48 protein-coding genes, 2 tRNA genes, 1 other RNA gene and 2 pseudogenes (1 of these 53 running past the window's edge) are annotated in these 57,671 nt (G+C 59.0%); 30 read left to right on the forward strand and 23 right to left on the reverse strand.

Features of this window, described 5'->3' with window-relative positions; all coding sequences use genetic code 11:
- Positions 1–41: 41 nt before the first annotated feature.
- On the forward strand, positions 42–1,001 hold the full coding sequence (gene yjiA / locus NTD89_RS16070; protein ID WP_262208580.1) for a GTPase: 960 nt from the start codon (positions 42–44) through the stop codon (positions 999–1,001).
- 185 nt (positions 1,002–1,186) lie between these two features.
- Here the strand turns inward: yjiA and glyA are convergent, their stop codons facing one another.
- Positions 1,187–2,440 carry a serine hydroxymethyltransferase gene (gene glyA / locus NTD89_RS16075; protein ID WP_145162219.1) on the reverse strand — a complete coding sequence of 418 codons (1,254 nt, stop codon included), beginning with the start codon at positions 2,438–2,440 and terminating at the stop codon, positions 1,187–1,189.
- A 230-nt stretch (positions 2,441–2,670) separates the two neighbouring features.
- Entirely contained in the window at positions 2,671–6,522 is a 3,852-nt protein-coding gene (locus NTD89_RS16080; protein WP_262208581.1) for a bifunctional diguanylate cyclase/phosphodiesterase, read from the reverse strand.
- 284 nt (positions 6,523–6,806) lie between these two features.
- Between NTD89_RS16080 and ettA the strand changes: the two genes are divergently transcribed.
- Both ettA and gdhA read left to right on the forward strand, forming a co-directional pair.
- On the forward strand, positions 6,807–8,471 hold the full coding sequence (gene ettA, locus NTD89_RS16085; protein ID WP_262208582.1) for an energy-dependent translational throttle protein EttA: 1,665 nt from the start codon (positions 6,807–6,809) through the stop codon (positions 8,469–8,471).
- 351 nt (positions 8,472–8,822) lie between these two features.
- Entirely contained in the window at positions 8,823–10,160 is a 1,338-nt protein-coding gene (gene gdhA / locus NTD89_RS16090; protein WP_262208583.1) for an NADP-specific glutamate dehydrogenase, read from the forward strand.
- Here the strand turns inward: gdhA and NTD89_RS16095 are convergent.
- Positions 10,157–10,645 (reverse strand): GreA/GreB family elongation factor, encoded by a 489-nt coding sequence (locus NTD89_RS16095; RefSeq protein WP_145162211.1) that lies wholly within the window; start codon positions 10,643–10,645, stop codon positions 10,157–10,159. The two genes, gdhA and NTD89_RS16095, sit on opposite strands and share 4 nt — an antisense overlap.
- Positions 10,646–10,715: 70 nt before the next feature.
- Positions 10,716–11,072, reverse strand: coding sequence for a hypothetical protein (locus NTD89_RS16100; protein WP_262208584.1), 357 nt, complete (start codon positions 11,070–11,072; stop codon positions 10,716–10,718).
- 109 nt (positions 11,073–11,181) lie between these two features.
- On the opposite strand from NTD89_RS16100, the pseudogene NTD89_RS16105 reads away from it, so the two are divergent.
- A pseudogene (locus NTD89_RS16105) lies at positions 11,182–11,277 on the forward strand (DUF3077 domain-containing protein); the annotation flags it as partial.
- Between the two features lie 175 nt (positions 11,278–11,452).
- Here the strand turns inward: NTD89_RS16105 and NTD89_RS16110 are convergent.
- From NTD89_RS16110 to NTD89_RS16120, 3 genes are all read right to left on the reverse strand, one after another.
- Complete coding sequence (locus tag NTD89_RS16110; protein WP_145162207.1) at positions 11,453–11,758, reverse strand: chorismate mutase; 306 nt, start codon at positions 11,756–11,758, stop codon at positions 11,453–11,455.
- A 441-nt stretch (positions 11,759–12,199) separates the two neighbouring features.
- Complete coding sequence (locus tag NTD89_RS16115; protein ID WP_262208585.1) at positions 12,200–14,053, reverse strand: DUF4105 domain-containing protein; 1,854 nt, start codon at positions 14,051–14,053, stop codon at positions 12,200–12,202.
- A 90-nt stretch (positions 14,054–14,143) separates the two neighbouring features.
- Entirely contained in the window at positions 14,144–14,632 is a 489-nt protein-coding gene (locus NTD89_RS16120) for a DUF3015 domain-containing protein (RefSeq protein ID WP_083356699.1), read from the reverse strand.
- Between the two features lie 280 nt (positions 14,633–14,912).
- Between NTD89_RS16120 and NTD89_RS16125 the strand changes: the two genes are divergently transcribed.
- Positions 14,913–17,351 (forward strand): Lon protease family protein, encoded by a 2,439-nt coding sequence (locus NTD89_RS16125; protein ID WP_262208586.1) that lies wholly within the window; start codon positions 14,913–14,915, stop codon positions 17,349–17,351.
- Between the two features lie 334 nt (positions 17,352–17,685).
- Positions 17,686–18,015, forward strand: a complete 330-nt coding sequence (locus tag NTD89_RS16130) for a hypothetical protein (RefSeq protein ID WP_145162200.1) — start codon at positions 17,686–17,688, stop codon at positions 18,013–18,015.
- Positions 18,016–18,019: 4 nt separating this feature from the next.
- Here the strand turns inward: NTD89_RS16130 and NTD89_RS16135 are convergent, their stop codons facing one another.
- Positions 18,020–19,840, reverse strand: a complete 1,821-nt coding sequence (locus NTD89_RS16135) for a hypothetical protein (RefSeq protein ID WP_262208587.1) — start codon at positions 19,838–19,840, stop codon at positions 18,020–18,022.
- Positions 19,841–20,005: 165 nt separating this feature from the next.
- Here NTD89_RS16135 and NTD89_RS16140 point away from each other — a divergent pair, with 165 nt between their 5' ends.
- Positions 20,006–20,494 (forward strand): TIGR00645 family protein, encoded by a 489-nt coding sequence (locus tag NTD89_RS16140; RefSeq protein WP_106579278.1) that lies wholly within the window; start codon positions 20,006–20,008, stop codon positions 20,492–20,494.
- Between the two features lie 16 nt (positions 20,495–20,510).
- Here NTD89_RS16140 and NTD89_RS16145 read toward each other — a convergent pair whose 3' ends face one another.
- The 11 genes and pseudogenes from NTD89_RS16145 to NTD89_RS16195 all read right to left on the reverse strand — a co-directional run bounded on the left by NTD89_RS16145 (position 20,511) and on the right by NTD89_RS16195 (position 32,458).
- The gene (locus NTD89_RS16145; protein ID WP_262208588.1) at positions 20,511–21,944 is read right to left on the reverse strand and encodes an ArnT family glycosyltransferase; all 1,434 of its coding nucleotides are present in this window, start codon (positions 21,942–21,944) and stop codon (positions 20,511–20,513) included.
- 127 nt (positions 21,945–22,071) lie between these two features.
- Positions 22,072–23,097: a hypothetical protein gene (locus tag NTD89_RS16150; RefSeq protein WP_262208589.1), complete on the reverse strand. Its 1,026-nt coding sequence runs from the start codon at positions 23,095–23,097 to the stop codon at positions 22,072–22,074.
- A gap of 107 nt (positions 23,098–23,204) precedes the next feature.
- The gene (locus NTD89_RS16155) at positions 23,205–23,459 is read right to left on the reverse strand and encodes a DUF6124 family protein (protein WP_262208591.1); all 255 of its coding nucleotides are present in this window, start codon (positions 23,457–23,459) and stop codon (positions 23,205–23,207) included.
- Positions 23,410–24,120: an RraA family protein gene (locus NTD89_RS16160; protein WP_262208592.1), complete on the reverse strand. Its 711-nt coding sequence runs from the start codon at positions 24,118–24,120 to the stop codon at positions 23,410–23,412. Before NTD89_RS16160 ends, NTD89_RS16155 begins: the two co-directional genes overlap by 50 nt.
- Positions 24,121–24,212: 92 nt before the next feature.
- Positions 24,213–25,268, reverse strand: coding sequence for an NAD(P)-dependent oxidoreductase (locus tag NTD89_RS16165; RefSeq protein WP_262208594.1), 1,056 nt, complete (start codon positions 25,266–25,268; stop codon positions 24,213–24,215).
- 64 nt (positions 25,269–25,332) lie between these two features.
- Positions 25,333–25,542, reverse strand: coding sequence for a hypothetical protein (locus NTD89_RS16170; RefSeq protein ID WP_200623899.1), 210 nt, complete (start codon positions 25,540–25,542; stop codon positions 25,333–25,335).
- 847 nt (positions 25,543–26,389) lie between these two features.
- Positions 26,390–26,777: pseudogene (locus NTD89_RS16175) on the reverse strand (integrase arm-type DNA-binding domain-containing protein); the annotation flags it as partial.
- A gap of 188 nt (positions 26,778–26,965) precedes the next feature.
- Positions 26,966–27,362: a transfer-messenger RNA gene (gene ssrA, locus NTD89_RS16180) on the reverse strand.
- A 103-nt stretch (positions 27,363–27,465) separates the two neighbouring features.
- The gene (locus NTD89_RS16185) at positions 27,466–27,747 is read right to left on the reverse strand and encodes a hypothetical protein (protein WP_106579272.1); all 282 of its coding nucleotides are present in this window, start codon (positions 27,745–27,747) and stop codon (positions 27,466–27,468) included.
- Positions 27,748–27,882: 135 nt separating this feature from the next.
- Positions 27,883–30,693, reverse strand: coding sequence for an FAD-binding and (Fe-S)-binding domain-containing protein (locus NTD89_RS16190; protein ID WP_262208597.1), 2,811 nt, complete (start codon positions 30,691–30,693; stop codon positions 27,883–27,885).
- Positions 30,694–30,763: 70 nt separating this feature from the next.
- Positions 30,764–32,458 (reverse strand): lactate permease LctP family transporter, encoded by a 1,695-nt coding sequence (locus tag NTD89_RS16195; protein ID WP_262208599.1) that lies wholly within the window; start codon positions 32,456–32,458, stop codon positions 30,764–30,766.
- Between the two features lie 251 nt (positions 32,459–32,709).
- Between NTD89_RS16195 and NTD89_RS16200 the strand changes: the two genes are divergently transcribed.
- Complete coding sequence (locus NTD89_RS16200; RefSeq protein WP_242200392.1) at positions 32,710–33,477, forward strand: FCD domain-containing protein; 768 nt, start codon at positions 32,710–32,712, stop codon at positions 33,475–33,477.
- Between the two features lie 37 nt (positions 33,478–33,514).
- Here NTD89_RS16200 and smpB read toward each other — a convergent pair whose 3' ends face one another.
- On the reverse strand, positions 33,515–33,997 hold the full coding sequence (smpB, locus tag NTD89_RS16205; RefSeq protein ID WP_003176160.1) for an SsrA-binding protein SmpB: 483 nt from the start codon (positions 33,995–33,997) through the stop codon (positions 33,515–33,517).
- A 166-nt stretch (positions 33,998–34,163) separates the two neighbouring features.
- Here smpB and NTD89_RS16210 point away from each other — a divergent pair, with 166 nt between their 5' ends.
- Together NTD89_RS16210 and NTD89_RS16215 are read left to right on the forward strand one after the other, a co-directional pair.
- Positions 34,164–34,598 (forward strand): type II toxin-antitoxin system RatA family toxin, encoded by a 435-nt coding sequence (locus NTD89_RS16210; protein ID WP_124418492.1) that lies wholly within the window; start codon positions 34,164–34,166, stop codon positions 34,596–34,598.
- Positions 34,591–34,893: an RnfH family protein gene (locus NTD89_RS16215; RefSeq protein WP_262208600.1), complete on the forward strand. Its 303-nt coding sequence runs from the start codon at positions 34,591–34,593 to the stop codon at positions 34,891–34,893. Before NTD89_RS16210 ends, NTD89_RS16215 begins: the two co-directional genes overlap by 8 nt.
- A 65-nt stretch (positions 34,894–34,958) precedes the next feature.
- Here the strand turns inward: NTD89_RS16215 and NTD89_RS16220 are convergent, their stop codons facing one another.
- Complete coding sequence (locus NTD89_RS16220) at positions 34,959–35,486, reverse strand: outer membrane protein assembly factor BamE (protein WP_106579266.1); 528 nt, start codon at positions 35,484–35,486, stop codon at positions 34,959–34,961.
- 98 nt (positions 35,487–35,584) lie between these two features.
- On the opposite strand from NTD89_RS16220, the gene fur reads away from it, so the two are divergent.
- Entirely contained in the window at positions 35,585–35,989 is a 405-nt protein-coding gene (gene fur, locus NTD89_RS16225) for a ferric iron uptake transcriptional regulator (protein ID WP_024077449.1), read from the forward strand.
- An 87-nt stretch (positions 35,990–36,076) separates the two neighbouring features.
- Here the strand turns inward: fur and recN are convergent, their stop codons facing one another.
- Positions 36,077–37,750: a DNA repair protein RecN gene (gene recN, locus NTD89_RS16230; RefSeq protein ID WP_262208601.1), complete on the reverse strand. Its 1,674-nt coding sequence runs from the start codon at positions 37,748–37,750 to the stop codon at positions 36,077–36,079.
- A gap of 254 nt (positions 37,751–38,004) precedes the next feature.
- On the opposite strand from recN, the gene grpE reads away from it, so the two are divergent.
- The 8 genes from grpE (at position 38,005) to NTD89_RS16270 (ending at position 48,471) form a co-directional block, all read left to right on the forward strand.
- Complete coding sequence (gene grpE / locus NTD89_RS16235) at positions 38,005–38,565, forward strand: nucleotide exchange factor GrpE (RefSeq protein ID WP_017139264.1); 561 nt, start codon at positions 38,005–38,007, stop codon at positions 38,563–38,565.
- 102 nt (positions 38,566–38,667) lie between these two features.
- A complete protein-coding gene (dnaK, locus tag NTD89_RS16240) occupies positions 38,668–40,584 on the forward strand; it encodes a molecular chaperone DnaK (protein ID WP_106579264.1) in 1,917 nt (638 codons plus the stop codon).
- A gap of 316 nt (positions 40,585–40,900) precedes the next feature.
- Entirely contained in the window at positions 40,901–42,025 is a 1,125-nt protein-coding gene (gene dnaJ, locus NTD89_RS16245) for a molecular chaperone DnaJ (RefSeq protein ID WP_119741042.1), read from the forward strand.
- 10 nt (positions 42,026–42,035) lie between these two features.
- Entirely contained in the window at positions 42,036–42,842 is an 807-nt protein-coding gene (dapB, locus tag NTD89_RS16250) for a 4-hydroxy-tetrahydrodipicolinate reductase (RefSeq protein WP_145162164.1), read from the forward strand.
- Positions 42,843–43,101: 259 nt separating this feature from the next.
- Positions 43,102–44,238 (forward strand): glutamine-hydrolyzing carbamoyl-phosphate synthase small subunit, encoded by a 1,137-nt coding sequence (gene carA, locus NTD89_RS16255; protein ID WP_124418491.1) that lies wholly within the window; start codon positions 43,102–43,104, stop codon positions 44,236–44,238.
- 105 nt (positions 44,239–44,343) lie between these two features.
- Positions 44,344–47,565 (forward strand): carbamoyl-phosphate synthase large subunit, encoded by a 3,222-nt coding sequence (carB, locus tag NTD89_RS16260; protein WP_145162157.1) that lies wholly within the window; start codon positions 44,344–44,346, stop codon positions 47,563–47,565.
- A complete protein-coding gene (gene greA, locus NTD89_RS16265; protein WP_083356716.1) occupies positions 47,562–48,038 on the forward strand; it encodes a transcription elongation factor GreA in 477 nt (158 codons plus the stop codon). The genes carB and greA overlap by 4 nt, the downstream gene beginning before the upstream one ends.
- A 28-nt stretch (positions 48,039–48,066) precedes the next feature.
- Positions 48,067–48,471 (forward strand): MFS transporter, encoded by a 405-nt coding sequence (locus NTD89_RS16270; RefSeq protein WP_106579259.1) that lies wholly within the window; start codon positions 48,067–48,069, stop codon positions 48,469–48,471.
- A gap of 8 nt (positions 48,472–48,479) precedes the next feature.
- Here the strand turns inward: NTD89_RS16270 and NTD89_RS16275 are convergent, their stop codons facing one another.
- Complete coding sequence (locus NTD89_RS16275; RefSeq protein WP_106579258.1) at positions 48,480–48,788, reverse strand: YhbY family RNA-binding protein; 309 nt, start codon at positions 48,786–48,788, stop codon at positions 48,480–48,482.
- 106 nt (positions 48,789–48,894) lie between these two features.
- Between NTD89_RS16275 and rlmE the strand changes: the two genes are divergently transcribed.
- From rlmE to infB, 11 genes are all read left to right on the forward strand, one after another.
- Positions 48,895–49,545, forward strand: a complete 651-nt coding sequence (rlmE, locus tag NTD89_RS16280; protein ID WP_034117848.1) for a 23S rRNA (uridine(2552)-2'-O)-methyltransferase RlmE — start codon at positions 48,895–48,897, stop codon at positions 49,543–49,545.
- Between the two features lie 200 nt (positions 49,546–49,745).
- Positions 49,746–51,656 (forward strand): ATP-dependent zinc metalloprotease FtsH, encoded by a 1,911-nt coding sequence (gene ftsH, locus NTD89_RS16285; RefSeq protein WP_106579257.1) that lies wholly within the window; start codon positions 49,746–49,748, stop codon positions 51,654–51,656.
- Positions 51,657–51,664: 8 nt separating this feature from the next.
- Positions 51,665–52,516, forward strand: coding sequence for a dihydropteroate synthase (gene folP / locus NTD89_RS16290; RefSeq protein ID WP_262208602.1), 852 nt, complete (start codon positions 51,665–51,667; stop codon positions 52,514–52,516).
- 16 nt (positions 52,517–52,532) lie between these two features.
- Positions 52,533–53,870, forward strand: coding sequence for a phosphoglucosamine mutase (glmM, locus tag NTD89_RS16295; RefSeq protein WP_145162150.1), 1,338 nt, complete (start codon positions 52,533–52,535; stop codon positions 53,868–53,870).
- Between the two features lie 66 nt (positions 53,871–53,936).
- Positions 53,937–54,692: a triose-phosphate isomerase gene (gene tpiA, locus NTD89_RS16300; protein ID WP_003194193.1), complete on the forward strand. Its 756-nt coding sequence runs from the start codon at positions 53,937–53,939 to the stop codon at positions 54,690–54,692.
- 4 nt (positions 54,693–54,696) lie between these two features.
- A complete protein-coding gene (secG, locus tag NTD89_RS16305) occupies positions 54,697–55,080 on the forward strand; it encodes a preprotein translocase subunit SecG (RefSeq protein ID WP_010206600.1) in 384 nt (127 codons plus the stop codon).
- Between the two features lie 22 nt (positions 55,081–55,102).
- A tRNA-Leu gene (locus tag NTD89_RS16310) sits at positions 55,103–55,188 on the forward strand.
- Positions 55,189–55,284: 96 nt separating this feature from the next.
- A tRNA-Met gene (locus tag NTD89_RS16315) sits at positions 55,285–55,361 on the forward strand.
- Between the two features lie 140 nt (positions 55,362–55,501).
- Entirely contained in the window at positions 55,502–55,960 is a 459-nt protein-coding gene (gene rimP / locus NTD89_RS16320; protein ID WP_003235029.1) for a ribosome maturation factor RimP, read from the forward strand.
- Between the two features lie 47 nt (positions 55,961–56,007).
- Positions 56,008–57,489, forward strand: coding sequence for a transcription termination factor NusA (nusA, locus tag NTD89_RS16325; RefSeq protein ID WP_008057419.1), 1,482 nt, complete (start codon positions 56,008–56,010; stop codon positions 57,487–57,489).
- A gap of 27 nt (positions 57,490–57,516) precedes the next feature.
- A protein-coding gene (infB, locus tag NTD89_RS16330; RefSeq protein ID WP_145162144.1) for a translation initiation factor IF-2 crosses the window boundary here: on the forward strand, positions 57,517–57,671 show its 5' end (the start). It continues 2,371 nt past the right edge of the window; 155 of the gene's 2,526 nt are visible here — the first part of the coding sequence; the start codon lies at positions 57,517–57,519; the stop codon falls past the right edge of the window.

Consider the following 57,671-nt stretch of genomic DNA (forward strand, 5'->3'; position numbering starts at 1 on the left):
ACATTTGTTTTGTGTTCCTTCAGTTATTAGGAGAACTGTCTTTGTCCTCTCCCATCCCCGTCACCATCCTCAGCGGCTTTCTCGGCGCCGGCAAAACCACCTTGCTGCGCCACCTGCTCAAGGCCGAGCACGGCCTGAAAATCGCCGTGATCGAAAACGAATTCAGTGACGCCGGTATCGACACCCAGCTGCTGGGCGCAGAACCTGTGCAGGTCATGACCCTGTCCAACGGTTGCGTGTGCTGCACCATCCACACCGACCTGACCAAAGCCCTGTACCTGCTGCTCGAGCGCCTGGACAGCGGCGAGATTGCCTTCGACCGCCTGGTGATCGAGTGCACCGGCCTGGCCGACCCGGCACCGGTGGCCCAGACCTTTTTCATCGACGAAGAACTGCGCGAGCGCTACCTCCTCGACGGCATCATCACCTTGGTGGACGCGGCCCACGCCGAACACCACCTGACCCAGACCATCGCCCAGGCCCAGATCGGTTTTGCCGACCGCCTGCTGGTGAGCAAGCGCGACCTGGTCGACGAAGCGACCTTCGACGCCCTCAGCCAGCGCCTGACCCGCATCAACCGCCGCGCGCCGATTCGAGTGGTCGACCACGGCGCCATCGACCTGGCGGAGTTGCTCGATGTGCGCGGTTTCAACCTCAACGCCGGCATGAGCCTGCGCCCGGTCAGCGCGGCGCCGGCCATCGACCGCATTTCCAGCCTGGTGCTGCGCACCGACCAGCCGCTGGATATCGACCGCCTCAGCGAGTTCATGAACGAGCTGCTGGAAGACCACGGCAAGCAACTGCTGCGCTACAAGGGCGTACTGAACATTGACGGCGAAGACCGGCGCATGGTGTTTCAAGGCGTGCTCAAGCTGTACGGGTTCGATTGGGACACCGAATGGGCCGAGGGCGAGGCGCGTGAAAGTGTGATTGTGTTTATTGCTGATGAGTTACCGGAAGACAAAATCCGCGACGGCTTTGCCAAGGTCTACCAATCCTGACTTGAAACACGGTCCACTGTGGGCGCTGGCTTGCCTGCGATTGCGGTGGGTCAGGCAATGATGTGCCCGCTGACAGGCCGCTATCGCAGGCAAGCCAGCTCCCACAGGTGATTGCATTTCAAGTTGAAATTTGGCCATAAAAAAGCCCGGCGCTAAGGCCGGGCTTTTTGTTCAAGCCACTGCAATCAAGCGCCGTACACCGGCAGCTTTTTGCAGATGGCCTTGACCTTCTCACGCACCGCGTCGATCACGGCTTCGTTGTTCAGGTCAGCCAGGATGTCGCAGATCCAGCCAGCCAGTTCCTTGCACTCTGCTTCCTTGAAGCCGCGCGTGGTCACAGCCGGGGTGCCGAAACGCAGGCCGGAGGTGACGAACGGCGAACGTGGGTCGTTCGGCACGGAGTTTTTGTTCACGGTGATGAAGGCTTTGCCCAGGGCAGCGTCAGCATCCTTACCGGAAATGTCCTGCTTGATCAGCGACAGCAGGAACAGGTGGTTTTCAGTACCGCCGGAGACCACGTCGTAGCCGCGTTCAATGAACACGCCGGCCATGGCCTTGGCGTTCTTGACCACTTGTTGCTGGTAAGTCTTGAACTCAGGCTGCAGGGCTTCTTTGAAGCAGATCGCTTTGGCGGCGATGACGTGCTCCAGCGGGCCACCTTGGGCGCCTGGGAATACGGCGGAGTTCAGCTTCTTCTCGATCTCGGCGTTGGCGCGCGCCAGGATCAGGCCGCCACGTGGGCCGCGCAGGGTTTTGTGCGTGGTGGTGGTGACCACGTCAGCGTAAGGCACCGGGTTCGGGTAGACGCCAGCGGCGACCAGACCGGCTACGTGAGCCATGTCGACGAACAGGTAGGCGCCGACTTTGTCAGCGATGGCGCGGAAACGTGGGAAGTCCAGGATCTGCGAGTAAGCAGAGAAACCGGCCACGATCATCTTAGGCTTGTGCTCGACCGCCAGACGCTCGACTTCGTCGTAGTCGATCAGGCCGTTGGCATCGATACCGTACTGAACGGCGTTGTACAGCTTGCCGGAGGAGGAAACGCTGGCGCCGTGGGTCAGGTGACCGCCGTGGGCCAGGCTCATGCCCAGGATGGTGTCGCCGCCTTGCAGCAGGGCCAGGTACACGGCGCTGTTGGCTTGGGAGCCGGCGTGCGGCTGGACGTTGGCGTAATCGGCGCCGAACAGTTCCTTGGCACGGTCAATGGCCAACTGCTCAACCACGTCGACGTACTCGCAACCACCGTAGTAGCGCTTGCCTGGGTAGCCTTCGGCGTACTTGTTGGTCAGAACCGAACCTTGAGCCTCCATGACCGCTGGGCTGGTGTAGTTTTCCGAAGCGATCAGCTCAATGTGCTCTTCCTGGCGCACGGCTTCTTGCTCCATGGCGGCAAAGAGATCGGCGTCGTACTTGGCAATAGTCAAATCACGGCTGAACATGGCGGTCCTCAAGGATCGGGGGCAGAAAAGGAGGGCATTCTAACCCAATGGGTTTTAGATGGCATATGAAAGGACATCATGTCGCGGACAAGTGGGGCTCATCCAGAGATGGGCGGTGCCTGTACTGGCCCTATCGCAGGCAAGCCAGCTCCCACACTTGAATGGGTTCACAGATCAAAATGCGGGAGCGGGCTTGCCCGCGATGAGGCCACCAGCCGCACCGCAAGATCTCAGTCGAACATGAACAGCGCGTCGTTGCTGAACTGCGCCTCAAACCGATTCGCCGGCATCGGCCGCCCAAACAGATACCCCTGCACTTCATCGCAGCCATGCTCGCGCAGGAAGTCCAGCTGCTCATGGGTTTCCACGCCCTCGGCGATTACCGCCAGGTTCAGGCTGTGGGCCATGGCGATAATGGCGCGGGCGATTTGCGCGTCTTGCTCGCCGGAGGGCAGGCCATCGACAAAGGTGCGGTCGATCTTCAACACGTCGATGGGGAATTGCTTGAGGTAGTTGAGCGACGAATAACCCGTGCCAAAGTCGTCCACCGCGATGCTCAGCCCGAGGTTTTTCAGGCTGGCGAGGATCTGCATCGCTTCGTTGACTTCGCGCATCAGGATACTTTCGGTCAGCTCCAGCTCCAGGCACGCCGGCGGCAGGCCGGTGTCCCTGAGAATGGAGGCGATGCGCTCGCCCAGTTGGCCATCGGAGAACTGCCGCGCCGAGATGTTCACCGAGACTTTCGGCACCCGCACCTTGTTCTGGTGCCAGGTCTTGAGCTGGCGACAGGCCTCGCTGAGCACCCAGTCGCCCACGTCCACCACCAGTCCCAATTCTTCCAGCACCGGAATGAAATCACCCGGCGGCACCAGCCCGCGACGTGGGTGGCGCCAGCGCAGCAGGGCTTCGGCGCCGGTCAAGCGTTTGCCATCGCCACTGAACTGCGGCTGGTAATACAGCACGAATTCGTTCTGATCCAGCGCGTGGCGCAGGTCGCTTTCCAGCTCCAGACGCTCCAGGGCGCTGGCGTTCATGTCCGCCTGGTAGAACTGGAAGTTGTTTTTGCCGCGTTCCTTGGCGTGGTACATCGCGGTGTCGGCGTTCTTCATCAACTGGCTCAGTTCGTTGCCGTCCTGCGGGCTCAAGGCGATACCGATACTGGCGGTCACAAAGAACTCGCGGCCTTCGAGCACAAACGGCCTCACCAGGCTGGCCAGGATCTGCTCGGCCACGTGAATCGCGCGGTTCAGCGCCATGTCGCGGCTCACCCGTGGTTGCAGGAGCAAGGTGAACTCGTCGCCGCCCATGCGCGCCACGGTGTCGTCTTCGGCCACGCAGCCCAGCAGGCGCGTGGCCATTTCCTTGAGCATGCGGTCGCCGGCGGCGTGGCCCAGGGAGTCGTTGATCGGCTTGAAACGGTCGAGGTCGAGGAACATCAGCACTACCCACGACTTCTGCCGTTCCGCTGCCTGCAAGGCCGTGTGCAGGCGGTCCTGGAACAGCGTGCGGTTGGGCAGGTGGGTCAGGGCGTCGTAATACGCCAGGCGGTGGATGCGCTGCTCGCTGGCCTTGCGCTCACTGATGTCGCTGAAGAAACACACGTAGCTGGCCAGGTCGCCTTCATCATCGAACACGGCGGTAATGCCGACCCACGCCGGGTAATGCTCGCCGTTGCGGCGCTTGAGCCACACTTCGCCTTCCCAGGTGCTGTGCTGGTGCAGTTGCTTGAGCACATAACGCAGGTGGGCTTCCTGTTGTTCGTCAACGGTGAGCATGTTCGGCAACTGGTCGAGCACATCCGCGACGGCATAGCCGCTGACCCGGCTGAAGGCCTCGTTGGCCTGCACGATATAACCGGCCGGGTCGGTGATCAGGATCGCTGAAGTGGAGTGTTCGAATACCGTGGCCGCCATGCGCAGGTCTTTTTCGGCGCGGCGTTGCTGGCTGATATCGCGGCCCACGCCGAGGATGCCTTCAAACGCGCCGTGTTCGTCCCACACCAGCACCAGGCGCAGCTCGATCGGCACCTTGCGGCCATCGGCGCGCAGGCAGTCGAACAGGAACAGCTGGGTTTGCACGTCATCGCGCAGCTTGTTCAGCGCCGCAGTGTCACCCAGCGAGCGGCTGACCTGCTCCATCAGGCTGTAAATGCCGGACAGTTGTTGCGGGTTGGCGATGATCGACTGCCAGCCATTCTTGAACACCCAATCCACGTCATAACCCAGCACGGCATTGACCGACGGGCTGATGTAGTTGAGGGCCAACTGGCTGTCAGTGGAGCAAATCACGTCGCTGATGCTTTCGGCCAGCATGCGGTAGCGCTGCTCGCTGTCGCGCAGGGACTCGCTGGCTTCAATCTGATCGGTAATGTCTTTGGCCACGCCGATAATCCGCGTGACCACCGCCGTCTTGTCGCGGGCCAGGGCTTGCTCGCGGATATCGAAGCGGCGCCATTGGTTGTTGCGGTGCCGAAAGCGCAGTTGGCAATGCAGCTGCGTGGTGTAGCCGACTTCACGTTGTTGCTGGCGCAGGTCGTGGTAATACTGGGCATCGTCGGGGTGCAGCAGGATTTCCCAGAAGTACTCGCCCATTTGCGCCAGTTCGGCTCTGTTATAGCCGAGGGTGTGGCCCAAATGGTGGTTGCTGAAAATCATCCGCTGGCTGATCACGTCCTGCACATACAGGTGATCCGGCACGGTGCGCACCACGTCTGACCAGAAACGCTCACGCTCCACCAGCGACAGCTCGATCAGCTTGCGGCTGGTGATGTCACTGATACTGAGGATGACCGCCTTGAAGTCGTCTTGCTGCTCGGGCAGGCGCATCACCAGCCACAGGTACTGGTCGTTGCCGGCGAGGTCGTTGAGTTGAATTTCCAGCTCCAGCTGTTTTTGCTGGGTCAGTACGGCTTCCAGAACCTGATAGCCGATGGCCGTGGCGTTGCGCGGGCAGTCATCGATCAGACGCTCCCAGGCTTGCTCGCAAGAACTGACGTTCAACAGGCGCACAGCCACCTGGTTGACCTCGGTGACGCGTAACTCCTTGAGCAGTTGCTGGCGTTCTTGGACGTGGGTGTGCAGCCAGGCCTGTGATTGCTCGCGGGTGCGCATGTTGGTTTTGTCGAAAAAGGCCTTCAACCCCGACAGATCGAGCACACAAAGCGCCACGCCGGTGCCTTCGAAAATATCCTGATAGCGGCGCCGGCCCTCATGCACCTGGCGCTGGCGACGACGCATGTTCAGCAGCACGATCACCGGGATCAGCGAAAAGGCCAGGCCCAGCAGGCATTTGCCGATGAAGGCCGGCAGCAGTTGCTCCAGCACGGCGCTGCGGTCGAACAGCCCGCGCAGTTGCCAGTCACTTTTGCTCAGGGGCGTGACCAGTACGCTTTTGTTCAATTCGTCCGGGGTCAGCGCAGAGGCCCATTGCGCCGGCATGCCGCTGTCACGGCTGACCACGCGGTGGTTGAGGCGGTTCTCGATGGCCCACATCGGGCGCTGGCCCTGGCCGTCCTGGCGGGTCAGGTTGGTCAGGTAGTTGGGCGCCAGGCGCAGCGCCCAATACATCCGCGAGCCGCCGCTGGGCTGGTGCAGCAATAAATAGATGATCGTGCTGTCGGGGTTATTGCTCAGGTAATAAGGTTGCGAGTGACTGCGCTGTACCAGCTCTTCAAGCCAGGCGCTGTCCTGGCTGTCTTTGGCGCTGTCGCTGATCATCGCGCCGCTGGGGGCGAGCAGGGCGACACTGCGCAGTTCCGGCAGCGAACGTTGCAAGGTGCGCACCAGCGCCTGTTGCTGTTCGTCATTGCGCGGCGGCTCGACCATCGGCAGCAAATTCAGGGCGATTTTGGCGCTCAGGGCCATGTTCAAGCTGATCTGTTCAGCCAGGTCGGCGCTGTAGTCGATGGTGTATTGCTGTTGGTTTTTCTGGTTTTGCTGCAGTTGGTCCAGCAGTTGCCAGAACAATAACGCGAGCAGCAGCAGGACAAGCGTCGCCAATGCGCCTTTGAGGGTGCCGTGCAGGGGCGCTCCCGGCGCTATATGAGCGGCGCGCAGGGGAGTGGGCGGCGTGACTTTGGACAAGCTGTGATCCTGCGGTTTGGCTGGACTGGCGCGCGACGTGCACTATAAGCCGGACGCCCGGAGGGCGGCTAGCATGCCTTGACTTGTGGCAAAGTGCCAGCCCTGCCTGGCTGGACTGACCAAGCGCATTCAGGTAGCTTTGCCGGTTACGCGGGGGCGTTCCAGCCCCAGACATTCAGGCTTTTTGCGCACGAAGGCATTGACCACCGTCAACGGCCCGCGCGGCGCATGGCCTGCACGGGCTTCGCCCGCTCAATTCATCAGTCACTGACGCTAGGTTCACCATGGCTCAATACGTCTTCACCATGCATCGGCTGGGAAAAGTTGTTCCGCCGAAGCGGGAAATCCTGAAAAACATTTCGCTGTCCTTCTTCCCTGGCGCCAAGATCGGCGTGCTTGGCCTTAACGGTTCGGGTAAGTCCACGCTGCTGAAAATCATGGCCGGTGTCGACACCGAGTTCGAAGGCGAAGCCCGCCCGATGCCCGAGCTGAACATCGGCTACCTGCCGCAAGAGCCGATCCTGGACCCGACCAAGACCGTGCGCGAAGTGGTCGAAGAGGCCGTGAGCGTGATCAAGGACGCCCAGGCGCGTCTGGATGAGGTCTACGCCGCCTACGCCGAACCGGATGCCGACTTCGACAAACTGGCCGCCGAACAGGCCAAGCTCGAAGCCATCCTGCAGGCCGGCGACGGTCACAACCTGGAGCGCCAGCTGGAAGTCGCCGCCGATGCGCTGCGCCTGCCGGCGTGGGACGCCAAGGTCGAATTCCTCTCTGGTGGTGAAAAGCGTCGCGTGGCCCTGTGCCGCCTGCTGCTGTCGGCCCCCGACATGCTGTTGCTCGACGAACCGACCAACCACTTGGACGCCGATTCCGTCGCCTGGCTGGAACATTTCCTTCACGATTTCCCGGGCACCGTGGTTGCGATCACGCACGACCGGTACTTCCTGGACAACGTCGCCGGTTGGATTCTGGAACTCGACCGTGGCGCCGGTATCCCTTACGAGGGCAACTACTCCGGTTGGCTGGAAGCCAAGTCCGACCGTCTGGCCGCCGAATCCAAGCAGCAATCGGCCCACGAAAAAGCCATGAAGGAAGAACTGGAGTGGGTGCGCAAAGGCGCCAAGGCCCGCCAGTCCAAATCCAAGGCTCGTCTGCAACGCTTTGAAGAAATGCAGTCGCAGGAATTCCAGAAGCGCAGCGAAACCAACGAGATCTACATCCCGGCCGGCCCGCGCCTGGGTGACAAGGTCATCGAGTTCAAGAACGTCACCAAAGGCTATGGCGACCGCGTGTTGATCGACAACCTGTCGTTCTCCATGCCAAAAGGCGCGATCGTCGGCGTTATCGGCGGTAACGGTGCGGGTAAATCCACCCTGTTCCGCATGCTGATGGGCAAGGAAACCCCGGATTCGGGCACCATCGAAGTCGGCGAAACCGTGCAGCTGGCCTGTGTCGACCAGAGCCGCGAAGACCTGGATGGCAGCAAGACGGTGTTCCAGCAAATCTCCGACGGTTCCGACCAGATCCGCATCGGCAACTATGAAATCCCGTCGCGCACCTACGTCGGCCGTTTCAACTTCAAGGGCGGCGACCAGCAGAAGTTCGTCAAGGACCTGTCCGGTGGTGAGCGCGGCCGCTTGCACCTGGCCCTGACCTTGAAAGAAGGCGGCAACGTGTTGCTGCTCGACGAACCGTCAAACGACCTCGACGTTGAAACCCTGCGTTCCCTGGAAGAAGCCCTGCTGGACTTCCCGGGCGCCGCCATTGTGATCTCTCACGATCGGTGGTTCCTTGACCGCGTCGCGACCCACATCCTGGCGTACGAAGACGACTCCCAAGCGGTGTTCTTCGAAGGTAACTACACCGAGTACGAAGCGGACCGTAAAAAGCGTTTGGGCGATGCTGCTGCCCAGCCGCACCGTGTACGGCACAAAAAACTGGCCTGATTCGGGTGGGTGGTTTGAAAAAGCGGAGCCTTCGGGCTCCGTTTTTTTTTGCGCGTGATTCAGGAGTACCGAGGTGGATCTATCGCAGGCAAGCCAGCTCCCACCTTTGACCACATTTCAAATTGGGAAACCGATCAAATGTGGGAGCTGGCTTGCCTGCGATAACGGTTTGCCTGTTGGTGCATTCGCTGATTTGAGATCCCCTTAATGGTGCAAAAAATTACAGTAATTTATATATAAAGCACCATTTAAATTCACAAAGGCGACATTTTGCGCTTTTCAGGTGCAACATGAATTGCTAAGGTCCGGCTCAATCTCATTTAAAAACAATCAATTTGCCGAGACTTCTCCATGATCGAATCTGTCGAATCCTTCCTTTCGCGTCTCAAGAAACGCGACCCCGACCAGCCAGAATTCCACCAAGCCGTGGAAGAAGTCCTGCGCAGCTTGTGGCCGTTTCTTGAAGCCAACCCCCACTACCTGACCTCGGGCATTCTGGAGCGCATCTGCGAGCCGGAACGTGCGATCACCTTCCGGGTGTCCTGGGTGGATGATCACGGCAAGGTCCAGGTCAATCGCGGCTTTCGTATCCAGATGAACAGCGCCATCGGCCCCTACAAAGGCGGCTTGCGCTTTCACCCGTCGGTGAACCTGGGCGTACTGAAATTCCTCGCCTTCGAGCAGACGTTCAAAAACTCCCTGACCTCGCTGCCCATGGGCGGCGGCAAAGGCGGTTCGGACTTTGACCCCAAGGGCAAGAGCGACGCCGAAGTGATGCGTTTCTGCCAGGCGTTCATGAGCGAGCTGTACCGCCACATCGGCGCCGACGTGGATGTGCCGGCCGGCGATATCGGCGTGGGCGCGCGCGAAATCGGCTTCCTGTTTGGCCAGTACAAACGCCTCAGCAACCAGTTCACCTCAGTGCTGACCGGCAAAGGCATGACGTACGGCGGCAGCCTGATCCGCCCCGAGGCTACCGGCTTTGGCTGCGTGTATTTCGCCGAAGAAATGCTCAAGCGCGACGGTCGGCGGGTTGAAGGCAAGCGCGTGGCGATCTCTGGTTCCGGCAACGTCGCGCAGTACGCGGCGCGCAAGGTTATGGACCTGGGCGGCAAAGTGATTTCCTTGTCCGACTCCGAAGGCACCCTGTACGCCGAAAGCGGGTTGACCGAGGCGCAATGGTCGGCCCTGCTGGAGCTGAAAAACGTGCAGCGCGGGCGCATCAGCGAACTGGCTTCCCGTTACGGCCTGGAATTTCGCGCCGGTAAAACGCCCTGGGAACTGGCCTGCGACATTGCCCTGCCATGCGCGACCCAAAACGAACTCGACGCCGACGCGGCGCGCACCCTATTGCGCAACGGCTGCCTGTGCGTCGCAGAAGGTGCCAACATGCCGACCACGCTTGCGGCTGTGGATATCTTTATCGAAGCCGGCATTCTGTTCGCCCCGGGCAAAGCCTCCAATGCCGGCGGAGTGGCCGTCAGCGGCCTGGAAATGTCGCAGAACGCCATGCGCCTGCTGTGGACCGCAGGCGAGGTCGACAGCAAGTTGCACAACATCATGCAGTCGATCCACCACGCCTGCGTGCACTACGGCGAAGAAAACGGCCGGGTCAACTACGTGAAAGGCGCAAATATCGCAGGCTTCGTAAAAGTCGCCGACGCGATGCTGGCCCAAGGCATCGTCTAAACCTCGGGCTCGACGCGCAGCACTTCGATCACTTGATCACCGACGGGGCGCTTCCACAGCACCTCGTCGCCCACCTCGGCGCCCAATAATGCGCGGCCCAGAGGCGAACCCCAGTTGATCAGATTGGCGGCGGCGTCGGCCTGGTCTTCACCCACCAACTGAATGCGCTGGTGTTCGTCCTGTTCGTTGGCAAAGGTGACCCAGCTGCCGATCTGCACCCTGTGGGTGGACGTCGCCGGCGCCACCACTTGGGCGCTTTGCACCCGCTGATTGAAGTAGCGCAGGTCCCGCTCAAGATCCGCCTGGCGCTGTTTGTCGTCCTTGGCAGACTCGAGGCTGTATTCGTGCTGCAACTGCGCGACCTTGGCCTGCAATTGCGCCAACCCTTGCGCGGTGAGGTGGTTGGGTTGCTCACTGACCTGGCGCTCTACCGGTTGGTCGGCCTGGGCGGCAGCGTTGTCTTCGTTAACAAAAGCTCGGCTCATGACAATCTCCTTCAATGGAGTTTGGGCCATGTTCGCCGCGCTTTAGTTTCGATGGATGTCTGAAAGCGACCTACTGTGCGCGATAAACCTTGGCGGCGTCGCGGTCTTTTTCCTGCTGCCAGTCCCGTTCGCGGTCATCCCAGTGGTTGTCCTTGTAGTCGCGCAACTCTTCGTTCTCGCGCATGGCCTTGCACTGGCGAAAGCCGTCTTCCCAGCCTTCGGCGTACTGGCGGTCTTTCAGATACCGCGGCACGTTCTTGCGAAACTCCCCGCTGATCACACCGGCGGCCTGGCGACCGCTGCTGCAACCGTCATCAAAGCCATCGGCAAAAGCCGGTGGATAACCTTTGGCCAGCAAATCCTGGTGGGTTGATTGGCAACCTGACAACCACACTACCGCGCACAGCATTACCGCAGACCGCCACATGGCGTACTCCCTGACCGTTTCACGGCTGATAGGGTGAGTCTAGTCAGGGATTTGTCGGGCCGGTGTGAAAGAGAGGTGAGAAAGGTGTTGGGTTAAAGGGCCATTACGACGCGGCGAACAATATGCCTGGACCGCGCATTAGCTGTGCGAGATGGGCAAAGCCGTCGTGGACGACCTGACCCAAGCGATAACACTCGCCACCTAAAACCTGACACCGCCACAGGTGCTGAACCGGCCTATGTGGCGAGCAGGCTTGTCCTGCGTTGGGCTGCGCAGCCGCCCTAATAAACAGGAACGCGGAGTATCTGATACTCCCCGACGACAGACTTGGGGCTGCTGCGCAGCCCAACGCGGGGCAAGCCCGCTCGCCACAGAGGGGGTTATGTCGCTTGGTTGGTCGTCAGCGCGGCATGCTCGGCCAATTCTTGCTGGATAAACGCCGCAATCATCGCGCGATACACCTGCTCAGTGACCTCGGGGTTGGCACCCACCGCCTCGGATAAACCCCGCACCTTGGCGATTACCTGTTCAACCCGCTGCGGCGCCTTGACGCCATCGGCGTCTTTTTTGAAGCGCGCTGCCTGGGAGACGTAATGGCCGCGCTCGGCCAGCAGGGTGACGATGTGTTGGTCGAGGCGGTCGATGTTTGCGCGGACTTCTTCGAGGGTGGTGCAGTTAACGGCCATGTTGATGAAACTCCTGATGGGGTGGGCAACGTGGTGTGCCTGAATGCACGCGGGCCAAATGTGGGAGCGGGCTTGCTCGCGAATGCGGTGGTTCATTCAATACATCATCGCCTGACCGAGCGCTATCGCGGGCAAGCCCGCTCCCACATTTGAGCTGCGGCGGGCAAGGGATTCAGGTCTGGCACAAAACCAGTGTGGGAGCTGGCTTGCCTGCGATGGCGGTGGGGCAGTCAGTATGGTTGTTACTGATACACCGCTATCGCGGGCAAGCCAGCTCCCACATTTGAGCTGCGGCGGGCAAGGGATTCAGGTCTGGCACAAAACCAGTGTGGGAGCTGGCTTGCCTGCGATGGCGGTGGGGCAGTTAGCCTGGTTGTTACTGATACACCGCCATCGCGGGCAAGCCCGCTCCCACATTGGATCTTCGCCCGGTCTCACAGGTCAGTAGTGGTACCACTTCACTTCGAGCAGCACTTCATTCACTGGCGTGGACAGGTGGCTGTACTCGCGCTGGGCGCTCAGGCGCAGGCCCAGGTTGCGCGACAATTCCCACTGCTGGTTCAGGCTGACACTGCGCCGCACTTCGCCATTGGTGAAGAAATCCCCTTTGGCTTCCAGGCTCAAATTGCCCAGCGGGTTTTTCCACAGCACGCCGGTGTTGAACCCGGCAGCCGGGGAGATGGCTTCGCTGAAGTCGTTGTTGTGTTCCACGCGCACGGTGCCGAGGGCGAAGCCGAGCATGTCGTCGGTGAGTTGCCAGGTGCCGCCGGCGCCGCCGTTGACGTGGGCCACGAGGGTCTCGTCGTCGTGTTTGCCTGGCACGCGCTCCAGGCCGCCAGTCACTTGCCATGACCACGGCTGCAACAGGGCGTTGCGTGGGGTCAGGGAGCGGATGGTGGCCAGGTCCAGTTGCTGCAGTTGCCAGTGGTTGCCTTCGTACTGGCGCAGTTTCATCTGCAGGATTTCAATCTGCGCGCCCAGCGGGAAGCCTTCGGCGTTGTCGTTGAGGTCGTGGTAGGCCATGCGCAGGCCGTATTCGCCGAAGGTCTTGCTGCCACGGGTGCCGATGCCGGCCTGCCAGGTGCGCGACTCATGGCCGTCTTCCGGCAGGCCTGGGCGCTCGATATTCAGGTCTGGCGCCGGGTTCTGGTTGATCGCGCGCAGCAGTTCGAAGCTGCGTTGCGAGCGTTCGGTGTCGCGCTCAAGACCATTGGCGCGGTAGCGACCCAGGCGATAGGCAGCGTCGATGATCAGCGCCTGGCGGTCGCGGGGCAGCGCCTTGAAGGCGGGCTCCTGCAGTTGCTTCTGGTCGTCGCTGATGTTCAGTACCCATTGCTGCTCATCACTGTCCAGCGGCTTGGCACGCTCGAGCAGTTCGCGTTCACGGGACGGGCGATAGTCGATCTTCTCCACCAGGCCAGCCTCTTTCACCGCCTTGACGGTGTCGGTGGGGATCGCCGTCAGCGGGAATTGCTCGGTCAGGCGCAGGCTTGGGCGCGCCACTTGCAGCAGTTCCAACAGGCGATACGAGCAGTTTTCGTCGAAAAAGAAGTAGTCGAACTGGATCTGCTTGAGCTCCCACACGTGCCGGACCATGCGTTCGGTCTCGACCTGGGTGAGGTTCAGGCGGTATTCCCACAGGTCGCGGTTCTCGAGGCTACGGTACTCCGAGAGTTTTTCCTGGTAGGGCACCAACGCAAACAGGCCCGGATAGCCGCCCATCAGGCCTTTCCAGGCGTAGAGAATGCTGTTGTCGGAGCCTTCGATGTAGGCACCGAAGTTGATCGCGTAGCTGAGCAGCGCGGTCTTGTCTCTTTGCACGTCAGCCTGGTCGATGCGCAGCAACGTGTGGCCGAACATCGACGACGGGCTGTTGAGGTAGGCCGCCGGGAAGATCATCACCGCGCTGTGGGGCGCGACGTCCTTGAACCACTGAGTGAATTCTTTGCACTCCAGGGTGGGCAAGTCGGTCAGCTGCAACTGTTCCTTGAGCCAGCGCGTACGTGCGGGGTAAACACATTGGGCGTGTTTTTCGCCGAGGCTGGCCGGGGCGTACAGCGCCTCTACGGTCGCCTTGAGTTCCTGGTCCGGGTGGTGCGCGCCATCAGGGGCGAGGAAGAATTTTTTGTCGCTGACATAGCTGCGCCAGCCCTTGAGTTTGCCGGCTTCGTAATGGCCCAGAGACAGCCAGAACGGATCGTTGGCCAATTGCTGCAAACGTTGATCATCAATATGCGGGGCCGCATACAGCGGGGCGCAGGCGAAGAGTGCCAACCAGGCAAAGCGTTTGAGCATAGGGGCAACTTAAGTCGGAAATAGTGAGACCCAAAGGGGAGGCGGGTCCAAAATAAAACCCGCGCCTCGAAAGGCGCGGGCGGGTCGAGCTTAAGCCTGGGTAGCGTATTTTGCCAGGCGGGCATCGCTTTTCAGTACAGCCAGGGTGTTGTTGTGCACGTCATCGGCGGTCACGTCAGCTTTGCTGAAGATCTGCTGGAAGTGCTCGTGGGTCACGGCCGCGAAGTGATCGCGATCTTCCGGTGCAACGCCCAGTACCACCGCGTAGGTGGTCAGCGCTTCGCCGTTGCCTTTGGCCATGTCTTCGGACAGCTCGTTCATCATGCCATTCATGGCAATCCAGGACTTGCCGCCGTAGGTCAGGGCGCTGTTGGTGCTGCAACCGTTGGTGCCCGAGGTCATGCCGAAAGTGGCGTTACCCGAGGTGCCGTTGGTGGTGGAAGCGAGGAAGTGAGCTGGAGTACCGCGCTGGCCTTCAAACAACATGTTGCCCCAACCGCAGTTCGGGCCACCTGGTGCTTCTGCCATTGCATTGAGGGAGACGACGGTGAAGAGAGTACCAAGAAGGATCCGTTTCATAGCTTTGTTCTCTTTGTGTGCAAACCAATGGACAAGGGTTCAGGCGCGTTGCAGCGCCCTAGGGGCCAGTTATTAGTCCAACCCGCGCAGTTTGGAGTTTAGGCACGTTCCTGGGGTTCCGTTATTTTTTATAAAACAATCGAAGTGATTGCGCACGGTTGTCGCGATTTTTTTGTAGGACGCCTCCCGTGTCTACGCTTTCCCACAGGCGCGCCTTGCCAGAGCGCGCAACCGAGAGCCAGAATGCCGTCATCTGCCCCGCCTGATGTAAGGAAGCCCGATGCCTGATCCTGTTGCTGCCAGCTTGCGTCTAGCGCCTGAAGCGCTGACTCGCCCTTTCTCCGCTGAACAGTTCAGCTTCTCGACCACCAATGATTTGGAGCCCTTTCGCGGTGTGCTTGGCCAGGAACGCGCAGTTGAAGCGTTGCAGTTCGGTGTGGCGATGCCACGCCCCGGTTACAACGTGTTTGTCATGGGCGAGCCTGGTACCGGCCGCTTTTCGTTCGTCAAACGCTACCTGAAAGCCGAAGGCAAACGCCTGCAGACCCCGTCGGACTGGGTCTACGTCAATAATTTCGATGAGCCACGTGAGCCACGCGCCCTGGAATTGCCGGGCGGCGGCGCAGCAGCGTTCATCGCCGATATCAACGCTCTGGTCGACAACCTGGTCGCCACCTTCCCGGCGGTGTTCGAACACCCGACTTATCAACAGCGCAAAAGCGCCATCGACCGCGCCTTCAACCAGCGCTACGACAAGGCCCTGGACGTGATCGAGCGTCTGGCCCTGGAAAAGGACGTGGCGCTGTACCGCGACAGCACCAATATCGCGTTCACGCCGATGCTCGATGGCAAGGCGCTGGACGAGGCCGAGTTTTCGCAGTTGCCGGAAGCTGATCGTGAGCGCTTCCACACCGATATTTCCGAGCTGGAAGAGCGCCTCAACGAAGAGCTGGCCAGCCTGCCGCAGTGGAAACGTGAGTCCAATAACCAACTGCGCCAATTCAACGAAGAAACCATCACCCTGGCCCTGCAGCCTTTGCTGGCGCCGCTGTCGGAAAAGTACGCAGAAAACGCCGCGGTGTGCGGCTACTTGCAAGCCATGCAGGTGTACCTGCTCAAAACCGTGGTCGAGCAACTGGTGGATGATGCCAAGACCGACGCCCAGGCCCGCAAGCTGCTCGAAGAGCAATACTGCCCCAGCCTGGTGGTGGGCCACCCGGTCAACGGCGGCGCGCCGGTGGTGTTTGAGCCGCACCCGACTTACGACAACCTGTTTGGCCGTATCGAATACTCCACCGACCAGGGCGCGCTCTACACCACGTATCGCCAGTTGCGCCCCGGTGCGTTGCACCGTGCCAATGGCGGTTTCCTGATTCTGGAAGCCGAAAAAATGCTCGGCGAGCCGTTTGTATGGGACGCGCTCAAGCGCTCCCTGCAGTCGCGCAAGCTGAAGATGGAATCGCCGCTGGGCGAGCTGGGCCGCCTGGCCACGGTGACCCTCAACCCGCAGATGATTCCGTTGCAGGTCAAGGTGATCATCATCGGTTCGCGCCAGCTGTACTACGCGCTGCAGGACGCCGATCCGGACTTCCAGGAGATGTTCCGCGTCCTGGTGGATTTCGACGAAGACATCCCGATGGTCGACGAAAGCCTGGAGCAGTTTGCCCAGTTGCTTAAAACCCGCACCTCGGAAGAAGGCATGGCGCCGTTGACGTCGGACGCGGTGGCGCGGCTGGCGACTTACAGCGCCCGCCTGGCCGAACATCAGGGGCGGTTGTCGGCGCGCATTGGCGACTTGTTCCAGCTGGTCAGTGAGGCGGATTTCATTCGCCACCTGGCGGGCGACGAGATGACTGACGCGGGGCATATCGAACGCGCGCTCAAGGCCAAGGCCACGCGTACCGGGCGGGTGTCGGCGCGGATTCTCGACGACATGCTTGCCGGGGTGATCCTGATCGACACCACCGGTGCGGCAGTCGGCAAGTGCAACGGGCTGACGGTGCTGGAGGTCGGCGATTCGGCGTTCGGCGTGCCGGCGCGTATTTCCGCCACGGTGTACCCGGGCGGCAGCGGCATCGTCGACATCGAGCGCGAAGTTAACCTCGGCCAGCCGATTCACTCCAAGGGCGTGATGATTCTCACCGGTTACCTGGGCAGCCGTTATGCCCAGGAATTCCCGCTGGCGATCTCGGCGAGTATCGCGCTGGAGCAGTCCTACGGTTATGTGGACGGCGACAGTGCCTCGCTGGGCGAGGCGTGCACTCTGATTTCGGCGCTGTCGAAGACGCCGCTCAAGCAGTGCTTTGCCATCACCGGCTCGATCAACCAGTTTGGTGAAGTGCAGGCGGTGGGCGGGGTCAACGAGAAAATCGAAGGCTTCTTCCGCCTCTGCGAAGCACGCGGGCTGACCGGTGAGCAGGGCGCGATCATCCCGCAGGCCAACGTCGCCACGCTGATGCTTGACGAGAAGGTGCTGCAGGCCGTGCGCGCCGGGCAGTTCCATATCTATGCCGTGCGTCAGGCGGACGAGGCGCTGAGCTTGTTGGTCGGTGAGCCCGCCGGTGAGCCGGACGAGGAGGGCCAATTCCCTGAAGGCACCGTGAATGCGCGCGTGGTAGAGCGTTTGCGCGCGATTGCCGAGATGATCAGCGAAGATGACTTGAAGGAAGCGGAAAAGGAGCTGGCACAGCAGGCGCTGGCGGAGGCCAAGCCGACCTGATGGTGCGTAGCGAGCGGGCTTGCCCCGCGTTGGGTGACGAAGCCGCCCCAAACCAGCCAGTCCAATCTGCCTGACAGATTGCAGTGGGCTGATTGGGGCTGCTTCGCAGCCCGACGCGGGGCAAGCCCGCTCGCCACAACAGGCCCGCTGCCACGACGAGCGCGTTCGCCACAATTTTGACTCGCGTGTAGGGCCAACGCCCGTTGGTCCCTACAAGCTTGGTTTGTACTGGTTTTCTTCTATTCTCACTTCAAGGGATATCCACAGGAGTCGCTGGACAGAGACAGCCTTGCCCTGCGCGAGGTTGAACACCGATCTACCGAGGGTCGCCGCCATGCCGCGCAACCTTTGCCTTACCCGCCAATGCCTGGGCCTGGTCACCCGTATCGAATGCTCCATTCGCCCTCTCGCCGGGGATAACGGGATGTGGACGCTGTTGTTTGCTGCCGGAATGACCGGCGAACAGCCTTCCACCATCAAGTCTCAAGGCCCGTTTCATGGGCCCTTCGTGGCAGAAACCATTCTGGGATCGATCGTCGAAAGCTTGACGCTGCACGGCTACGAGCTGGCGGACGACCCGCAGATCTGGTGCCTGCACCTGCAGGCACATTTGCGACAGCTCAATGGCGGGCGAGCCCAGACGCTCAGCGATACTCGCCACTGAGCGTTTATTTGCTGTCGGGCTTGTCCAGTTTGACCTCAAAGCCGTATTGCACGGTGTCGAGGTCGGTGCGCTGGTAGCTTTCCAGGCTGGTCGGCTGGCCGTAGAAATAGTGCACGTCAAACAACGCTGTGCCGTATTCCTCGGCACGGTGGCTGACGCCGAGAATTTCCTTCAGGTAGTTGCCGCTCGCATCCTTGGCGTAGAAGCGCCAGCTGTCGGCGGGAAATTCCTTTTGATCGACGATCAATGCGTTGTCCTTGAGCGACAGGCCCTTGGGCAGCTTGGCAACGTCAATCGTGGCTTTCTCGATGGTGGCAAGAAACAGCGGAATCGAGCCCACCGCAAACGCCGGGGTTTCCGGGAACAGGTTGAGATCGTAGGTGAGCGTGCCGGTGGCGGCGTTCAGTTCGAAGGCCTCGGCCGGCAGTTCGATGGGCTCGCCGCGTTCACCTTTGTCGTCCGCCGCAAAGAAGGTGATGGGCGCGTCGCTGTTGTTGCGATCGGCACCGACCAGGTCGTCATTGAAGGTGAACGGGTGGTCAAAGACGATCTTCGCAGCGCTGGCGTCTTCGGTTGATTGGCTGATCGTCACGCTGTTTTTCAGTTGGTCCTCCGTCATTGACGCGTCTTTGAGCCAGCTGGGAGCGCTGTCGTCATACACGGTGACTGGCATCGGCAAGGCTTGCACGGTCTTTTGCAGGCTGTTCTTGTCAAAACGCAGCACCGGCAAGTCGAGGTCCTTGCGGGTGACGGTGGCCTTGGAAAAATCCAGGACGTCGACCTGCAGGTTGTCGATCAGGCCATTGAAATACACCTTGGCGTAGTGGCTGCTTTGTTTGTGCTCGAAGGCTTTTTGCTCGTCCGTCAGCTGTTTTTCAAAGGCATCCGACCAGGCTTGCTGTTTTTGCATCTCGGCCAGTTGTTTCTCGTAAAACGCCACTTGCGCGGCGTTTTCGTTGATCGAGCCTGAGCGGGTGAGAAATTGCCCGGTGCTGTCGCGCGCCTGCACCAGCAATGGGTTTGGCGATTCGTCGCCGACTTCCGGCGCCAGCGGCTCGCTGTTGGTCAGCTCGATCTCGGCGTAGTTTTTCTCAAGCAGCAGCAGGTTGAGGGTGATGTTGCCCTCGGTGCGTTTGTGGCCGACGTCTTTTTTCGACAAGTCGAAGGTCAGCACTTTGCCCGGCGCCACCACCTCGACCGCGCCCTTGAGGCTGACGGGCTGCGGCTGGCTCTTGTTCTCGGTTTCTACGCCCTCGATGAACGGGTAGGTTACCGTCAGGTCGTCGGGGTTGGTCAGGTTGGAACTGCTCGGGCTGAGCTGGATACCCGGGTCGGTTTCCGACCATTCGGGCTGAAAGGGAATGACCTTGTTGTTGCTCAACGTCACCGACTGCCATTCAAGGCCGTGGGGGAAAGGGAACTGGTCCGGGGTGTTGAAGTTAAAGGGGAACACCGGCTGCAAATCGGTCAGGTAGTCGGAATGCGAGGCTTTGCGCAGCACGAACAGACCATTGATATAGGTGTCCACCAAGGCCTGGGGCGTGGGGTAGTGCTTGAGCAGCGCCAGGGTGTCTTCGCCGTATTCGGCTTCGATGGGCTTGTTGGCGAGCTTGACCCGCGCCCGCTCCAGCAACAGCAGCGAGCCACCAAGGTCGGCGATGGCGTCTCTGAGCTTGGGGTCTTGAATGCTGTCCAGCGATTGTTCGAACTTCGCGGTTTTCTCTTCGAGGGTGGCCTGCTTCTGCTCTTCTTTGGGCGAGCAGCCGCCAGCCATCAGCAACACCGCACACAGGCCGAAACTGGCCAAAGGGGATCGCACATCCATTATTCGAGTCTTCCTGTTCGTCAGCATCGAGCCGATTTGATGGGCTCGACACTAGCAGAAAAATTCTCTTACAGATGCCGCTCAGGTCAGTTTTCTCGCGGTTACAGGTGTTTGGTAGCGGCTGGTATACTCGCGGCCATTTTTAGCCAGGCTGTGTGAGATTCAATGGAACGCTTTATCGAAAATGCTATGTACGCCTCGCGATGGCTGCTGGCGCCGATTTATTTCGGCTTGTCCCTGGGGTTGCTGGCGCTGGCGCTGAAGTTCTTCCAGGAAGTGATTCACCTGCTGCCGAGCGTGTTCTCGATGGCCGAGTCCGACCTGATCCTGGTGCTGCTGTCGTTGATCGACATGGCCCTGGTCGGCGGCTTGCTGGTGATGGTGATGATTTCCGGCTACGAGAACTTCGTCTCGCAGCTGGATATCGATGAGAGCAAGGAAAAGCTCAACTGGCTGGGCACCATGGACTCTTCATCGCTGAAGATGAAAGTGGCGGCGTCTATCGTGGCGATCTCGTCCATTCACCTGCTGCGCATCTTCATGGACGCCAAGAACGTCGATCCGCAGCATTTGATGTGGTACGTGATCATCCACATGACCTTTGTGATCTCGGCGTTCGCCATGGGTTACCTCGACAAGCTCACCAAGCACTGATACCCCCGCGCCAGCCTTACTGCTCGACGAAGTAGTAAGGCTGACGGTTGATCGAGATTTGCTTGATCACCGTGACCTTCTCGGCCAACTGCTCCGTGCGGTCCAGCAACGCGATGTTGCCGGGCTTGGCCGTGAGATAGCTGCGCAACTCAGCTTCGGTTTGCAGGATCGGCAAGTAGGCCTGCAGATAGAACACGCTGGCCCCGGCGATGCGTTCGTTGGGCTGGAACAGCACCACGTCCTTGCCTTGGGCCTGGTAGGCCTGAACCTGAGTGATAACGGGCACAAACGACTGGCGCACGTCGGCTTTGGGCGCAAACCAGAACGCCGCCGCCAGGTAACAGGCTATCGCCAAGGTGAACACGCCGGCGATCACGCCTCGGTGCACGCGATACAGCGCCGGTTTGTTGGCTTTGAGCCACGCCAGCAATACCCCTGCGTATTCCGCTGCGAGTACGGCGGCAGCGGGCGTGAGTGCCATCAGGTAAACCACGCGCTTGCTCGAAGCCAGGGTCAGCAGGGTGAACTGCGCCACCAGCCACACGCTGAAAAACAGCCGGTAGCGGTTACGCACCAGGCTTTTGCGAAAGTGCCACAGGCCCAGGTACACCAGGATGTTCCACGGCAGGAAGGCCTCGGGCAGTTTGGCGATGTAGTAGTAGAAGGGCTCATAGTGCCCGGCCTCGACAAACGAACCGCTGAAACGCCCGACGCTGTTGGTCCACAGCACTTCGGCCACAGCCTGCATGCCGCCGCGCTGGAACAGGAAGCCCAACCAGATGAGCAACGGCACCAAGGCCAGCAGCGTGAACAGCGCCGGCTTGAGCCAGTCGCCAATGCGCACACGCTTATCCATCACGCTGGTGCTGGCCAGGTACACAAAGATCACAATGCCCGGCATCGCCAGGCCCAGTACACCTTTGCTCAGGGTCGCGATGACCATGCCGACGGTGAACAATGCCCAGGCCCACGTACTTGAACCTTCGCGGTCCGGCCGTACCGCTTGGTAGAACGCCAGCAGCGCGGTGGTCACGCCGAGGCTGAGCAGCGAGTCCTCACCCACGCCCCGCACGTTGCCCCAGTAACTGGCCATGGTTGCCAGAATCAGCGCTGCGCAGAATGCCATTGGCTTGGGCCGCCCAAACTTGCGCAGCATCGCGTAAAACAGCATCACGCTGAACAGGCCGGCAAATGCCGACGCCAGGCGCACGGCCCACGTCGTGCCGCCGAACAGGCGAATGGCGCCGGCGTCCAGCCATAGGCTCAGCGGCGGTTTTTCCAGGAAAGGTTCGCGGAACAGCCGCGGGATGACCCAATCATTGTCCAAGTGCATGGCCATGGCGATCCCGGCGACGCGGGCTTCGGTGGAGCCTTGCAGCTCATGGCCACCCAAGGCAAAGAAGAACAACACACCAGCGAGAAGGAGCAGCAGAGGAGCGGGACGCGTCATGGTTTCTGGCTACCGGGGCAAGGGACCGTTCGGGGGAACGGCCGTGGCGATCGGCTAGTATCTGCCAGCACTTCTGAACATTTCATGAATGAGTGTCAGTTTTTTGTAAGGCTGGCTGGCGTGCAACTCAGGGCAGTTTCAAGCTTGGCACGGCTGCCTTGCCTTGCGCTGTGAGTACCGGCTCCAACTGCTCCCAGGTGAAGGACAGGTCGTTGTCGCAGCCGTCTCCCGTGGCCGGTGTCGAGAGCTGCAGGCCCTGGGTGTTGAAGCTCAGGTCAAAGGAGGAGTAGCGGTTGATGGCCGGGCAGCCCTCGTCAGTGGTGGTTTGCGTGGTCAGCCAGCGGCTGAATGCGCTGGGCAGCTTGATTTGGCCGGAATACGGGCTGTCCCATTCTTCGCGCCCACCCAGCCAGGTCCACGGGTCTACGCTGTCGCCGGTTTGCAGGTTCCAGCTGTGCAAGCCCCAACTGATGCCGCCGCGACCGTAACCGGCTGTCCAGCGGTAAAACCGCACGGTGATCCACTGTGACGACCAGTAGAAGGGCTCTACGGTGATTTCACTGGTTGAGGCGCTGCCGCTCTGATCCAGCGCGTTGCGCCGCTCGCGGTAGAAGTCTGCCTGGCCGTCGGGGTTGACTGCCAGGCGCGCCAGGTCGCGGTTGATCTTTTCGATCGCCGGTCCGTCGCCTTCGAGCTTCAAGGTGACCTGCCCACCCTGGGTTTTCACTTGGTAGGCGTGCTCGCCGAACGTCTTCTTCTCCACCGTCACCGCCGGCGGCACCGCCTCGAGCGGGTTGTTATAGGTGTCGCTGGCGCAGCTGTCCGAATCCGCCCGCTTGAGCGCCAATGCCAGGCTTTTACCGCCCAGTGTTTTACTCCAGGTTCCCGTCAGCGTGTCGCCTTGCGGTTCGTCCAGTTGCCAGAAACCGGTATTGCCCTCTTCGGCCCACGGCTCGCTGGCGTTGGCTTGGGTCAGCTGGATGGGGGTGAGAATGCGCTGGTAGTAATAACTGCCATTGGCCCCGTGAGTCCCGTTGAAACAGGCCGTAATGGAAGACTTGCCCAGCGTGCCTTTCCAGACACCTGCCAGGTCGGCAGCAGAGGCGAGCAATGGCGCGCAGGCGAGCGCGAGGACAGCAAGAGGCTTGAGCACGGGTATCGGACTTCCGGTTGTCTGATAAAGGCCGTCAGGGTAATGGGAAGTGTGAGGGGTTTCCAGAGGGCGAGGCGTTGTGAGGCGGCTCGCCCTTTTGACGTCGCTTAGGGCTGAGGCGTGTGGCAGGGGAAGGGGTGGGTGCTCAACACACGGTCGATGAGTAGCTCGCCTAAAACGGTCAATTGCTGAGCGGCCAGCAGCGTGTGGCGATGCGAGCCTTCAAGCTTGAAGGCCAGGTCTGTGGTCATGGCGTTCAGGGAGGCGAGGGTTTCGCTGGCTTGGATCAGCAGGGTTTCGGGATCGACGCCTTCAGTAATCGTGAAGAGCGTTGTTGGAGGATTGGGGGTGATTTTTTTCATGGCGCAAACTCCTTGATTGATGGAGTCGCCAGACATCGCTGCTAAACGAAAAGGGTGGCGACTGTACGCGGGTTAGCAGACCAGGAATCAAGGAACCCAGCGCACCCGAAAGTGCCCCACGCACAGCCGCCATAATGCAGTCCAGCAGATGCTGGGCAGGTGGTGGCGTTGCAGGCCTTGATATTAACCGAGCTGCTAAACCCGGTCGCTGATTTTGCAGCGACTGGGGGAGGTTAGCGGGGAGGGGAAAGCGCGGCCAGTTCACCGACAGCGCGACATATTGAAGGAAAAATCCGAAGGCCCGCCGGCTGGGCTTTCCATCCTCCAGAAACAACAAACCCGCACTGGGCGGGTTCTGTTGATGCTTCGAATTGGCCGGAATCACCACCTGGCCATCGCCATCGCCGCGCAACCAATCATCCGGTTGTACCCGCACGCCGCCCAGCGTCACGGGCGCCTGGATCGCCTCAACACGCACCCGATCCTTGCCGGTGCGCGTCCAGTTACCCCAGGAAAAGATCGGGTAATTAAGCTCCAGCGCACGGTCGACATCGCGGCAGATACCGTCAATCACCGTCCCGGCCAACTGCTTACGGGCGGCGGTAGAGGTCAGCAAGTCGCCCCACACGGTGGTGTCGAGCCGAGCCTGGTTGTCGATCACCACCTCGCATCGCTGAGGTCGGTGCAACTCAGGGCGTTCAGACGGGTAAAAATAGAGGTTTGCATGGTGTGGCCTTCCTTGTGTCCGATAGGTTAATGCACGCTGGCGGCGTTACTGAATGCATGGATCTTGTCGACGATCTGGCGCGATGCCGTTCTGATTGCCGTGGTGGTATTGCCGGCGATATGCGGCGTCAATTGCGCGCAGGGAATGCCGGTCAGTGGCGAGTCGAACTGGTCCTTTTCCAAGGCAAAGGTATCGATGGCGACCGCCTTGATATGCTTGGGAAACTGGCGCATGAAGGCTGCCAGCTGGTGTTCGTCGACGATCCCGCCGCGTGCGGTATTGATCAGGATTGAACCTGGGCGCATCTGCCGGAACTCGGCAGTGCCGAACAAGCCTCGGGTCAGCGTGGTGAGCGGGACGTGGATCGAAACGATGTGCGCCTCGGCCAGTAACTGCGCAAGGTTTGCTCGTCGCTCAAGCTCAAGGCTGCGTGCCACCGGTTCGGTGAAACGCTCCGACCCGGTGGCGATCACCTTGATGCCCAGCGCCGCCGCCTTGCGTGCCACCTGCCGGGCAATGCTGCCGGTGCCCACCAGCCCAAGCGTGAGTTCGGCGTATTCGGGGCTAGGTGCCAAGCTGCCTTTTGCCCAATGGCCGTTGTGGGTTTGGGCGTTGTAGTAATCCAGGTCGCGAGACAGAAACAGCGTCTGGGCCACGACGTACTCGGCAACCGCGGCCGCGTTGGAACCTGGCGTGTTGAGTAGCGCCACGCCGCACTGCTCGCACTCAAGTCGATCAATATGATTAACCCCGGTGCCGGCCTGGGCAATAGCGCGCAGTGGCGTGGCCAACGCGGGCGAGCTGGCGGCGCGGATCAGACTGGCGCCCAGGGGGATGTTCAAGCGCGTCTTGAACACGCTGTAACCCCCGGCCCGACTCACGGCGGCAATAAAGGCCGGCTCGTCGTGGCAGTTGATCTCGGCATACTGAATGCGCGTGGTGTAGTGCTGCCGGATGCGCTCTTTGTCCGCGAAATAGTGCAGGTTGAGGGTGACGGCCAGACCCAGCTCAAGAAAGCGATCAACTTCCTCAAACAGTAACGGTGGGCCGGGGGCATCGAGTATCAGGGTAGTAAATGCCATACAGTTGATCCTCTTGGAGGGTAGCGCCTGCCGATACCCAGGTTGCCCTGGGTATTGGGGCTGATCACCAGGTGAAATGGTGGGCGCTGATGGGATCGACCAGACCTGCATCGGTACTCACGGCCGCGAGGAACCCGCTGTAGAAATCATTCAGCGATGAAGACTGGATGAACTCGGGATTGCTCTTGGCGTAGATAAGAAACAACCGATAGATTCTCAGGTTCTTTTCCTTGCGGTAGACCTCTGCCTTGAGGCTAGGCCACAGGTTGAGCAAGCTGCCTTGTCCAGATACGACAGCGTATCGATTTCGGCGTAGATCCTCAGGCAGCCGCGAGTGTGCGGGGTTTGCGAAGCATCATCCGTGTTCGCCTTGAGTGCGTGCTCCAATGCTCGCCATAGAACGTCATGCAGTAACGCAGGGTTGTACGGCCGATTGACGGGCGAGTTGATGCATTTTCCAGTATGGAGTTGATCACATGATTCATGGGTTCAAGCCTCGATAATTACAAATCCCTTATTTGCATGGCGCCAAACAGGCACAAGCAAAATCATCAATGTCCCAGGCTTAACCCACTGCGCCGCAACGAACGGAACTCACCTGTTCGCCGACAGAAAGCCCCCCCTTGTCGGTACCGAAAAACGGCAAAAAACTGAAACAACTTGTTACATCTGTGAGCAATAAAGCATGCCCCCGTTTTCTCGACAAAAGACCTTTTTGGAATAAACGGCATCGAAAAAATGATAGGGAGCTATCAAATATTGTTGAATGAAGGTCTAATTTTGAGCGCCGATATTTTCTTAAGCTTCTGTTTTTCGAGATGAAAAAAAGCTAAAAGAAAAAATAGCCAGAAAAGCGTTGGTGGAAGGGCGAGGTATTTTCCAGATGGATATGAAAAAAGTTTCATGAGGCTAACAGCCGCTCCCGCTCCCCTACACGAGCCTTTATATGATCCAAATGAGACGCTCGGAGGTTAAACACGCCAGTTGGCGCTTCGAACCTCATCTTTATCGACATGCGCCAGCGCGACTTCGATCAGTTCCGGATCCCACCCATGCTCGTTCAGGATGGTGCTGGCCATGGAGCGCATGTCGGGAAGCACATGCAGCGTGAGCGACCGCTAAATGTCCTCGGCATAGGCCGGCGTGACCGTATCTTTTTTTAAGCTCGAACCAGGCTGTGCTACGTTCTCGAAGGTCTGTTCCGTTTCTGCGCGCCGGGCCTCATTTAGCGTATCGCGCTGCACTTTCGGATCGATGCCTTGGGCGAGCAGCTCGCGGGCTTGCACTGCCATCTTTCGGGCGTTCGCCAGCGAAAGCTCTGGGTAGGTCCCAAGCCCTTGTTAATTCGGTTCTTGGTCACCGGTTCACGGTAGTTGAAATTCCATAGCAAAGAGCCGTTGCCGCGTACTCGAGGTTGCAAACCGTCCCCGTCGATGAGGACGTAATCCTTGGACGCGGGTTGACTCCCTTGAGCTGTCGATCAGAAAGGCGGAGGGTTTGAGCAGTCATGAGAGTTCCCTCACACGCTGATTTGGTATTCCAAAGGTGAGCACCGGGGGGGGCTGGAATACCGTATGGAATATCAAAACTTCTGGAGCTCCAAAAAGCTACGAAGACCTCAATAGACGCTGACGCCTTGTATTCACTGGATTTCAGGCACAAAAAAAGACGCCCGTGGACGTCTTTAGATGATGAAGTGGTGGAGCCGGGGGGATTTGAACCCCCGTCCGCCAGTACTCCGCTGTCGGTACTACATGCGTAGCCGTATCTATTAAGTTAACCCTCAGCGACCCGAAGGGCAGGGTGCTTTGGGCGAGTTGTGTAAGTTTTAGCCGCTTCGTCCACAACGTACTGCACGGCGATTCTGTTCTATATGACAATCACTTTGGGTTTACAGACATCCCCTGGTGATTGCTGGACCCGAAGGTACCAGAAGCTCAGGTCTAAGGCTGCTTACGCAGCGATAGCGAATTCCTGGCCGTAGTTTTCGTCATTGGCAACTATAAGAAGTTGCAACAGTGGATTTACGAGTTCTGTTACCAACTCGGCATGCACCTAAAGTTTCGCGACCGGCGTCGAATCCTAAACGGCCCCGTGCTTGTAACTCGTTGTTTCATAGTGAGTGACAAGCCTGTGCAGTGTACGCCAAACCGTCACAGAAGGCCAACCCGAAGGTTGACCTCTGCGGCTGGCGTGGTTACTGGTTGCCGCCTTTGTCGCTGTTCTGCAGGTCTTGCAGGGCTTTGGAGGTGATCTCGATGCACTTCTTGTCATCACCGGCCGCGTGCGCGGCTTTGGCTTGGGAGACAGCGGTATCGATTTCGCCTTTTTTGCCACTGGTATCGGTTGCGAGCAGGGCTTGGCCGTTATTGATTTTGTCCAGATTGATTTTGCACAGATCAGGCTCACCGGCAGCAAAAACAGGGGAGGCCATCATCGCAGCGGTAATGAACAAGCCAGCAAGAGCGGAACGCTTCATAGGGTATCTCCTTGCGAAAAAGGGCTCGACGCTGCTGGCGTTCAGAGGCGGCCAGCGACATCACTGTTAAGCCTCGTACGCCGAGGCCTATTCAAATGACTACGCAGACGCACAGGCGTTCGGTTTAGTGGCCATTTAATGCGCTCGAGCTTGCGTTACCCGGTCCACCAGGTACACCAACCCGTGATAATCAATGCCTCCATGCTGGCTCAGGCCGATCTCGCAGGTGCGGCTGGTGGAAATGCCTTCGCTGCAATGTTGCACGGCGTCCTTGAGCGACCGCAGTGAGTGGGCGTTGAGCTCGGGCGTGGTAAAGCCTTTGTCGCCGGCAAAACCGCAGCAATGGATGCCTTCCGGGATCACCACGTTTTTTGAGCAGCGTCGCGCGAGATCAATCAACGCCTGGCTCTCGCCCAGGTGCTGAGTGCTGCAGGTGACGTGCACGGCGATGGGCGCCTCCTGCGGCGTGAAGTCGAGGCGGTCCATCAGGTGGGTGCGGATAAAACGCACCGGGTCGTAGAGGTCCAGGCGTGTTTCGCCCAGGTCTTGTACCAGGCGCAGGGTGCAGGGGCTGGTGTCGCAATAGATCGGGTCGAGGCCGCCGCGGCTGGCGTGGAGCAGGGCGCCGATCAGCTCCTGGCGTTTGTGCTCGGCTTGTTCAGCATAACCTTTGGAGGCGAACGGCTGGCCACAGCACAGGCTGTCCTGATTGTCGGGAAAGACTACCTGGTAACCCGCTTTTTCCAGCAGCCCTCGGGTCTTTTCGTACAGCGACATCTGCTCTTTATCACCCGCCGCCGGGCCCATGGCGCGTGAGACGCAGGCTGCCAGGTAGACCACGCGCGGTCGCTCATCCGTCACGGCCGGGCTGAAGCGAATGGCTTTTTCCGGCTGAGGCATGGCGCTGCTCCACTGCGGGATTTGCCCCTTGGACAGCTTAGTCACCGTGGCGGACAGTTTGGCCAGGCGTGGCGCGCCCAAGAGCATGCGCGCGCCGTTGGCGACATGCAGGGTAAAGCGCGCACCTTGCAGTGCCGTGGCGAAATGGCTGGCAAGCCATTCGGCGGTTTTCTGACTGTCAGCGTCACGGGCGCGCAGCTTTTTCACCAGGTCGCCGGTATTGATGCCTACAGGGCAGCGTTGAGCGCATAACCCGGTGGCGGCGCAGGTGTCGATGCCTTGGTAGTGGTAAGCCGCTTCCAACTCGGTGGTGTCTGCACCCGCGCGTTTCTTCGCCTGGATATCGCGCCAGATCACAATGCGCTGGCGCGGGCTCAAGGTCAGGCCCTTGGAGGGGCATACCGGCTCGCAGAAACCGCACTCGATGCACTTATCCACAATCTCGTCGGCCGCAGGCAATGGCTTGAGGTGTTTGAGGTGAATGTGCGGGTCTTCGCTGAGCACCACGTCGGGGTTGAGAATGCCATTGGGGTCGAGCAGGCGTTTGAGCTGCCACATCAACTGATACGCATCGCTGCCCCATTCCAGTTCAACGAACGGCGCCATATTACGGCCAGTGCCATGTTCGGCTTTTAGCGAGCCACCAAACTCCACTGCCACCAGTTGCGCGACGTCGTCCATGAACGCTTGATAGCGTGCGATTTCTTCGGTGCTGTTGAAGCCTTGGGTGAACACAAAGTGCAAATTACCTTCCAGGGCATGTCCGAAAAGGATGGCTTCGTCGTAGCGATGTTTGTCGAACAACTCGATCAAGCGATTCACGCCGATGGCCAGTTGCTCGACCGGGAAGGTCACGTCTTCGATGATTACGGTGGTGCCGGTTTTACGTACAGCACCCACGGCGGGGAAGGTGTCTTTGCGGATGGCCCACAGCCTTGCGTTTTCGACCAGATCTTCGGTGAAGTCGACCTGTTTTTCCACAGGGAAAGGTGCCAGGGACGCCATGATCAGCGACAGCTGCTCGTGCAGCAACGACGGCGACGCGGCGCGGGATTCGATCAGTAGCGCGCAGGCATTTTCCGATAACTGCTGTACGAAAGCGGGCATGCCCGGTTTGTCCTGTACCGAACGCATGCTGCGCCGGTCCAGCAACTCGACGGCCGAGACCGGCTGGGTTTTCAGCACCGTCACCGCGTTGCAGCAGGTTTCGACATCCGGGAACACGATCAGCGCCGAAGCTTTGTGCGGGTGATCGATCACCGTGTCGTAAGTCACCGCGCTGATAAAACCCAGGGTGCCTTCGGAACCCACCAGCAAGTGGCTGAGGATATCCAGTGGCTCGTCGAAATCCACCAAGGCATTGAGTGACAGGCCGGTGGTATTTTTCAGACGGTATTTGTGGCGGATTTTGGCCGCCAATTCAGCGTTTGCCCGCGTCTCACGTCCCATCGTCGCCAGGCGTTCCAGCAGCGCGCCATGTTGGTTGCGAAAAGCCGCGACGCTCGCCGCATCTTCGGTATCCAGGCGGCTGCCGTCGGCCAGTACCAGCCGGATGCCAGCCAGGGTGTGATAGGTGTTCTGCGCGGTACCGCAGCACATGCCGCTGGCATTGTTGGCGACGATGCCGCCAATTTTGCAGGCATTGATCGACGCGGGGTCCGGGCCAATCTTGCGTCCGAACGGCGCAAGCCACGCATTGGCCTGCGCGCCAATCACGCCGGGTTGCAGGCGGATCTGTGTGCCTTGCCCACGAATCTCGCGACCGTTCCAGTTGTCACCCAGCACGATCAGCACCGAGTCGCTGATGGCTTGGCCTGACAAGCTGGTGCCCGCCGCGCGGAAGGTCACGGGCACGCGATCACGCTGAGCCAATTGCAGCAGTGCAACTACTTCGTCTTCCGACTCCACGCGAATCACCAGCTGTGGGATTAGTCGGTAAAAGCTGGCGTCGGTGCCGAAGGCCAGGGTGGAAAGTGGATCGTCGAAGCGACGATCTTTCGGGATCAGTTGTGCGGCGTCGCTCAGGAAAGCAGCAGGCAGGCTCATCGGTCCTCCAGAAATAGCTGACGCCGGCATGCGTGTCCGGCGTCGATTCTTACCCTATTACGTGCAGGTTTCAGTGCACCAGCATACCGGTGAACCAGTAGGCCTGCGCCAGCGTGATCAGCCCGACGATGGTGGCAAAAAACAGGCTGTGCTTGAGGGTAAAGCGGAACAGATCGGATTCCTTGCCCACCAGGCCGGTGGCGGCGCAGGCGACGGCGATCGACTGCGGCGAGATCATCTTGCCGGTCACACCGCCGCTGGTATTGGCGGCAACCAATAGCACGTCGTTGACGCCGATCTGGTGAGCAGTGGTGGCTTGCAGCGAGCTGAACAGGGCATTGGAGGATGTGTCAGAGCCTGTCAGAAAAACGCCCAGCCAGCCAAGGAATGGCGAGAAGAACGGGAATGCAGCACCGGTTCCGGCCAGCACCAGCGCCATGGTCGAGGACATGCCGGAGTAGTTGGTGACGAAGGCAAACGCCAGCACCATGCCAATCGAGAGGATCGGCCAGCGCAGCTCGTAGAAGGTCTCTTTTAAAGTGGTCAGACCAGTTTTTGCGTTGATCTTGAGCACCAGCATCGACACGAGTGCGGAGAAGAAAATCGCCGTGCCGGTGGCTGAAATGGGGTCCAGTTTGAACACGGCTGGAATCGCTGTTGGGGTGGTGACGATCGGGGCGACCTTGATCACCAACTGGTCCAGGTGCGGGATCGCGAAGTTGAAGACCCAGCTGTACATCGAACCGCCTGCCGCGAACATTGCCTTGAAAGGTTTGAGGGTCCAAAGGGTGACCAGGATGGTCAGGATCAGGAACGGCGACCAGGCTTTGAAAATCTGCCCCAGGCTGTAGGGCGAAGCGACCGTTTGGCGTGGTTGGCCGAAGCCGCCGGCACTGGCGGTAACTGCGGCGCTGGACGTCGCGCCGGCAATCTGCGCGCCCGCGGTGCGCGTGGGCTGCCAGACTTTCAGGAACAAGGTCAGGGCTATCAGGGCGGCCAGCGCGGAAGTGATGTCCGGCAGCTCCGGGCCGATGAAGTTGGAAGTGAAGTATTGGGTAACGGCAAAGCTCAGGCCTGCCACCAAGGCGGCCGGCCAGGTTTCACGAACACCACGCAGGCCGTCCATCATGAACACCAGCCAGAACGGCACGAACAGTGACAGCAGGGGCAGTTGGCGGCCGGTCATGGCGCCGATCTTGAATGCGTCAATGCCGGTGACCTGGCCTGCGACGATGATCGGAATACCTAGCGCGCCGAAGGCCACCGGCGCCGTGTTAGCGATCAGGCACAGACCGGCGGCGTACAACGGGTTGAAACCCAGGCCGACCAGCAGGGCGGCGGTGATCGCCACAGGTGCGCCGAAGCCGGCCGCGCCTTCGAGGAACGCGCCGAAGCAGAAACCGATCAGCAGCACTTGCAGGCGCTGGTCGTCGGTAATCGACAGCACTGAGCTGCGGATGATCTCGAACTGGCCGCTCTTGACCGTCAGTTTGTAGAGGAACACGGCCGCGACGATGATCCACGCGATAGGCCACAGGCCGTAGGCAAAGCCATAACCGGCGGCGGCCAGTGCCATGTCCACGGGCATCTGGAAGGCAAAGATAGCCACCAGGATCGACAGCCCCAAGGTGATGCTCCCGGCGATGTGGCCTTTGAGGCGAAACACGGCCAGGGCCAGGAAGAAAAATACGATTGGAATGACGGCGGCCAATGCGGACAGGCCGAGGCTGCCGAGCGGGCTGTAGAACTGTTGCCAGGTTTGCATATGGGGTGGCCCCTGATTGTTGTTGTTAGGTCAGCGTGGGTAATTGGTAATACCAATTTACAGTTGCTGTTGGCTAGAGTAAAAGCCTGGGATGGGGTGTGTCAATTTGCCGCTCGCGAAACTTTGGTCGTAGCTGGGCGGCGCAGAGGTTCTGCTCGGGTAAATCGAGGGCGTTCTGATAGGTGCCGCAAGCGCGGCGATAGGCCAGAATAGAGGGCCCGGCGAGTGGTCGGGATTGTGGAGAGTGAGTTATGGGGTTTGATCAGGTGCGTCAGCGCCGTCTGTCTGACGATATCGTCGAGCAGCTTGAGGGCATGATCCTCGAGGGCACGTTGAAGTCGGGCGAGCGCTTGCCGGCCGAGCGCGCGTTGGCTGAGCAATTTGGCGTGTCGCGCCCATCGTTGCGCGAGGCGATCCAGAAGCTGGCGGCCAAGGGGTTGCTGGTCAGTCGCCAGGGCGGCGGCAACTATGTGGCGGACTCCCTGGGGTCGACGTTCAGCGACCCGCTGCTGCACCTGCTGGAAAATAACCCCGAGGCCCAGCGGGATTTGCTGGAGTTTCGCCAGACGCTTGAAGCATCGTGTGCTTTTTACGCCGCACAGCGCGCCACCGAAGTTGATCGTGAGCGGCTGACTGCAGCGTTTGAGGCATTACAGGATTGCTACACGCGCGTTGATGAAGTGAGTCGGGTGGAGGAGGGTGCGGCGGATGCGAGGTTTCACTTGGCTATCGCCGAGGCCAGCCATAATGCGGTGTTGCTGCACACCATCCGCGGCTTGTTTGATCTGCTCAAGCGCAACGTGGTGACCAACATCGGTGGCATGTATCAACAGCGTACGGAAACCCGCGACATGCTGATCAGTCAGCACCGGGATTTGTACCTGGCGATTATCGAGGGGCGGGCCGAGCAGGCGCGTGAGGTTTCAACACGCCATCTGCTGTATGTGCAGGAGGTGTTGGAGGAGGTGCGTCAGGAGGTCCAGCGCGTGGCGCGGGCGGAGCGACGTAAAGGCCTGTAGCCCGGGTGAGTCACCCAGGGCTACATCGTCACAAGGATTATTCTTCCTTGCCCTTGTTGCGTACGGCGCGATGCAGCTCACGATTGGAATCGCGCTCGCGCTCGGTATCGCGCTTGTCGTATTCCTTTTTACCCTTGCCCAATGCGATCTCGCACTTGACCAGGTGCTTGCTCCAGTACCACGACAGGCAGATGCAGGCATAGCCTTTCTGCTGTACAGCGGCGGCGAGCTTTTCGAGTTCGCGGGCGTTGAGCAACAGCTTGCGCGTGCGCACCGGGTCAGCAATCACGTGGGTGCTCGCGGTGGTCAGCGGGGTGATATGACTGCCGAGCAGCCATGCCTCGCCATCCTTGAGCAATACGTAGCTGTCGACCAGTTGCAGCTTGCTGGCGCGCAGACTTTTTACTTCCCAGCCGGCCAGGACCAGACCAGCCTCGAACCGATGTTCGATGAAGTAATCGTGTCGCGCCTTTTTATTTTGCGCGATGGTCCCTGTGGGGTGTTTCTTTTGTTTAGCCATAGGGGCGGCATTATAGGGAGTTGCGAGCGTGTCGGCTACGGTCAACCTGCGTGCTTGAGCGTGTTGGACGAATCCCGGACAATACCGGCAGTTCTTTGGTTTTTTTCTCTCGCGGATCGGGCTGTTCTTTCGCGATGTTTGCCTCAGCAGTGGAAGTAACGCTCACATGACGACGCATATTCAACGTTCGGCTTTATTGCCTTATCCGGCGCAGGCGCTCTATGACCTGGTCAACGACGTGGCGCGTTACCCGGAATTCCTGCCATGGTGCAACACCGCCGAGGTGCTGGAGAGCAGTGATGAGCACATGGTTGCCAGTGTCGGTGTGGCGAAGGGCGGCCTCAGCCAGCATTTTGTTACGCGCAATGTGTTGGTCCCTGGGCAATCCATCGAAATGAATTTGCAAGAGGGGCCGTTCACCCAGCTTCATGGGGTATGGGTGTTCAAGGCGCTGACTGACAAGGCCTGCAAGATCAGCCTGGACCTGTCCTTTGATTATGCGGGGCCGATTGTGCGGGCAACGTTGGGGCCTTTGTTCAACCAGGCGGCCAATACGCTGGTGGACGCATTCTGCCAGCGGGCCAAGCAACTGCATGGTTGAGATTGAGGTGGTGTATGCCGCCGAAGACCGTCAGGTCTTGTTGGCGGTCACTGTGCCGGCGGGCACAAGCCTGAGGGCTGCGGTGCTGGCGTCGGGTATCGCAGTGCACTTTCCAACAGTAGTCTTGGCTGATTGCCCTTTGGGCATATTCGGCAAGGTAGTTACGGATGCGGATACGCGCGCTGTGCAGCCGGGTGACCGTATCGAGATTTACCGGCCCTTGCTGGCAGACCCCAAGGAAGTGCGCAGGCTGCGCGCGGCCAAGGCGGCGATAGCCCGGCAGAAAATTTCATGACTCCCTGCTAAAAGGCAGGCAACAAAAAGCCCGGCATGCCGGGCTTTTTATCGAGCGCCGCAAACTTACTGCGGGCCGGTGTCCAGAGGCTGAGGCGTCGGGACTGGAACGGTTTGCACGCCGTCCACGTCCTTCTGGATCTGATCCAGCAAGGAGCCTGGCTTGGCCGGCACTTCAGACTTAGGCTTTTCTGCTTCCTGCGCGGGCGCAGTCACATTGGTGCCGTTGTCCTTGCCCAGCAAGGCTTCATCACGGCTTACGCCAGGCATGAAGTCACCGGACAGGCTGACAAGCTGGTCATTGCCATTGAAGATGACACTGACGCGTTCCTGCTGGCGTTCACCGCCACCAGGCTGGATGCTGTAGAGATAATCCCAGCGATCGGCATGAAAAGTGTCGGTCAGCAGGGGGTTGCCCATAATAAACCGTACTTGCCGTCGGGTCATTCCCGGGCGTAACTGGTCTATCATGTCCTGCGTGACGACATTGCCCTGCTGGATGTCGATTTTGTAAACCCCGGGGAATGAACAACCGGCGAGTGCGAGCAGTCCCACAAGGGTGAAACTGGTTAGCAAGAGCTTGGTGTTTTGCATCGGTGGGCGACTTCCACTATCTTGGCTGGGACAACGTAAACGCCGATCATACCCGTATTAAGAGAAGCTGCGAAGCAGCATCCGCGAGAAAGCTAACCATGGTTGAAAATAGCGAACTACGCAAAGCCGGTCTTAAAGTGACTCTGCCACGAGTCAAGATTCTACAAATGCTCGATTCTGCTGAGCAGCGCCACATGAGTGCCGAGGATGTTTACAAGGCGCTGATGGAGTCTAACGAGGACGTTGGCCTGGCCACGGTTTACCGTGTGCTGACCCAGTTTGAAGCCGCAGGGCTGGTGGTTCGTCATAATTTCGACGGCGGTCATGCGGTGTTCGAATTGGCTGACGGTGGTCATCACGACCACATGGTTGACCTGGATACCAACGAGGTTATCGAGTTCACCAGTCCGGAAATCGAGAAGCTCCAGAAGGCTATCGCCGAAGAGCATGGTTTCGATTTGGTGGACCATAATCTGGTGCTGTACATCCGTAAGAAAAAGTAAAAATCGACGCAGATTTGCTCTGCAAAACGATTGAAGGCGACCCTAGGGTCGCCTTCGTGCTTTCTAAATAGAAGAAATAACCGGGTTTTAGGCCTTGGCTGCCACGACCATTTTCTTCGCGTGGGCCAAAGACTCTTTGGTCAGGTCGATCCCGCCCAGCATCCGCGCCACCTCTTCCACACGTTCCGGCTTGTTCAGTTTGGAGACGGCCGTGTGGGTTGCATCGCTGCCGCGTACTTTATGTACAAACAGGTGCTGATGCCCTTGAGCGGCCACTTGCGGCAAGTGGGTCACGGTCAAGACCTGACCACGTTCGCCCAGGCGGCGCAGCAATTGGCCAACAATTTCCGCAGTCGGCCCGCCGATACCCACGTCTACTTCATCGAATACCAGTGTGGGTACCCGCGAGGTTTGCGCGGTAATGACCTGGATCGCCAGGCTGATTCGCGACAGCTCGCCGCCAGACGCCACTTTCGCCAACGCCTTGAGCGGCTGACCGGGGTTGGCGCTCACCAGCAGCTCCACCTGTTCCAGGCCGTGGGGTTGCAGCTCATTGCTGGTGTTGGCATGCAGTTCGATGGTGAAGCGCCCGCCCGGCATGCCGAGGCGCTGAATTTCCTGCTCTACCGCTGCGGCCAGGCCTGTGGCCGCCTGCTGGCGCAGCTCGCTTAATTCGCGAGCTTTCTCCTGGTAGTGGCGAGCAAAGGAGGCGAGCTCGTCACCGAGGCGCTCAATGGATTCGTCATTCGCGTTCAAGGTTTCGATTTCATCCAGCAACTTCTGCTGCATCGTCGCTACTTCGGTTGGCTGAATTCGATGTTTGCGGGCCAGGGTGTAAATAGTGTCCAGACGTTCTTCGATTTCCTGCAGGCGCGCTGGGTCCGCGTCGAAGTGATCAAGGAAGCGATTCAGTTCGCCCACGGCCTCTTCGACCTGGATCTGTGCGCTGGTCAACAGTGTTGTGGCTTCACTCAGCGAACCGGACGCGTTGTTCACGCTGGACAGTCGATTGAGGCTGGCGGTCAATGCGTTCAGGACATTGCCCGAATCACTTTCGCTGCACTGCTCCACCACTTGGCGACAGATACCCAGCAGGGTTTCGGCATTGGTGAGGTTCTTGTGCTCCTGCTCGAGCTGCTCCAGCTCGGTTTCGCCAAGGCCCAGGCTTTCGAGCTCTTCAAGCTGATAGCTAAGCAGCTGATGGCGAGCGCGCTGCTCGTCGCCGGAGTTGGAAAGACGCTCCAGCTCCTGACGAGTCTGACGCCAGCGCTGGGCGGCAAGTTGTACCTGCCGGGCCAGGTCGGTGGCGCCGGCATATTCATCGAGCAGGCGGCGATGGGTATCGGTTTTCAGCAGGGATTGGTGTTCGTGCTGGCTGTGGATATCGATCAGCAGCTCGCCCAGGGCTTTCAAGTCGCCAAGAGGGCAGGGCGTGCCATTGATGTAGCCGCGCGAGCGGCCTTCCGCGGTGATGACCCGGCGCAGGATGCACGGGCCTTCATTATTAAGATCGCGCTCGGCCAGCCAGGTTTCGGCTTCTGGAATGTCTGCCAGGTCGAAGGTCGCCAGGATATCGGCCTTGTCCGCACCGGGTCGCACCACGCCGCTGTCGGCACGGTCGCCAAGCGTCAGGCCCAGGGCGTCGAGCATGATCGACTTGCCGGCACCGGTTTCGCCTGTGATTACGCTCATCCCGCGATCCAGTTCGAGGTCCAGATGTTCAACGATGGCGTAGTTATGTACAGACAGGTGCACGAGCATGGCGGCCGCTCCGAGGCGTTAGGTCTGGTTATTTATACAGTGTTTTGTTTGAGGCTGACAATCCTGATGCTTAGCTCGATTTGCTTGATTGCGGGAGTTTCTTAGCTCAATGAGGAATGAGTGCGCAGGAATTGATCCAGAGCAGGCGAAAGACTTTTGGTAACGCCTGCGCTCTTGAACCTGGAAATTGTGGCCCCATATACCGGAACAGAAGCGCGAGTTGAGTTCGCGCATGATTTTGAAAGGAGAAATCTATGGCTGACGAACAGACGCAGGATACGCAAACTCCAGACGCCAATTCGGCTGCCGGTGATGAGCTGGCGACTCGTGTGCAAGTGCTCGAAGAGCAATTGGCTGCTGCGCAGGACCAGTCTTTGCGTGTTGCCGCCGATCTGCAGAACGTCCGCCGCCGTGCCGAGCAGGATGTCGAGAAGGCTCACAAATTCGCGTTGGAAAAATTCGCCAATGACCTGCTGCCGATTATCGATAGCCTGGAGCGTGGCCTTGAGCTGTCCAACCCGGACGATGAAAACATCCGCCCGATGCGCGAAGGAATTGAGCTGACGCTGAAAATGTTCCAGGACACCCTCAAGCGTTATCAGCTGGAAGCTATCGATCCGCAAGGCGGCGAGCCGTTCAATGCAGAGCATCACCAAGCCATGGCCATGCAGGAAAGCCATGACCTGGAGCCCAACAGCGTATTGAAAGTGTTCCAGAAGGGTTATCAGCTCAACGGTCGCTTGTTGCGCCCGGCGATGGTGGTGGTGAGCAAGGCTCCTGCACCTGTTGCACCTTCTATTGATGAGCAGGCTTGAAATCAGTCGTAAAGGCCCCATCTATAAGTCAAGCGTTTAAGTGCTACCGCAGTTAGCCACCACTGCTGCGGCAACCAAATTAAAGTTTCGGGAGAGTAAATCATGGGCAAAATTATCGGTATCGACCTGGGGACTACCAACTCCTGCGTCTCCGTGCTGGAAAACGGCGTTGCTAAAGTTATCGAAAACGCCGAAGGCGCGCGTACGACGCCGTCGATCATTGCATACGCCAACGACGGTGAAATCCTCGTCGGTCAGTCGGCCAAGCGTCAGGCTGTGACCAATCCGCACAACACCCTGTACGCGGTGAAGCGTCTGATCGGTCGTAAGTTCGACGAAGAAGTCGTACAGAAAGACATCAAGATGGTCCCTTACAAAATCGCCAAGGCTGACAACGGTGACGCCTGGGTTGAAGTAAACGGCCAGAAAATGTCGCCGCCGCAAATCTCGGCTGAAATCTTGAAAAAGATGAAGAAGACCGCCGAAGACTACCTCGGTGAAGCAGTGACTGAAGCGGTGATCACCGTTCCGGCCTACTTCAACGACAGCCAGCGCCAGGCGACCAAAGACGCCGGCCGCATCGCGGGCCTGGACGTAAAACGTATCATCAACGAACCTACCGCAGCGGCTCTGGCTTACGGTATGGACAAGGCCAAGGGCGACCACACTGTGATCGTTTACGACCTGGGTGGCGGTACTTTCGACGTCTCCGTGATCGAGATCGCTGAAGTTGACGGCGAGCACCAGTTTGAAGTGTTGGCCACCAACGGCGACACCTTCCTGGGCGGCGAAGACTTTGACATTCGTCTGATCGACTACCTCGTTGACGAATTCAAGAAAGAAAGCGGCATGAACCTCAAGGGTGATCCGCTGGCCATGCAGCGCCTGAAAGAAGCCGCTGAGAAAGCCAAGATCGAGCTGTCTTCCGCTCAGTCGACCGACGTGAACCTGCCGTACATCACTGCAGACGCCACCGGTCCTAAGCACTTGAACGTGAAGATCTCGCGTTCCAAGCTGGAAGCACTGGTTGAAGACCTGGTTCAACGCACCATCGAGCCTTGCCGCATCGCGCTGAAAGACTCCGGTATCGACGTTGGCTCGATCAACGACGTGATCCTGGTTGGCGGTCAGACCCGTATGCCACTGGTTCAGAAGCTGGTCACCGAGTTCTTCGGCAAAGAAGCCCGTAAGGACGTGAACCCGGACGAAGCCGTTGCCATGGGTGCTGCTATCCAAGGTGCGGTACTGGCCGGTGACGTGAAAGACGTGCTGCTGCTGGACGTCAGCCCGCTGACTCTGGGCATCGAAACCATGGGCGGCGTGATGACCGCGTTGATCGAGAAAAACACCACGATTCCTACCAAGAAATCGCAAGTGTTCTCGACTGCCGACGACAACCAGGGCGCTGTGACCATTCACGTGCTGCAAGGTGAGCGTAAGCAAGCGGCGCAGAACAAGTCTCTGGGCAAGTTCGACCTGGCTGAGATTCCACCAGCACCACGTGGCGTGCCACAAATTGAAGTGACCTTCGACATCGACGCCAACGGCATTCTGCACGTAGGCGCCAAAGACAAGGCCACAGGCAAAGAGCAGAAGATCACCATCAAGGCCAACTCCGGTCTGTCTGATGAAGAAATTCAACAGATGATTCGTGATGCTGAAGCCAACGCTGATGCAGATGCCAAGTTTGCTGAGCTGGCCGGCGCCCGTAACCAAGGCGATGCCCTGGTTCACTCGACGCGCAAAATGATCTCCGAAGCAGGCGACAAAGTGACTGCTGAAGAGAAAACCGCAATCGAAGCAGCTGTGGTTGCTCTGGAAGCCGCCATCAAAGGCGACGACAAGGCTGCCATCGAAGCCAAGGTTGAGGAGCTGTCGAAAGTTTCCGCACCGGTTGCTCAGAAAATGTACGCCGAACAAGGCCAGCCGGCAGAAGGCGCTGCGCAGCACGCAGAGCCTGAAGCCAAGCACGACGATGTTGTCGATGCCGAGTTCGAAGAAGTTAAAGACCAGAAGTAAGTTGGTCGCCCGGTTGACCGCTATCAAGCGGTGACTGGTAGGATGTCGCCGCGCGGGAGCTTGCTCCCGCGTTGGCGTGTCTGGGGTATGCGAATTTTTACAACATGCGACAAGGTTCGGATGTTGGCGGTGTGACTGGGAATGCTCCTGCTTCCTGGCGACAGTCACCGCGTTTTTGGCCGGCTCCCTGGCTAAAAGCAGTTATGACCAGGATCGTTGAATTGACGTGAGTTGGGTCCGGGCCTGTATTGGGGCTCAACGAGTTTGGCAAGGCTCAGGAGGGTCTGGCCGAACGTCCTTAAGAGTGCAAAGACTTATGGCAAAGCGTGACTATTACGAAGTGTTGGGTGTGGAGCGTGGCTCCAGCGAGGCGGACCTGAAAAAGGCTTACCGTCGCCTGGCGATGAAGCACCACCCGGACCGTAATCCGGATAGCAAAGAATCCGAAGAGCTGTTCAAAGAAGCCAATGAGGCCTACGAGTGCCTGTCTGATCCCAACAAGCGTGCGGCCTACGACCAGTATGGTCATGCGGGTGTTGACCCAAGCATGGGCGGCGGCGGTGCTGGCTTTGGTGGTCAGAATTTCTCCGATATTTTCGGCGACGTATTCAGCGACTTCTTCGGCGGTGGCCGTGGCGGCCAGCGTGGCGGCGCTCAGCGTGGCAGCGATTTGCGCTACACCCTGGAGCTGAACCTGGAAGAAGCCGTGCGCGGCACCAGCGTCAATATCCGTGTGCCGACGCTGGTCAATTGCAAGCCGTGCGATGGCTCGGGCGCCAAGAAAGGCTCTTCGCCGATCACGTGCCCAACCTGTGGCGGTATCGGCCAGGTGCGTATGCAGCAGGGCTTCTTCTCGGTGCAGCAGACCTGCCCGCGTTGCCATGGTCAGGGTAAGATCATTTCTGATCCGTGCGACTCCTGCCACGGCGAAGGCCGCGTAGAAGAGTACAAGACCCTCTCGGTGAAGGTGCCGGCGGGTGTCGATACCGGTGATCGCATTCGTCTGTCGGGCGAAGGTGAGGCGGGGACTCAAGGTGGGCCTACGGGCGACCTGTATGTGGTGATCAATGTGCGCGAGCACTCGATCTTCCAGCGCGATGGCAAACACCTGTTCTGTGAAGTGCCGATCAGCTTTGTCGATGCGGCCCTGGGTGGCGAGTTGGAGATTCCGACGCTGGACGGTCGGGTCAAACTCAAGATTCCTGAAGGTACGCAGACCGGCAAACAGTTCCGTATTCGTGGCAAAGGCGTTGCGCCGGTACGCGGTGGCGGTGCTGGCGACCTGATGTGTCGCGTGGCGGTGGAAACACCGGTCAACCTCGGGCGTCGTCAGCGCGAACTGCTGGAAGAGTTCCGCAGTTCGTTGGAAGGTGATGACTCCCATTCGCCGAAAACCACCGGCTTTTTCGATGGCGTGAAGCGCTTCTTCGGCGACCTGTAAGGAAGTGAGTATGCGACGTATAGCCGTAATGGGCGCTGCCGGGCGCATGGGCAAGACGCTGGTTGAAGCGGTGCAGCAGCGTTCGCCGGCCTCGGGGCTGACGGCGGCGATTGTCCGCCCGGGCAGCACATTGATCGGTGCGGATGCAGGTGAGCTGGCCTCGCTGGGGCGCATCGGCGTTTCGTTGTCGGGCAACCTGGAGCAGGTGGCCGACGAGTTCGACGTGCTGATCGATTTCACCCTGCCGGAGGTGATGCTGAAAAACCTGGCGTTCTGCCGCAAGGCGGGCAAAGCCATGGTGATCGGTACCACGGGCTTGAGTGCTGAGCAGAAGCAGTTGCTGGTGGAGGCGGGCAAGGATATTCCAATCGTCTTCGCTGCCAATTTCAGCGTGGGCGTGAACCTGTCGCTCAAGTTGCTGGACCTGGCCGCTCGCGTGCTGGGTGATGAGGCGGATATCGAGATCATTGAAACCCATCATCGCCACAAGATCGACGCGCCGTCGGGTACCGCATTGCGCATGGGTGAAGCCATAGCCGATGCGCTGGGGCGTGATCTGTCGAAAGTCGCGGTGTATGGCCGTGAAGGTCATACCGGGGCGCGTGCACGTGACACCATCGGTTTTGCCACTGTGCGCGGTGGCGATGTGGTGGGTGATCACACTGTGTTGTTCGCCTCCGAAGGCGAGCGCCTTGAGATCACGCACAAAGCCTCAAGCCGCATGACATTCGCCAAGGGTGCGGTACGTGCCGCCCTCTGGTTGGAAGGTCGTGAAGCGGGGCTGTACGACATGCGTGATGTGCTGGATCTGCACTAATCAGTAGCTAAAACGGGGCCTCAGGATTATCCTTAGGCCCCGTTTTTACCCGCTAAGCGACTTCCTGTCGCATTCCCCTGCCTTTAAGGCTCATTAGCGGTGGACCAAAAAAGCCTTTTTCTGTAAGCTACAGCTTTAGTGTGTCCACTAAAAGCGCGCAGAATAATTCAGTGAAGAAGCGGGGTGACGTGTCCATACGTCACTCCGCTTTTTTACAACCTGCGATCGCCCTTTCAGGCTTTATTTACGGGAGGTCTTCTTGACTAAGCCAGCCATACTCGCCCTTGCTGATGGCAGCATTTTTCGCGGCGAAGCCATTGGAGCCGACGGTCAAACCGTTGGAGAGGTAGTGTTTAACACTGCCATGACCGGCTATCAGGAAATCCTTACCGATCCTTCCTACGCCCAACAGATCGTTACCCTGACCTATCCGCACATCGGCAACACCGGTACTACACCGGAAGACGTCGAGTCTGATCGTGTCTGGTCGGCTGGTCTGGTCATTCGTGACCTGCCGCTGGTTGCGAGCAACTGGCGTAACACGATGTCGCTGTCCGATTACCTGAAAGCCAACAATGTTGTGGCAATCGCCGGTATCGACACGCGCCGCCTGACACGCATCCTGCGTGAAAAAGGCTCGCAGAACGGCTGCATCATGGCGGGTGACAATATTTCCGAAGAAGCGGCGATTGCCGCAGCGCAAGGCTTCCCTGGCCTGAAAGGCATGGACCTGGCGAAAGTTGTCAGCACCAAAGAGCAGTACGAGTGGCGCTCCACTGTCTGGGACTTGAAGACCGACAGCCACGAGACCATCGCCGCTGCCGACCTGCAATACCACGTGGTCGCCTACGACTACGGGATCAAGTACAACATCCTGCGCATGCTGGTTGAGCGCGGTTGCCGCGTGACCGTGGTGCCGGCGCAAACCCCGGCCAGCGACGTGCTGGCCCTGCAGCCGGACGGTGTGTTCCTGTCCAACGGCCCAGGTGACCCCGAGCCTTGCGACTACGCCATCAAGGCGATCAAGGAAGTGCTGGAAACCGAGATTCCGGTATTCGGTATCTGCCTCGGTCACCAACTGCTGGCCCTGGCCTCCGGCGCCAAGACCCTGAAAATGGGTCACGGCCACCACGGCGCCAACCACCCTGTGCAAGACCTGGACACTGGCGTTGTGATGATCACCAGCCAGAACCATGGTTTTGCGGTGGATGAAGCGACTTTGCCGGCTAATGTTCGCGCTATTCACAAGTCGCTGTTCGACGGTTCCCTGCAAGGCATCGAGCGCACCGACAAGAGCGCGTTCAGCTTCCAGGGCCACCCTGAAGCCAGCCCGGGCCCGAACGACGTAGCGCCGCTGTTCGACCGTTTCATCAATGAGATGGCCAAGCGACGCTGACTGAGCGGCCTGCGGGCGGCCCCGAATGTCGGTGGCCCCCGCAGGCTCTTCAAAGAGTGTTCAAGACGGCTTGCCGACTGACCTGCGGATTTGAGTGACAAACCCATGCCAAAACGTACAGACATAAAAAGCATCCTGATTCTCGGCGCTGGCCCGATCGTGATCGGCCAGGCCTGCGAATTCGACTACTCCGGCGCCCAGGCCTGTAAAGCCCTGCGCGAAGAGGGTTACCGCGTCATCCTGGTGAACTCGAACCCGGCCACCATCATGACCGACCCGGACATGGCCGACGCCACCTACATCGAGCCGATCAAGTGGCAGACCGTTGCCAAGATCATCGAGAAAGAGCGTCCGGACGCGCTGCTGCCAACCATGGGCGGCCAGACCGCACTGAACTGCGCCCTGGATCTGGAGCGCGAAGGCGTCCTGGAAAAATTCGGCGTAGAGATGATCGGCGCCAACGCCGACACCATCGACAAGGCTGAAGACCGCTCGCGTTTCGACAAGGCCATGAAGTCCATCGGCCTGGATTGCCCGCGTTCCGGTATCGCCCACAGCATGGAAGAGGCCAATGCGGTCCTCGAGAAGCTGGGCTTCCCGTGCATCATCCGTCCGTCTTTCACCATGGGCGGCACCGGTGGCGGTATCGCCTACAACCGTGAAGAGTTCGAAGAAATCTGCGCCCGTGGTCTGGACCTGTCGCCGACCAAAGAGCTGCTGATCGATGAATCCCTGATCGGCTGGAAAGAGTACGAGATGGAGGTTGTCCGCGACAAAAAGGACAACTGCATCATCGTCTGCTCGATCGAAAACTTCGACCCAATGGGCGTGCACACCGGTGACTCGATCACCGTTGCTCCGGCACAGACCCTGACGGACAAGGAATACCAGATCATGCGTAACGCCTCGTTGGCGGTACTGCGTGAGATCGGCGTTGAAACCGGCGGTTCCAACGTTCAGTTCGGTATCTGCCCGGACACCGGCCGCATGGTCGTGATCGAGATGAACCCGCGTGTATCGCGTTCTTCGGCGCTGGCATCGAAAGCCACCGGCTTCCCGATTGCGCGTATCGCTGCCAAGCTGGCGATCGGTTACACCCTGGACGAGTTGCAAAACGAAATCACTGGCGGCGCTACGCCGGCATCCTTCGAGCCGTCCATCGACTACGTCGTGACCAAGCTGCCACGTTTTGCCTTCGAGAAGTTCGCCAAGGCTGACGCTCGCCTGACCACCCAGATGAAATCCGTCGGTGAAGTCATGGCCATCGGCCGGACTTTCCAGGAGTCCCTGCAGAAAGCCCTGCGTGGCCTGGAAGTGGGTGTTTGCGGTCTGGACGAGAAGCTCGACCTGAGCAACCCGGAAAGCATGAGCGTGCTCAAGCGCGAGCTGACCGTGCCGGGCGCCGAGCGTATCTGGTACGTGGCCGATGCTTTCCGCGCTGGCATGACTGTCGAACAAATCTTCGGCATGAACATGATCGACCCGTGGTTCCTGGTGCAGATCGAAGATCTGATCAAGGAAGAAGAGAAGGTCAAGACCCTTGGTCTGTCCTCCATCGACCGCGACCTGATGTTCCGCCTCAAGCGCAAAGGTTTCTCCGACCAGCGTCTGGCCAAGCTGCTGGGTGTGACCGAGAAGAACCTGCGCACGCATCGCCACAAGTTGGATATCTTCCCGGTCTACAAGCGCGTTGACACCTGCGCGGCCGAGTTCGCCACCGACACTGCGTACCTGTACTCCACCTATGAGGAGGAGTGCGAAGCCGCACCGTCGGGCCGCGACAAGATCATTATCCTGGGCGGCGGTCCAAACCGTATCGGCCAGGGCATCGAGTTCGACTACTGCTGCGTACACGCCGCTCTCGCCCTGCGCGAAGACGGGTACGAGACCATCATGGTCAACTGCAACCCGGAAACCGTTTCCACTGACTACGACACTTCCGACCGTCTGTACTTCGAGCCGGTCACCCTGGAAGACGTGCTGGAAATCTGCCGCGTCGAGAAGCCAAAAGGCGTGATCGTCCAGTACGGTGGCCAAACTCCGCTGAAACTGGCTCGCGCCCTGGAAGCAGCCGGCGTGCCTATTATCGGCACCAGCCCTGACGCCATCGACCGTGCCGAAGACCGTGAGCGCTTCCAGCAGATGGTTGAGCGCTTGAGTCTGCGTCAGCCGCCTAACGCCACCGTGCGCAGCGAAGACGAAGCCATCCGCGCAGCCAGCAAGATCGGTTACCCGCTGGTGGTGCGTCCGTCCTACGTGTTGGGCGGCCGTGCGATGGAAATCGTCTACGAAGAAGAAGAACTCAAGCGTTACCTGCGTGATGCGGTGAAAGTGTCCAACGACAGCCCGGTGCTGCTGGACCACTTCCTCAACTGCGCCATCGAGATGGATGTGGATGCTGTCTGCGACGGCACCGACGTAGTGATCGGCGCGATCATGCAGCACATCGAGCAGGCGGGCGTTCACTCCGGTGACTCCGCATGCTCGCTGCCGCCATACTCGCTGCCGGCGCACATCCAGGACGAGATGCGCGAGCAGGTCAAGAAAATGGCCCTGGAGCTGGGCGTTGTCGGCCTGATGAACGTTCAGTTGGCGCTGCAAGGCGAAGACATCTACGTCATCGAAGTCAACCCGCGTGCGTCGCGTACCGTGCCATTTGTTTCCAAGTGCATCGGCGTTTCTCTGGCGATGATTGCTGCCCGTGTGATGGCCGGTAAGACCTTGAAGGAAATCGGCTTCACCAAGGAAATCATTCCTAACTTCTACAGCGTGAAAGAGGCGGTGTTCCCCTTCGCCAAATTCCCTGGTGTGGACCCGATCCTGGGCCCAGAGATGAAGTCCACCGGTGAGGTGATGGGCGTGGGCGACACCTTCGGTGAAGCGTTCGCCAAAGCCCAGATGGGTGCAAGCGAAGTGCTGCCGACCGGCGGTACCGCGTTCATCAGTGTGCGTGATGATGACAAGCCGCTGGTTGCAGGCGTGGCCCGTGATCTGATCAACTTGGGCTTTGAAGTCGTGGCCACCGCCGGGACCGCCAAGCTGATCGAAGCTGCCGGCCTGAAAGTGCGTCGCGTGAACAAGGTGACGGAAGGCCGTCCGCACGTGGTCGACATGATCAAGAATGACGAAGTCACTCTGATCATCAACACCACTGAAGGTCGCCAGTCGATCGCGGACTCCTACTCCATCCGTCGTAATGCCTTGCAGCACAAGATCTACTGCACCACCACCATTGCTGCTGGCGAAGCCATCTGCGAAGCGCTCAAGTTCGGTCCGGAAAAGACCGTGCGTCGCTTGCAGGATCTACACGCAGGATTGAAGGCATGACCAAATACCCAATGACCGTCCAGGGCGCCAAGGCCCTGGAAGAGGAACACGCCCATCTGACCAAGGTCGTCCGTCCGAAGCTGAGCCAGGACATCGGTACGGCCCGCGAGCTGGGTGACTTGAAGGAAAACGCTGAATACCATGCTGCTCGCGAGCAGCAGGGTATGGTCGAAGCGCGGATCCGTGACATTGAAGGCCGTATGCAGAACGCGGTGATCATCGACGTCACGACCATCCCGCATACCGGCAAAGTGATTTTCGGTACCACCGTGGAAATCGCCAACGTCGAGACGGATGAGCGCGTTGTTTACCACATCGTCGGCGAGGACGAAGCTGACTTCAAACTCGGCAAGATCTCGGTTGGTTCGCCTCTTGCTCGCGCCTTGATTGCCAAGGAAGAGGGTGATGTGGTGGCGGTGAAAACGCCCGGTGGCGTGATCGAGTACGAGATTGTTGAAGTTCGTCACATCTGAAAGACGGCGCCCGCTTCGTGCGGGCGCCATGCTTTGGCAGCTTGCCCAGATGCTTTGGGTGGGCGGCGTGTGGTTGTTACACATTGGTTTACTGCCGACGCTGGGCCTGATTGGCCTGGCGCCGTTGCTGATCGATGAAATCGACGGATTGCTCAGCGCGCTGCTGGTAGGTTTTGCGGCGGCGTGCGTGACGCTCCAGGTGCTGGTGCTGATCAAGGCCGAGGGCTTGGGGAGTTTGTGGCGGGATATTCGCGGCCAACTGCTGTTGATGGCGCTGTACGCATGCGCAATGTTTTGCGTGGTGCATACGTGGCTGCCGGAAGCGTTGCGCTGGCAGCTGTTCAGCTATCTTGTGCTAGGGTTCTCCGGCTTGGTGCTGGTTTTACAACCGGCGCCAGGATGGAGTGGCGGGGCGCGCGAAGCACGCCCGTGACCCTTTTGTTACTTGAAGCGGTGTACGTTCGACAGTTGCTTGTTGACGCTGAAGTTCTTGCGATACAGCAGCGCCATCTTGCCGATGACCTGAACCAGATCCGCTTTGCCGACCTTGCACAGTTCTGCAACGGCGGCCAAACGCGCTTCGCGGTCAAGGATGTTGACCTTGATCTTGATCAGTTCGTGATCGCCCAATGCGCGTTCAAGTTCGGCTAACACACCTTCAGTCAAACCGTTGTCTGCCACAATCAGAACTGGTTTCAGATGGTGGCCAATGGATTTGTACTGTTTCTTCTGCTCTTGAGTGAGCGGCATAATCTGACCCCTGCGTCTGATCTTGTAAAAAGCGGCGGCCAGTTTACCCGAGCGAGTCCGGGACCGCCCAGTTAATCACGACCCGTTTTATTTTTCGAGGTGGCCCGTGGCCCGTTCCAAAACTAGCCTTAAGTGGCTGCAAGAGCATTTCAACGATCCTTACGTCAAAAAGGCGCAAAAGGACGGGTACCGTTCGCGGGCCAGCTACAAGCTCCTTGAGATCCAGGACAAGGACAAATTGATTCGCCCCGGCATGAGCGTTATTGATCTTGGCGCGGCCCCTGGTGGTTGGTCCCAGGTGACGAGTCGTCTGATTGGTGGGCAGGGCCGCTTGATCGCTTCCGACATCCTGGAAATGGACAGCATCCCGGATGTGACCTTTGTTCACGGTGACTTCACCCAGGACGCCGTGCTCGCAGAGATCCTCGAGGCAGTGGGAAATTCGCAGGTAGACCTTGTGATTTCCGACATGGCCCCCAATATGAGTGGATTACCGGCCGTCGATATGCCGCGCGCAATGTTCCTGTGTGAACTGGCGCTGGATTTGGCGGGTCGGGTGTTGCGTCCGGGTGGTGATTTTTTGGTGAAAGTCTTCCAAGGTGAAGGTTTTGACGAGTACCACAAGAACATCCGCAAGTTGTTCGACAAGGTGCAAACGCGCAAGCCAGACTCTTCTCGGGACAGGTCTCGAGAGCAATACCTGCTGTGCCGCGGCTTCCGCGGTGTTGAAGGTGCGGCGAGTGAAGAGCGTTTTTGAGGAATTCGAGGAAGGCGATAGGTTTTTTTATATCGCTTTCGTCACGAAGCTTTACGAATATTGTGTAGTCAAAGTTTCACAAAGGGTTACAGACGGCGCCTGCCAGAGTTGTAGGTAATGTAGTAAGTTAGGCCGGTGAATATCATGCGAAGCGCGCGCCAGTAGCGGAGCTTGCTTCAGAGGGTAGTTAATTGAACGATATGGCAAAGAATCTGATCCTGTGGTTGATCATCGCGGCAGTCCTGGTGACGGTGATGAACAACTTCTCCAGCCCTAACGAGCCGCAGACCCTCAACTATTCCGACTTCATCCAGCAAGTTAAGGATGGCAAGGTCGAGCGCGTAGCGGTTGATGGCTACGTGATCACCGGCAAACGCAACGATGGCGACAGCTTCAAGACCATTCGTCCGGCTATCCAGGACAACGGTCTGATCGGCGATCTGGTGGATAACCACGTAGTCGTTGAAGGCAAGCAGCCTGAGCAGCAGAGCATCTGGACTCAACTCCTGGTCGCCAGCTTCCCGATCCTGGTGATTATCGCCGTGTTCATGTTCTTCATGCGCCAGATGCAAGGCGGTGCGGGAGGCAAGGGCGGGCCGATGAGCTTCGGCAAGAGCAAGGCGCGCCTGCTCTCCGAGGATCAGGTCAAGACCACCCTGGCTGACGTTGCAGGTTGCGACGAAGCCAAGGAAGAGGTCGGTGAGCTGGTCGAGTTTCTGCGCGATCCGGGCAAGTTCCAACGCCTGGGCGGCCGTATTCCACGCGGCGTACTGATGGTTGGTCCTCCGGGTACCGGTAAAACCTTGCTGGCCAAGGCGATTGCCGGCGAAGCCAAAGTGCCGTTCTTCACCATTTCCGGTTCTGACTTCGTCGAAATGTTTGTTGGTGTGGGTGCCAGCCGTGTTCGCGATATGTTCGAACAGGCCAAGAAGCACGCACCGTGCATCATCTTCATCGATGAAATCGACGCTGTTGGTCGCCATCGTGGTGCTGGCATGGGTGGCGGTCACGATGAGCGTGAGCAGACCCTCAACCAGTTGCTGGTGGAGATGGACGGCTTCGAAATGAATGACGGCATCATCGTCATTGCCGCGACTAACCGTCCTGACGTACTGGACCCTGCGCTGCTGCGTCCAGGTCGTTTTGACCGTCAGGTCGTGGTTGGCCTGCCGGATATCCGCGGTCGCGAACAGATTCTGAAAGTGCACATGCGCAAAGTACCGATGGGCGACGATGTGGCGCCTGCCGTGATTGCTCGTGGTACGCCAGGTTTCTCGGGTGCAGACCTTGCCAACCTGGTGAACGAGGCTTCGTTGTTCGCGGCCCGTACCGGTAAACGCATCGTTGAAATGAAAGAGTTCGAGCTGGCAAAAGACAAGATCATGATGGGCGCCGAGCGCAAATCCATGGTCATGTCCGAAAAAGAGAAGCAGAACACCGCTTATCACGAAGCCGGTCACGCCATTGTGGGTCGTGTTGTGCCTGAGCATGACCCGGTCTATAAAGTGTCGATCATCCCTCGTGGTCGCGCGCTGGGTGTCACCATGTTCCTGCCGGAAGAGGATCGTTACAGCCTTTCCAAGCGAGCGCTGATCAGCCAGATCTGCTCGCTTTACGGTGGCCGAATTGCTGAAGAAATGACCTTGGGCTTTGACGGTGTGACCACCGGTGCCTCCAACGACATCATGCGTGCCAGCCAGATTGCACGAAACATGGTGACCAAGTGGGGCTTGTCGGAAAAACTCGGTCCATTGATGTATGCCGAGGAAGATGGCGAAGTGTTCCTGGGGCGTGGCGGCGGCGGTCAAAGCGCCAGCTTCTCCGGTGAGACGGCCAAGCTGATCGACTCCGAGGTGCGCAGCATCATTGATCAGTGCTACGGCACTGCCAAGCAGATCCTGACTGACAACCGCGACAAGCTGGATGCCATGGCTGATGCGCTGATGAAGTACGAGACCATTGACGCCGACCAGATCGACGACATCATGGCCGGTCGTACGCCTCGTGAGCCTCGCGACTGGGAAGGCGGTTCAGGCACCTCTGGCACCCCGCCAGTGGTTCAGAACGAACGCCCTGAAACCCCGATCGGTGGCCCTGCGGCTGACCACTAAGGTTTGAAATGACTTCTGCGTCGTCCTCCACCCGGTTGCCTTGCGGTAACCGGGTTCTTGATTTGGCCCATACACACGTCATGGGCATTCTTAATGTAACCCCTGATTCCTTTTCCGACGGCGGCCGTTTCAGTCAGCAGGACGCCGCGTTGCGTCACGCCGAGGCTATGGTGCTGGCGGGGGCAACGTTGATTGATGTTGGTGGCGAATCGACTCGTCCGGGAGCACGTGTTGTTTCTCCCTTGGAGGAGCTGGAGCGCGTCGCGCCGATAGTTGAGCGTATCGCCCGCGAGCTTGATGTGATCATCTCGGTTGATACATCTACGCCGGCGGTAATGCGTGAAACGGCGCGCCTGGGTGCGGGCCTGATCAACGATGTGCGCTCCCTGCAGCGAGACGGTGCCCTGGATGCAGCGGCGGCAACCGGTCTGCCGGTGTGCCTGATGCATATGCTGGGGGAGCCCGGCAACATGCAAGACAGCCCGCACTACGACGACCTGGTAGGTGAAGTGAGTGGGTTTCTCGCCGAACGAATCGCTCAGTGCGCCACAGCGGGAATCGCTGCCGAAAAGATCATCCTTGATCCCGGTTTTGGGTTTGCCAAGACGCTCCAGCACAATTTGAGTCTCTTTAAGCATATGGAAGCCCTGCATGCCCTTGGTCGGCCCTTGTTGGTCGGTGTTTCGCGCAAGAGCATGATAGGGATGGCCTTGAATCGCCCGGTGGGCGAGCGGCTGTACGGCGGACTGGCGCTTGCTGCGCTTGCCATGACCAAAGGTGCGCGAATTTTGCGCGTGCATGATGTCGCCGAGACAGTCGATGTGGTGCGTATGATTGCCGCTGTAGAATCAGCCGAATAAGAATGACGGAGCACTTATGACTAAAAAATATTTTGGCACCGACGGTATTCGCGGTCGGGTCGGCGAATTTCCGATTACTCCTGATTTCATGCTCAAGTTGGGCTGGGCGGCAGGCATGGCGTTCCGCAGCATGGGCGCTTGCCGCATTCTGGTGGGCAAGGACACCCGTATTTCGGGTTATATGTTCGAATCGGCGCTGGAGGCAGGTTTGTCCGCCGCCGGTGCTGATGTGATGCTGTTGGGGCCAATGCCTACGCCTGCAATCGCTTACCTGACGCGTACCTTTCACGCTGAAGCCGGGATCGTGATCAGTGCGTCGCACAATCCCCACGATGACAACGGCATCAAGTTCTTCTCGGGCCAGGGCACCAAGTTGCCGGACGAGATCGAGTTGATGATTGAAGAGCTGCTGGATGCACCGATGACGGTGGTTGAGTCCAGCAAGCTGGGCAAGGTGTCGCGTATCAACGACGCATCAGGCCGTTATATCGAATTTTGCAAAAGCAGCGTTCCGAGCAGTACCAATTTTGCCGGGCTGAAGATCGTTGTCGACTGCGCCCATGGTGCAACCTATAAGGTGGCTCCGAGTGTATTCAAAGAGCTGGGTGCGGACGTGACGGTGCTTTCGGCGCAACCGAACGGCTTGAACATCAATGAAAATTGCGGTTCCACCCACATGGGGCAGTTGCAGGCGGCCGTTCTGGCTGAGCATGCCGACCTGGGCATCGCCTTTGATGGCGATGGCGACCGTGTGTTGATGGTGGATCACACCGGTACCGTGGTTGATGGCGATGACCTGCTGTTTATCATTGCTCGCGACCTGCATGAGCGTAACAAGCTGCAAGGTGGTGTCGTCGGCACATTGATGAGCAATCTTGGGCTTGAGCTCGCTCTGGCTGAACTGGGTATTCCGTTTGTACGCGCCAACGTCGGTGACCGGTATGTGATCGCCGAGCTGCTGGAGCGTAACTGGCAGGTGGGGGGTGAAAACTCCGGGCATGTTGTCTGCTTCCAGCACACCACCACGGGCGATGCCATTATTGCTGCTCTGCAAGTGTTGTTGTCGTTGCGTCGCCGTGAAGAGAGCTTGGCTCAGGCGCGACAGGCGCTGCGTAAGTGCCCGCAAGTTCTGCTCAATGTGCGTTTTGCCGGTGGCGAAAACCCGATCGAGCACCCTGCTGTCAAAGACGCGTGCGAGCGCGTAACCCTGGCAATGGCGGGGCGTGGACGGGTGCTGTTGCGCAAGTCCGGCACAGAGCCTCTGGTGCGCGTCATGGTCGAAGGCGAAGACGAAACACAGGTTCGCGGCCATGCCGAAGACCTGGCAAAACTGGTAACTGAAATTTGCGCCTGAATTCGGCTTGCCAGTGATGATGTGGTTGGGTAACATCTGCGCCCACTTTGACCGACGAGGTACAGCATGCGTCGCACTATGGTAGCTGGTAACTGGAAGATGCACGGTACCCGCGCTAGTGTCGCTGAGCTGATCAATGGCCTTCGTCACTTGGCCTTGCCTAGCGGTGTTGATGTTGCGGTTTTCCCGCCTTGCTTGCATATCAACCAGGTTGTTGATGGCTTGAAAGGTAAGTCGATTCAGGTCGGCGCGCAGAATTCTGCGGTGGAGCCCATGCAAGGTGCGTTGACCGGCGAGATTTCGCCGAGTCAGCTGGTAGATGCGGGTTGTTCCTATGTGCTTGTCGGGCACTCCGAGCGCCGTCAGATGATGGGCGAGCGTGATGGGACACTCAACCGCAAGTTCGCAGCGGCACAGGCTTGTGGCTTGATTCCAGTGTTGTGCATAGGGGAGACCCTGGAGCAACGTGAATCGGGCAAGACTCTTGAAGTTGTCTCGCGTCAGCTGGGCAGCATCATCGAGGAGCTGGGTGTTGGTGCATTTGCAAAGGCAGTCATTGCTTACGAGCCGGTCTGGGCCATTGGCACCGGACTGACTGCTACGCCGCAACAGGCGCAGGATGTGCACGCAGCCATCCGCGCTCAGTTGGCGGCAGAGAATTCTGAAGTCGCGCAAGGTGTGCGGCTTCTATACGGCGGCAGCGTGAAGGCGGCCAATGCGGTCGAACTGTTCGGCATGCCGGATATCGATGGGGGGCTCATTGGTGGAGCTTCCCTGAATGCAGATGAGTTCGGTGCGATCTGTCGCGCCGCGGGAAACTGAAAAAATGCTGGAAACAGTCGTAGTCGTTTTTCATCTGTTGGCTGCCCTGGGCGTAGTTGCCCTGGTTTTGTTGCAACAGGGTAAAGGTGCGGATGCTGGTGCGTCTTTCGGTGCAGGTGCTTCAAATACTGTGTTCGGAAGCCAAGGTTCCTCTACCTTTCTTAGTAAGTTTACTGCTATACTTGCCGCCGGTTTCTTCATAACCAGCTTGGGGTTAGGTTACTTTGCTAAAGAGAAAGCTCATGTGCTGACTCAAGTAGGTCTCCCAAACCCAGCAGTGTTGGAAGTACCAAAAGCAAAACCGGCTTCTGATGATGTCCCGGTGCTTCAAGAGCAAAAGTCGGCTACTCCAGCGACTGACGTACCTCCAGCTCAAGAGCAGAAGTAAGAAGGGTTGTAAACGCTGTATTGCCGAGGTGGTGGAATTGGTAGACACGCAACCTTGAGGTGGTTGTGCCCATAGGGTGTAGGGGTTCGAGTCCCCTTCTCGGTACCAATTATCAGGAGAGCCCGCTGTTGCGGGCTTTCTTGTAGGTGGAAGGTTACATTGACCCTGTAAGGGATCGGTCGTATACTTCCGCCCCAGCTTTGTCGCGGGGTGGAGCAGTCTGGTAGCTCGTCGGGCTCATAACCCGAAGGTCGTCGGTTCAAATCCGGCCCCCGCAACCAGTTTTAGCGGAGCCCCTTTTAAGGGGCTTTTTGTTAGCTGGACACTTTCAACGCCGCTGTTCGACGGCGTTTCAAGGATGGGCGTTTCGCCCATTTTTTTATTTTGCACAGCATGCACATACATGCACGAGGGGGTTCAGGTGTCGAGCAAGCTAGAAGAGTTGCAGGCCTTGTTGGCCCCGGTGGTCGTGGCCCTAGGCTATGAATGCTGGGGTATTGAGTTTTCGGCTCAAGGTCGCCACTCAATGTTGCGCGTTTATATCGATAAAGAGGGCGGCGTGCTGGTGGACGATTGTGCCATTGTCAGCCGTCAGATCAGCGGTGTCCTGGATGTTGAAGATCCGATTTCCGTTGAATACACCCTCGAAGTTTCCTCGCCAGGCATGGAACGCCCACTGTTCACTATTGATCAGTTTGCAAAATTTGCCGGTGAACAAGTGAAGATCAAGCTGCGCTCTCCCTTTGAAGGGCGACGCAACTTTCAGGGCCTTCTGCGCGGTGTAGAAGAACAGGATGTCGTGGTGCAGGTAGAAGACCATGAATTCCTGTTGCCGATCGATATGATCGACAAGGCCAACATTATTCCCAGTTTTGACTGAGACGCGGATCCCGCGGATCCAATGGCTTGCGAAAGGCGAGGCGTACGATGAGCAAAGAAGTACTGCTGGTTGTTGAGTCGGTATCCAATGAAAAGGGCGTACCGGCAAACGTGATTTTTGAAGCGCTGGAGTTGGCCCTGGCCACTGCTACCAAAAAGCGTTTTGAAGACGAAGTTGATCTGCGTGTGGAAATCAACCGCCACACCGGTGCCTATGAGACTTTCCGTCGCTGGACGGTCGTCGAAGAAGCCGATCTTGATGATCCGGCCATCGAAACCTGGCCAAGCAAGGTTGCCGAAACGCACCCTGGCGCCAAGGTCGGTGATGTCGTCGAAGAAAAGATCGAGTCGATCGAATTCGGCCGTATTGCTGCACAGACCGCCAAGCAGGTCATCGTGCAGAAGGTTCGCGAAGCTGAGCGCGCTCAAGTCGTTGACGCTTATCGCGAGCGCCTGGGTGAAATCATCTCCGGTACCGTGAAAAAAGTTACCCGCGACAACGTGATCGTTGACCTGGGCAACAACGCTGAAGCGTTGCTGGCCCGCGAAGACATCATCTCTCGCGAAACCTTCCGTGTCGGCGTGCGTCTGCGTGCGCTGCTCAAGGAAATCCGCACCGAGAACCGCGGCCCTCAGTTGATCCTGTCGCGTACCGCGCCGGAAATGCTGATCGAGCTGTTCCGTATCGAAGTGCCGGAAATTGCCGAAGGCCTGATCGAAGTCATGGCTGCGTCCCGCGACCCGGGTTCGCGCGCCAAGATCGCGGTCCGCTCCAAGGACAAACGCATCGACCCGCAAGGCGCTTGCATTGGTATGCGCGGTTCGCGCGTCCAGGCAGTGTCGGGCGAGTTGGGCGGCGAGCGTGTGGACATCGTCCTGTGGGACGATAACCCGGCGCAGTTCGTAATTAACGCCATGTCGCCGGCTGAAGTGGCGGCAATTATCGTTGACGAAGATGCCCATGCAATGGACATCGCCGTTGGCGCAGATAATCTGGCTCAGGCCATTGGTCGTGGTGGTCAGAACGTGCGTCTGGCCAGCCAACTGACCGGCTGGACCCTGAACGTGATGACCGAATCGGACATCCAGGCTAAGCAGCAAGCTGAAACCGGTGACATCCTGCGCAACTTCATCGACGAGCTGGAAGTCGACGAAGACCTGGCGCAGGTGCTGGTAGATGAAGGCTTCACCAGCCTGGAAGAGATTGCCTACGTACCGTTGGAAGAAATGCTCAACATCGACGGCTTTGACGAAGACACCGTCAACGAGCTTCGCGCTCGGGCCAAGGATCGTTTGTTGACTAAAGCCATCGCTACTGAGGAAAAGCTGGCAGACGCCCATCCGGCCGAAGACCTGCTCTCGCTTGAGGGTATGGACAAGGATTTGGCGATGGAACTGGCGGTGCGCGGCGTAATTACCCGCGAAGACCTGGCCGAGCAGTCTATTGACGATCTGCTCGACATCGACGGCATTGACGATGATCGTGCCGGCAAGTTGATCATGGCCGCCCGAGCCCATTGGTTCGAGTAACTAGGCGCGGCCTGAGGAGAGAAGTGCATGACGCAAGTCACGGTGAAACAACTGGCCGATGAGGTCAAAACACCGGTAGAGCGCCTGTTGCAGCAGATGCGTGAGGCAGGTCTGCCGCACACCGCCGCCGATGAAGGTGTGAGCGACAGTGAGAAGCAGTCTTTGCTGACTCACTTGAAGAG

The organism is Pseudomonas sp. 14P_5.3_Bac1 (assembly GCF_025466135.1).
Classification (GTDB): domain Bacteria; phylum Pseudomonadota; class Gammaproteobacteria; order Pseudomonadales; family Pseudomonadaceae; genus Aquipseudomonas.

What these genes read in the sequence shown, in the direction of transcription:
- glyA (WP_145162219.1), bottom strand. Translation starts at nt 2,440, where the DNA reads ATGTTCAGCCGTGATTTGACTATTGCCAAGTACGACGCCGATCTCTTT.
- ettA (WP_262208582.1), top strand. Translation starts at nt 6,807, where the DNA reads ATGGCTCAATACGTCTTCACCATGCATCGGCTGGGAAAAGTTGTTCCG.
- gdhA (WP_262208583.1), top strand. Translation starts at nt 8,823, where the DNA reads ATGATCGAATCTGTCGAATCCTTCCTTTCGCGTCTCAAGAAACGCGAC.
- NTD89_RS16095 (WP_145162211.1), bottom strand. Translation starts at nt 10,645, where the DNA reads ATGAGCCGAGCTTTTGTTAACGAAGACAACGCTGCCGCCCAGGCCGAC.
- NTD89_RS16100 (WP_262208584.1), bottom strand. Translation starts at nt 11,072, where the DNA reads ATGTGGCGGTCTGCGGTAATGCTGTGCGCGGTAGTGTGGTTGTCAGGT.
- NTD89_RS16110 (WP_145162207.1), bottom strand. Translation starts at nt 11,758, where the DNA reads ATGGCCGTTAACTGCACCACCCTCGAAGAAGTCCGCGCAAACATCGAC.
- NTD89_RS16115 (WP_262208585.1), bottom strand. Translation starts at nt 14,053, where the DNA reads ATGCTCAAACGCTTTGCCTGGTTGGCACTCTTCGCCTGCGCCCCGCTG.
- NTD89_RS16120 (WP_083356699.1), bottom strand. Translation starts at nt 14,632, where the DNA reads ATGAAACGGATCCTTCTTGGTACTCTCTTCACCGTCGTCTCCCTCAAT.
- NTD89_RS16125 (WP_262208586.1), top strand. Translation starts at nt 14,913, where the DNA reads ATGCCTGATCCTGTTGCTGCCAGCTTGCGTCTAGCGCCTGAAGCGCTG.
- NTD89_RS16130 (WP_145162200.1), top strand. Translation starts at nt 17,686, where the DNA reads ATGCCGCGCAACCTTTGCCTTACCCGCCAATGCCTGGGCCTGGTCACC.
- NTD89_RS16135 (WP_262208587.1), bottom strand. Translation starts at nt 19,840, where the DNA reads ATGGATGTGCGATCCCCTTTGGCCAGTTTCGGCCTGTGTGCGGTGTTG.
- NTD89_RS16140 (WP_106579278.1), top strand. Translation starts at nt 20,006, where the DNA reads ATGGAACGCTTTATCGAAAATGCTATGTACGCCTCGCGATGGCTGCTG.
- NTD89_RS16145 (WP_262208588.1), bottom strand. Translation starts at nt 21,944, where the DNA reads ATGACGCGTCCCGCTCCTCTGCTGCTCCTTCTCGCTGGTGTGTTGTTC.
- NTD89_RS16155 (WP_262208591.1), bottom strand. Translation starts at nt 23,459, where the DNA reads ATGAAAAAAATCACCCCCAATCCTCCAACAACGCTCTTCACGATTACT.
- NTD89_RS16165 (WP_262208594.1), bottom strand. Translation starts at nt 25,268, where the DNA reads ATGGCATTTACTACCCTGATACTCGATGCCCCCGGCCCACCGTTACTG.
- NTD89_RS16185 (WP_106579272.1), bottom strand. Translation starts at nt 27,747, where the DNA reads ATGAAGCGTTCCGCTCTTGCTGGCTTGTTCATTACCGCTGCGATGATG.
- NTD89_RS16190 (WP_262208597.1), bottom strand. Translation starts at nt 30,693, where the DNA reads ATGAGCCTGCCTGCTGCTTTCCTGAGCGACGCCGCACAACTGATCCCG.
- NTD89_RS16195 (WP_262208599.1), bottom strand. Translation starts at nt 32,458, where the DNA reads ATGCAAACCTGGCAACAGTTCTACAGCCCGCTCGGCAGCCTCGGCCTG.
- NTD89_RS16200 (WP_242200392.1), top strand. Translation starts at nt 32,710, where the DNA reads ATGGGGTTTGATCAGGTGCGTCAGCGCCGTCTGTCTGACGATATCGTC.
- smpB (WP_003176160.1), bottom strand. Translation starts at nt 33,997, where the DNA reads ATGGCTAAACAAAAGAAACACCCCACAGGGACCATCGCGCAAAATAAA.
- NTD89_RS16210 (WP_124418492.1), top strand. Translation starts at nt 34,164, where the DNA reads ATGACGACGCATATTCAACGTTCGGCTTTATTGCCTTATCCGGCGCAG.
- NTD89_RS16215 (WP_262208600.1), top strand. Translation starts at nt 34,591, where the DNA reads ATGGTTGAGATTGAGGTGGTGTATGCCGCCGAAGACCGTCAGGTCTTG.
- NTD89_RS16220 (WP_106579266.1), bottom strand. Translation starts at nt 35,486, where the DNA reads ATGCAAAACACCAAGCTCTTGCTAACCAGTTTCACCCTTGTGGGACTG.
- fur (WP_024077449.1), top strand. Translation starts at nt 35,585, where the DNA reads ATGGTTGAAAATAGCGAACTACGCAAAGCCGGTCTTAAAGTGACTCTG.
- recN (WP_262208601.1), bottom strand. Translation starts at nt 37,750, where the DNA reads ATGCTCGTGCACCTGTCTGTACATAACTACGCCATCGTTGAACATCTG.
- grpE (WP_017139264.1), top strand. Translation starts at nt 38,005, where the DNA reads ATGGCTGACGAACAGACGCAGGATACGCAAACTCCAGACGCCAATTCG.
- dnaK (WP_106579264.1), top strand. Translation starts at nt 38,668, where the DNA reads ATGGGCAAAATTATCGGTATCGACCTGGGGACTACCAACTCCTGCGTC.
- dnaJ (WP_119741042.1), top strand. Translation starts at nt 40,901, where the DNA reads ATGGCAAAGCGTGACTATTACGAAGTGTTGGGTGTGGAGCGTGGCTCC.
- dapB (WP_145162164.1), top strand. Translation starts at nt 42,036, where the DNA reads ATGCGACGTATAGCCGTAATGGGCGCTGCCGGGCGCATGGGCAAGACG.
- carB (WP_145162157.1), top strand. Translation starts at nt 44,344, where the DNA reads ATGCCAAAACGTACAGACATAAAAAGCATCCTGATTCTCGGCGCTGGC.
- greA (WP_083356716.1), top strand. Translation starts at nt 47,562, where the DNA reads ATGACCAAATACCCAATGACCGTCCAGGGCGCCAAGGCCCTGGAAGAG.
- NTD89_RS16270 (WP_106579259.1), top strand. Translation starts at nt 48,067, where the DNA reads ATGCTTTGGCAGCTTGCCCAGATGCTTTGGGTGGGCGGCGTGTGGTTG.
- NTD89_RS16275 (WP_106579258.1), bottom strand. Translation starts at nt 48,788, where the DNA reads ATGCCGCTCACTCAAGAGCAGAAGAAACAGTACAAATCCATTGGCCAC.
- ftsH (WP_106579257.1), top strand. Translation starts at nt 49,746, where the DNA reads ATGGCAAAGAATCTGATCCTGTGGTTGATCATCGCGGCAGTCCTGGTG.
- folP (WP_262208602.1), top strand. Translation starts at nt 51,665, where the DNA reads ATGACTTCTGCGTCGTCCTCCACCCGGTTGCCTTGCGGTAACCGGGTT.
- glmM (WP_145162150.1), top strand. Translation starts at nt 52,533, where the DNA reads ATGACTAAAAAATATTTTGGCACCGACGGTATTCGCGGTCGGGTCGGC.
- tpiA (WP_003194193.1), top strand. Translation starts at nt 53,937, where the DNA reads ATGCGTCGCACTATGGTAGCTGGTAACTGGAAGATGCACGGTACCCGC.
- secG (WP_010206600.1), top strand. Translation starts at nt 54,697, where the DNA reads ATGCTGGAAACAGTCGTAGTCGTTTTTCATCTGTTGGCTGCCCTGGGC.
- nusA (WP_008057419.1), top strand. Translation starts at nt 56,008, where the DNA reads ATGAGCAAAGAAGTACTGCTGGTTGTTGAGTCGGTATCCAATGAAAAG.